This is a genomic window from Deltaproteobacteria bacterium, assembly GCA_016180855.1.
In the GTDB taxonomy this organism is placed as follows: Bacteria; UBA10199; UBA10199; order JACPAL01; family JACPAL01; genus JACPAL01.
Genome location: JACPAL010000004.1, coordinates 1 through 56357 on the forward strand (window position 1 = coordinate 1; position 56357 = coordinate 56357).

Genomic DNA, 56357 nt, shown 5'->3' on the forward strand with positions numbered 1-56357 from the left:
TGGAGGTCACCAGGATGCGAGACTTAAACTCAAGACTAAGCCTGTAGGGACTGTGACTGAAGTTTCTCGGACCCGGGTTCGATTCCCGGCGCCTCCACAAATTGATAGTCCAGTAAAGTCCCAGAAAGTCCAAAAGCCTGTGTAAAAACGGGCTTTTGTGCTTTACTTTCGTCCAACAAGAAATTAGGGTGTCCAGTGACAGATGCCCCCATTTGGGGGCAACTTTGGGGGCAACTGCCAAACCCAAACATCGAGTTGCCCCCAGATCGACCGCTATGCCGCTAACAGACACCGCTATACGGAATTGCTGCCCCCCTGAAAAGACCGTCCGTCTCTTTGACGGTGGCGGGCTCTATCTTGAGGTCGCTCCCAGTGGCGGGAAGTGGTGGCGGTTAAAATATCGGTTTGACGGGAAGGAAAAACGGCTCTCCTTGGGTGTCTACCCCACCGTAACCCTCAAGGTGGCGAGGGAGCGTCGGGAAGAGGCGAAAAAACTCTTGGCCAACAAGGTTGATCCCGGTGAGAACCGCAGGGCGGTCGAGTTAGCAAGGGCCGAGCACACGGCGAATACCTTTGAGGTGATTGCGCGGGAATGGCTCACCAAACGGGGGAGTGAGTGGTCGGAAGATTATTGTGCAAGGCTTCTGCGGGGACTTGAAAAAAACGTCTTCCCCTGGATTGGTGGGCGTCCGATCGCTGGTATAACAGCACCCGCATTGTTGTCAGTCCTGCGTCGCATTGAGGAACGTGGGGCCTTTGAAACAACCCATCGGGCTCTACAGAATTGTGGACAGGTATTTCGTTTTGCCATCGCCTCCGGACGGGCAACAAACGATATCTCAAGGGATCTGCCCGATGCCTTGCAGCCTGTTCCTGAAAATCATTTAGCAGCCATTACCAAACCACACGAGGTCGGCCAACTCTTGCGGGCCATTGATAGTTACCGAGGGGACTTTGTGACTCGATGCGCCCTGCGTCTGGCCCCCTTGCTGTTTGTACGCCCTGTTGAACTCCGAGAGGCCAAGTGGGCGGAGTTTGATCTTGAGAACGCCCGCTGGGACATCCCACAAGAAAGGATGAAGATGCGACGGCCTCACGTTGTCCCTCTCGCACGACAGGCAGTCGAAATACTGCGGGAGTTACACCCCCTAACGGGTGTTGGGCAGTATCTCTTTCCCAGTGCACGGTCAAATTTAAGGCCGATGAGCAACAACGCCATCTTAGCGGCACTCCGCCGGATGGGATATTCCAAGGATGACATGACAGGACACGGCTTTCGGGCGATGGCGAGAACGATCCTCGACGAAGTCTTGGGCGTTCATCCCAAATTTATCGAACACCAACTGGCCCACCAGGTACGCGACTCGGCAGGAAGGGCCTACAACCGCACCACCCACCTGCCCGAACGCCGGAAGATGATGCAACAGTGGGCGGATTATCTCGACGAACTCCGAGGCGGGGCCAAGGTGATATCACTGACCAGTCAGGTGGCGTGATGGACTACAAGAAACGAACCCGAAATTTATACGAGCCTACCTCGACCGAGCCATTCAAACTAAGTCGCTCACGCCTTGAAAGCTTCATCCAGTGCCCCCGGTGCTTCTATCTAGACCGCCGGTTGGGGATCGACAAACCCTCGATGCCAGGCTTCACGCTTAATATGGCCGTCGATGTGCTCCTGAAAAAGGAGTTCGATGTTTATCGCGCCAAGGGAGAACCGCACCCCCTGATGAAAGAAAACGGTGTGGATGCCGTTCCGTTTCGACATAAGGACCTCGATATCTGGCGCGAGAATTTCAAGGGTCTTGAGTACCACCACAAACCGGCCAACCTGATCATCAGCGGTGCCATCGACGATGTGTGGGTTCAGCCTGACGGCAAGCTGATCGTCGTCGATTACAAGGCCACCAGCAAAGACGGTGAAGTCAGTCTCGATGACGAATGGAAAGACAGCTACAAGCGCCAGGTGGAAATCTACCAATGGATCATGCGGGGCATGGGCTTCGATGTCTCGGATACCGGATACTTCGTCTATGCCAATGGTCGGAGGGATCTCGACGGATTCAATGGCACACTCTGTTTTCATATTCAGTTAATCAAGCACGTTGGTGACAACTCGTGGGTGGAAAAGGCGGTTCGGAACGCCTGCGCTTGTCTGAAATCAGAAACCTTGCCGTCCTCATCCGAGGCCTGTGAATTTTGCGCGTACAGGTCGCTCAGTAAAGAGGTCGAATGAGACTGATTCTAACTTAAGCTGATATAGAGGTGAGTTGTGGAATGAAAAAAATATCAACCGTATTTTTCGCGAGATCGTCGAGAGAAATGGCGTGTCTGTCTATGGTAAATTCCTTCTCCGTCCTTTCATAGATAAAGTATGGCTCAAGTTCCCTATCTGTAAGCATGATGACGCGCTTCCGATATTGATCCTGGGCTTTCTTGCATCTTTCAATTTCTTCCTCCGAGAACCCATCCAACTTTGAAAACAGAATGAAGACGTCGAATCTTTCCCTGGGGAAGGCGTCGGCTACCTTTGCCAAATTCGCTACGTCCTGTTCGGTGATCTCTTTTCGGGTCTTACACTCGCCAATCACAATTTGGACTTTCGGTCCGTGTGCCCTGGTGAGCAACACAAAGTCAGTTTCACATTTGTCAATGGAAGCCGTTTTGGGTTCGATCTCCATTGAAGTGGAATAAATAGCAGGATTCATGTGGGTGAAGGTGTCCAGCTGTTGCAAGGTGAGGGTAACAGGAATGCTGCCAGCTTGATTATCGTCCCGGCCGAATAACCCGGACCTCCGATATGCCCAGTCCCGATCACGAAGTTGAGGAGTGATGTCGAATTCATTCCCACAGTAATCACAATTTAATCTGGTTTTTACATCATCAAGATGCTTCCAAAAGGTAAGTTCACAGCTCTTACATGTCAGTTCTAGACCGGCTCTAAACACCCCATTCTTTACGAGGTATTTCAGCACATCTTCCGGGGACAACTTCGGGGTTTCACGAGATTCTATGAACAGATGCTCAAATTGTGAAAAGCGCGGTGGTGGAGCTTGGGGATCTCGCTCGCAAAGATGGGGAGGAATTTTAATTTCATGATGACAACGTTCACAGCTTACAACGGTTTTCAGCCCGTCAAAAGGTGACCAGAATGTAAACAGGCAGCCTTCACACTTGAGTTCCACCCCAATTTTGTAAGCTCCGTTGTCAGAAAGGTGCTTCAAAGATTTTCCAACTTTGCTCGATACTGTAAGCTGTGCATTGTCCTGCCGTATGGTTTGGATTGCTCCGCCCCGTGTAAAGGATTGATCAGGGCCATAATTTTCAATCAGGTCACGTACTCCACTGATTTTGAAAACTCGACACCCTTGAAGTCCTTGCAATTGTTGTATGAGTCGGTTGCAAATCAATCCTGCTGGGCTGGGTTTGGATTCCATTCCAAAGGCTTCAAACGTTTTTGAAATCACTTCTCTACAGCGCAAAGCATTCAAGGTCATAATCTCTTGATGAATCCCAATGACCACTCCCAGTCCTTCCCATTCAGCTCTTGCTCCGTTCCACTCAAAGTGACATTCACGCCCGAAGTATTCATTCAACTCAGGAATGTAAGGGACTTGTAATGTCCAATCTCCTCCCTTGGACAGGTCAGTAATCGGCCAAATAGAGACGATTGCGTGTTGGTGACAAAGACGACTGTCCCGTGAGAATGGCCTGTCCGGAAGCTCAAAGGACACAACGGGTTGTTCTTGATTTTTTGAGACGGTGGCTAAGCAGGATTGAGAATCAAAATGCATCACCGGAGGTTTAATGTTTAGGCCATTCCAGATTCCACCGTCGCTGTCCTGAGAGCCAACGGCACACCTCATACCCTTTGACTCAAAGGCAGGAATATCCCTTAACACCTCATGGTTCTTCCCCCAAACAGCAACCCGCTTACCATCACCAAACCGTGATGGCCGCGCCAAAATGGCTTTGGTGTAGTTATCTTTTAAACCATCGAGGCGTTGTGCATGGCTGGGATCATAAAAGAACAAATCAATATCAGAGGCTCGCAGATTCCAGAAATTAACCACGTCCTCAAAATCATTTGCATCGCCGTAATAAAAGCCTTCTCCCTCCCAATGAGGATTGCAATCTCTATGCAAGAGAGTCTCGATCAGCGCGTTCGGGAAGAACCTTTTATGAAGATCGTTGGGGACGGCACTTTGTTTGTTGAGTGTGAGTTTTACAGGGGTGAGGTATTTCTCAAACATGGATTCATACTTATGCCCTGTCTCCTCCGGTGGAGGATATGCTCCCATAGTTGCCAAGAAGATTCTCGACAAAGGGTCATCTTGATCCCATTGGAACAAGGAAGGCGTAGCACGAAGAACCGGAAGATTTTTCTGTTGCTCTTCATAGATGAATCTTAACGGGTGCTGTACGTCCAACGCGGTGTTGATTTTACCATCCAGACCGTCGATAAATAATTCCTTGTGGAATAATGGCCAAGGTAAATGAGGAAACTGCCCGATGAACTTCTCCATTTCAGGGTCACTTCTCATTGGGTACAAAGCATCTACACGAAACGTATTGATGAGCTTGCGGGCGAAAGTGAGGTCGCTAATGGGAATAATGGGATTGTGTCTACCTCCCCATAGCGTGTGGCTGAATCGCATTGCTTCTTCAAGCTCCTGGAAGTTGCCCTCATGGACACACCATCCGATTTTGATGGGCCTATATTCCACACGTATGCTTAACGAGCTTTGCATAGGCATTACCTTTAGAACTTTACTACCCTCAGTGAGGTCATAATGTCATAAACCACCAATTACGATTCGGATTTGGGCAGGTCTCTGATTGCCCAATAGGGCTCCGTGTCGAGAAGATTTTTTTGTCAACCTGAGACCTAACCCTTTCATTTGATTTCATAAACCTTCAGCACCTCATCTCCATAATGATTGATTACTTTTATAGCGATCTTGCCGGTTTTGGGTGTGTCGAAGGGTAGGCTCTTCGTCGAATAGAGAGCAGTCCATGCGGCCTCATCAATTTCAGCCTTTAGAGCACGTTTAAGTTTTTCGTAAGGCTCATCTGCTCCAGTAAAATAGGCATGGCGGACGAAGAAACTCTCCCCATTGTAGGCTGTATCAATAAACCAACAGGCGATATCATCGGTCGAGCGATTACGGATCTCCCCAGTGGTTGGGTCGTAAACGTCCACGCCGTTAATTTCGACGACGATTTTGCCATCCTTTTGCTTCTTGATTTCAACGTCGGGTTCCCCAAAGACGGTGAAGAGATTCCCGGCGCCTGTTTTTTTGAGGAGTTCGTCTCCCATTGCGAGGTCTGGATTCATTCTGGCAATGAGTACCGTCAATTTACCAAAGTTTTTTGTTTCTTCATTCACGTGGGGATCAAAAGCAAAGCCGCAGATTACGAGAAGGTCGAAACCAACTCCTTTGACGGCTTCCTTTGCCGCCTCTTTCACAAGCTCGGGACCAACTGTTCCATTTTCAGGCCCAATACAGATCGCCACGCGGCGCGTTTTTCCAGTTTCTGAATATTCTCCGACTCCGTGAATATAGAGACCTGCATATGGTTCCAATCGATCAAAGATGAGCCTTTCTTTCTTGATCGTATTTTGAACACCTGCCTTTTTCAGATTTTCCAAAATCATTGTTTCGAACTGCCCTGAACCCGTTGCCTTAGTAGCTGCTTTTTCGGATTCTGGACGGTCGTCCGACGAGAGGACTCGGTGCGGAGAGAGGCTTTCAACGGTAAAGGGTCCTGTCACTCGAATGCGCCGATTGTCCTCATAGGGCTGATCGTAGAGGGTTTCAGTATCGGCGCGGCGAGCAATGGCCGCATCGATTTCTTGGAGGCTCATACCTTTCTTGATATCCGGATTGTTTGCTATTGATTTAAGAGTGACATGAGGAACTCGCTTATAGACAAAACCTTTTTTGACATCGCCTTCGGTTTTCTGATCAGGAGGCAGCTGCCCAGAAATTTCCGCCTCTTTTTTCAGACCCTCAGGTGAATCCGCAAGAATATAATATGGATATTTTGCTGCCATCAACCGTGTGCGGGCCAATGCCAAAGCAACACGCGAAGTATCACAAGTAATCCACCGTCGGCCCCACTGCTCGGCCACATATGCCGTCGTCCCGCTCCCGCATGTCGGGTCGAACACTAGATCGCCGGGGTCGGTTGTCATCAAAATGCACCGCTTCACAGCTTCAGTTGCTGTCTGAACAACATAGACTTTTGGATCTGTCCGGCTCTGAATTCCTCCAATGTCCAACCAAACATTTGACATTGGAGATGCTGCGAAATCATCCAAGAATCGCAGATAGCGAATGGAGTTGCCTTCAACAAAAATACGTCTTGCATACTCTAGACGCCTTAGGCCATCGACTGTTGTCTTCCAATGCATCCCAGTAGGTGGTGCCCAGGATTGCCCTTCAAATTGAAAGGCTTGATCCGCATTTGATGGTCCTTGGGATGTCAGCTGATCTGATACGGCCAGACGATCCATTCCGTGCCCCAAGTCAGACGCGGCTTTAATAGTTTCGAGTGGACGGTACTTACTCGCACCAGTTTCCCCTTCACGCTTTTCGCCATAAAGACTTCTAAATTTGCACCTCTCTTTGCATTTCGCGTACCACAATACTTCATCACAGATATTGCTCACGAAATCTGAGGAGAAGCCCGTTGTTTTTGCAAATGCAATCTGAGATACGAAGTTCTCCGCACCGAGCACCTCATCCATTACACACCGCACGAGGTGGACGTTTTCATCGCCGATTTGGACGAAGACACTGCCGCTTTCGGTGAGGAGTTCGCGGGCGGCGGCGAGGCGGTCGCGGAAGTAGGCAAGATAGGAGTGGATGCCAAGCCTCCAGGTGTCGCGAAAAGCACGGATTTGTTCGGGCTGGCGGGTGGCGTCTTCGGCCTTGCCGTCTTTCACGTCGCGTTTTCTGGTGGAGACCTGCCAGTTTGAACCGAAATTGATGCCATAGGGAGGATCGACATAAATCATCTGAACCTTGCCTTTAAGGCCCTCCTTTTCGGCAAGGCTCGTCATAACCATAAGGGAGTCACCCAAGACCATTCGATTCGCCCAATTCTGCTCGTGGTGGTAGAAGTCGATCAGATCTTCAAATTTGATACCGTTAAAATCAGCGAAGAGCGAGACTTGCCCAGGCGCTTCTTTTTTCGCCTCAGCCTTCAGATTCTCAATGATTGCTTGTGGGTGGATTTTTTCCTGGATGTAAATGGGGACCGCCGGCACAGCCAAATCTTGTGCATCCTGTTCGTCTTTGCCTTTCCAAACCAATTGAGGATCGAGGGAAGGGTCGCGCGGATAAAGCACCGTCTTAGGTTTTTTCTCTTGTTCAGCAACAAAATCGCGAAGTTCCTCCGTGGGAATGTTGCTGCGCTTGTCCTTGTGTTTGACAACCTCAATAGGAACGGATCTCTCCGCTTTTCTCCGAGCCATTTTTACCTCACGTTTCCAACTTGATTTTTTTCAATTCACCGCTGATCGTATTCTTTGCATCCCAAGGATCTGCAATCTCAAGGAAGGCCCACCGGCCGAAACCGCCGTGATTATTGACCGCAGGAACCCATAAATCCCTCGCCGTACCCACCTTAGCCGCCTTGTCCTTCTTCTTTTCACCCGTCACCTCAATAATGAGATTCAGCGGATCTCCTCTGCCATTGTGAAGGCACACGACGAAGTCCGGGATGTAATTCCTTTCCTCGCCGTTGATCGTGTAGGGAATCATGAAACCAAGATTGAAATTTTTCACGTAACAGACAACGTCATCCAATTCATCCTCCAAGACCTGGGCCATTTTCTGTTCCCAGGATTCCGTATCGGCCACCACGTGGCTGATATGGCACTTGGATGGATTGGTCACGTAGACGGGCCGGGTCGTGTCGAAATCGACGTATCGGGTGGAACCCACGGTGTCATAAGGTCGAAGAATCGGCTTGAGAATCTTTTCGCCTTGGTAAGATCGGACGATTGCCTTGTAAATCCGGTCGGAGGCGTCGTGGGCAAGCCCGATGAGCAAGAGCATCTGAGGGAAAGTGTTGTCTTTGCAGATCACGCATTCCGATAACCAGCGCTTGGCAACGGAAAGGAGTTGAGGAAAGAGCCACGATTTCACCTCGCTATCGAAGCGATGCTCCTTGGGCTTGTCCGATGAAATTTCACCATCCGCCCGGAAGTATTTCTCCAACGTGAGTTTTGCGAGGAGGAAGGCTACTTCTTGCGGACGACGGCGCTTCAAATCGTCTAGGGTATGAATGCTACTCTCACCAACGATGGGGGCATTTTCCGTCTTGGTCGGGACGTCGGCGGTCGTCAGGGCCAGTTTTGAATCATCCGTAAATCGAACCTCAAACCGTTCCTCCGGCATTTCAAACCGGTAGCCCAAGAGACGCGGGAACGTGATTTCACAATCAATACGATCCTCCAATGCACGCACGCGAGTAGGAGTCGGACCGGGCTTTGGATTGGAATTTGATCCGGAACAAGGAATAAATGAGAAAGGAACGCCGTAGACCTCGGCATACTCAGGCGTAAAGAAACTGCGTTCATCCGCCGCGTAACTCATGCGACGCAATCCACGACCGACCACTTGTTCACATAGAAGCTGCGTTCCGAAGGCGCGAACGCCAAGGATGTGAGTCACCGTATTGGCGTCCCAACCCTCCGTTAGCATGGAGACGGACACGACGCACTTCACGTGTTCGCCGAGCTTCCCCGGCTTGCCAACGGTGTTCATCACTTCGCGAAGGAGATCTTCATCCGTGAGTTCTTCGGCATCTCGACCCGGGAAACGAACACGGTATTCTTCTTTGAACTCATCGATTTCCTTCTTTGCCATAAGTTTGAATTCATCACTCATGGCTTCACCCGATTCGAGCTGTTCGCTGTCAATCAAGACGGTGTTTGGGTGCAGAGCCCACTTGTGGTGCTCTTCATTGCTGAAAATGGGTAGTTTGCCCGGAACAACGACGGAAGAACCGTCAGGCATCGGTTTTTCCCATCCCGCGACATAGTCAAAGACCAGCTTGGAAACATTGGTATTGTTGCACACCACGATAAAGACAGGAGGCGTCAGGCCTTTGAGCAGACGCGCTTCTTCGTTTTCCGCCCATCTGCGATAATTTTTTTCGTAATTTCCATAAAGGCTTTGGAGCGCGCCTTCCAATTCAACGGGAAGTTTCGGGTCTCCGAGGATCTCATCGGTTCGCCGCCCCTTCTTGGGTAGATGCTCACGAATGCGCAACCACAGGTCACGATAGGTCGGCTGTTCACCGGTCATGGAATCGTCGGCCACGGGCACACGAGGCACCTTCACAATCCCGGATTCAATGGCGTCAATCAGGGAAAAATCCGAAACAACCCATGGGAAAAGAGTTCCCTCGGGATACCCGGAACCTTTCAGAAAGAAGGGAGTCGCGGAGAGATCGTAAACCACTTTGGCGCCGATCTTCGACTTGATCGCCTCAAGCCCTGAGATCCAGATACGAGCCTCTTCGTCTCGTTTCTCCGCCTCTTTCTTTTCGTCCCCTTTAAGTTGCTCTCCTTCACCGTCAGGTTTTCGGCGGTAACAATGGTGGGCTTCATCATTGATGACCATGATATTCTTCTTGTTACCGAATTCACGGCAGACCCGATGGACCATTTGGTCGGGCGTTTCCGTAAAGGGACTATTTCCTTCACGGGCGAGAATACTCTTGGTAAGTTTTCCGGCCGAAACGCGTTCCTTAAGTTTGAAGGCATGGAAGTTGGTGATTAGAATTTTGGCCTTGCCGAGTTCCATCATCAAATCTGATGAAAGGACGTCGCGCTGGCGGTAATAATTTTCCGGATCGTTCGGAAGAAGGACTCGTAGACGATCGCGGATCGTAATGCCCGGAGTAACAATCAGAAAAGAATCTGAGAAACGAGCGTCTTGAGGATTGGCAAGTTTGTTGAGCGCGTGCCAAGCGATGAGCATCGCCATGACAACGGTTTTACCGCTGCCGGTCGCCATTTTAAGGGCCATGCGAAATAGCAGAGGATTGGCGGCCTCGTTTTCCCGGCGCAGGTCGTTCTCGATCCAGGGATCATATTTGCCGGCGACCTCGGTGATGTAGATCGCCGTCTCAAGGGCTTCAATTTGGCAAAAGAAGAGTTTCTTGTCGCGGGCCGGATTATTCCAATACTCCAGCAGAGCGCGCGTGGTTTTTGTGACGCTGGTATAGCCGCCGCTTCGCCATTGGGAAACTTTTGCGCGAACGCGATTGATAAACTTGTTTTCTTCGACCCGGTCTTGAGTCCATTCCGTATCAAATTGTAGTTGCTTGCCCTTCTTCTTGGGCCTCGCGACGGGGATAAAGTAAGAGCTGATCCGACGTGACTCAACGATTTCATCGGTGATGCCGTCATCCGTGAATCGAAAATGTCGATTTGGCTCTGCAAAGGGAGAATTGATGATGGGATTTTCGATGACGACTTGTTTCATGCATCACTCTCTGTTGATTTCTTATCTAACAACCGCGGCATCCGATCATGGCCCGCCAGTTCCGTGTATTGATGGAATTTCATCTTTTTACTTTATTATCCCCGCGCCTTTGACCACCGCTCAGCTCACTTTTAAGTTCTAAAAGCCGACGAATAAGAAACGGTTGAGGCATTCGCTTTCCGTTCTCCCAGTGGTTCACCGTGCTGTAAGTCACCCCTACCTTTTGGGCAAACTGCTCCTGTGTAAGATCCAGTTCTCCTCGCAATTTTTTGACTAGATTGGCCACCTCATTTGCTGTCATAAATTACCCCTCGTTTATGTAAGGTGACATAGTGTTCTACATGGTCCGTAGGGTGTCAACGAAAGCTTTTTGTAAGAGGAGTCAGAGGAAGGAGAAGTGCTCTTATTTGTTAAATTTCCTCAGCAGGTCGAGGACGGCCGCCTTCGGCGATGTCTTGCAGGCTTTGCAAATCAGATAAAGCTCAACGAGGTCCACACGCCGCTCACCCTGCTCGATCCGAGCCACGAAGGAATGCTCCCGGCCTAGTTTTTTGGCTAAGTCTCTCTGCGTATAGCCAGCCTTCTTCCTGATCTGCACGATTGCCTCATGGACCGCCCGCGCCATACGAGAGTGGATTGTCTTCTGCATGCTCGCATAATGCGATCAAATCAACGTTGCTTCCAAAATGAGAGCAGGATATACTCAAGGTTCCCATGAACCCTTCCAGCTTCGTAAAATCAGAACCCATCGACCTCAAGAACAGCAGCGAATTTAGTGAGAAATGGCTTCAGGAGAAGATTGCCGAGGACCCTTCGATCTTGGGGTTAGGTGACTTGATCCTCAAGGACAAGGAGCGGATTCAACCGGGGGCCGGTCGGCTCGATCTCCTTCTCCAAGACCCGGAGGATGACCGGCGGTATGAGGTAGAAATACAACTGGGGAAGACGGACGAGACCCATATTATCCGAACCATCGAGTATTGGGACATCGAAAGAAAAAGATACCCTCAATACGATCATTGTGCCGTCATCATCGCGGAAGACATCACCAGCCGCTTCTTGAACGTCATCAATCTCTTCAACAGCCATATTCCCCTCATCGCTATTCAGATGAACGCGTGGAAGGTCGGCAACCAAACGACGATCACTTTTACGACCGTCATGGACCTCCAAGAACTGGGCTTGGAGGAAGAAGATCAACCATCAGAGGCGACCGACCGGGCTTATTGGGAGAAAAGGGGTTCCAAGATTACATTGGAGCAGGTGGACGAGATCGAGCGGCTCATCCAAGGCTTTGCATCTGGTTACAAGCTCAAGTACAACAAGTTTTACATCGGCTTGGCGAAGGATGGGCAACCTCTTAACTTCACGGTCATCCGACCCCGGAAAACTACGATGAATATCGACATCAAGCTCCCACAATCGAAGGAGATTGATGAAAAGATCGAATCCTTGGGCTTGGACATGCTGGCCTATGAAAAACGGTACGGCAACTACCGACTGCGACTCACCAAGGAGGACTTGGAGAAGAATAAGGACGCCCTGGTGCAGTTAATCCGATCTGCTTGGGAGAAGATGTCGTAAGAAGAGGGAACTTCTCTTTCTCCTGTAGAAATCACTGCCCATCGGTGCTACAAAGTCAGAAGGATGGCGCGTAAAAACACCACACCTCAAAAGCCCAAGTATCAGTACACAGATAAAGAAACCTTCGTTCGGGCCCCGGGAGCGAGGCTGAGGGTATGGAAAATCAATGGCGGCTCATGTTAGGGGCCCAGTAATGTCGAGGGCAAAATCTCCGCCAATCAGTTATGAGGGGGCGCTAGCTATCGCGAAAAGAGAACTCCGACTGCTCGATCACCTTAGTGATGTCGCTATGGGTCATGATTTTATTCCTAAATCCCTTGTATACCTCAATGATGATACCCTGGATCGTGATGAAGCACTAAGGAAGGCGGCAGAAATTGAACTAGAGAACGCGATGAAGACGAAAAGTGCCTATAGTTTTGATAACGCTTGTGAGCTTGTCGCAAATCTGGTTGAGCGGGGGAAACCATTATCGGGTAAGTTGGCCCAGTGGGCCGCATCTATCCTGAGAAGTCATGAAGGATGGGCGAGCCTTTCAGATGGCAAGCGGATAAAGCGCCCCCGGCAGCATGGCCCTGCTCCTCAAAAAAATTATTTTCGCAATGAGGCAATAATTGAAGCGATTGATGCCTTGCGCAAAAAAGGACTGACCCCGGGGCGGAAACTGGACAGGGGTCGTCCACACTCCTCAGAATCATTATGTGCCTTCGACGTGGTGAAGTCTGCTCTTGCGGGACAAGGGGTGACTTTGGGTGACAAAGCTATTGAGACCATCTGGCATAGTCGCCCTAGAGCTAGCAGAAGAAGTTCCCCTTTGACGAAGTAGCGATTTGTTTCCGAAGCAGTCCCTAAAAGTTACCCCCTTAACGTTCAGGTTTAATTCCCACCATTTTTATTCCAAAACGGTGCTGTGAAAAACAATAAAAGTCATTGGCAACCGCATAGTGCCGAAGGAGGACAGTGATGCCTGAACATGATCATCCCGTTATCTTGCGGCGCAAAGATGTTGAACGCAGAACGGGCTTGAAGCGATCAACCTTGTATCAAAAAATTTCCATCGGTGCCTTTCCACGACCTATCCAGATTGGCCCGAGGTGCGTTGGTTGGCTCATAGACGAGGTGGACAGCTGGATTCGTAAGTGTGTCGAAACGTCCCGAAACTCAAACAAACAACAAGGAGGAAACTAAAATGGACAACAACATACCGCGACTGCCTCTTAAAGGGTGTGACATGTGCGAGGAATCCTTTCCCGAGAGTGTTGTGCAAGCGAAGCCCAATAAGCCCATCGAGGGGGAGCCACCAAAAGAAAATTTTTTGTATAAGGATAGAATCTGTTTTTTCCACGAACTTGTGCGGTCCGTTATTGCTCTTGAGGAAAAGGAATACAATATGAACTACTGGCAGAATTGTGACGCAGATGAGCGGATGTGCCTGGAAGATATGTTGGCCGCCTGTGGTGATTATTCATCAAAATTACTGAATGAACGACGGTCGCGCCAGCTTTTGCTGGATTCTGGTTGTCGCATAGTAGGTCAAGGATATTTTGGCAACGGGGTGAAACTTCTAATAGGCACATCAGAAACTACTCTCCGGCTCTGCCTCGTCGTAACACCATCTGAGCACGCTAGGGCAAATGATGAGTTAGAGGATTTCAGAAAATTTGACTGTCCTCCCTATTGTCGAAGAGAGGTCCATCATTGGCGGCATGATCAAAAACAACCCGACATCGAATTGATTGGATTAAGTACCGGGAATAGATCCTCACTGGCTGCGCAAAGCAATCCTCAAAGTTGCCCCAAACAGTCAAGCATCTCGGAAAGCATTGAGTCAGAGGCGAGAAACACGCAGTGAGCCTCTCAACCCGAGAATACAGAAATGAGCGCCGCAGAGAGAGTCAGTTTTTCCACAAGCTGATCTCAAGAAACCCTCTCAGCCCAAAAACTCTGGAATGGATGGCCGAGAACGGTAAAGCGTATAGCTCAGCGACATTGGATCGCTACGGTGTTCACGAGGGCGTTCTTGCTCGTTATCAAAGAAACGGCAGCTACTCGCCAGCTGGTGGCTTCCGAGGATTCGTCTGTCACCTCAGTGTGATCATCATACCCGTTGGGCCTGTCCAGCGTTGTTATGCGTATGAACTTCCGAAGAGAGAACGCTGGCGCGTGATCCCTGCTGGTTACGGCGCGCAGTGGTTGGGAGACTTGTCTCTATCCGAACTGATCCTTTGCGAGGGTGAGTGGGACCTCTTTCGGCTCCATGACGAGGGCTTCCACAACGCAATCACTCACACAGCCGGTGCGGGGACCTTTCTCAAAGAGTGGGTTCGCCTATTCCAAGACAAGAACATCTTCATTGTCTACGACGTGGACGCCGTTGGCCTCAAAGGGGCTCGTAATACAGCGAGGCTGCTGCATGAGGTTGCCAATGTCAGATTAGTAAAACTACCGCTGAAGGGAACCCCAGAGGAAAATGACGTTTCGGATTTCTTTCGTTTAGGGGGAGCTGCCGATCAACTGAGGGCTCTATTACGAGAAGGGAAAAAGTATGAGCGACCGATTTTTTTCACAAGAAGGGACCGAGCTTTCCTGCGAGCTGGACGGATTTCAATATAAGATCCTTTCGTATACCTGCTCATCAGATGGGCTTGGAATTAAGGCCGTAGTCTCACTCAGTAAAGATGGACACGAAATGATCCGTGATGAGGTCAAACTTTGGACCCGAAAGTCGAGAAGTAAATTCTATGAGTCGATTACTGATAAAGAAAAAATCGACAAGCACTTATGCAAAATCGAGGATGAATTAAAACTTTTCGTGCACGATTTTCTTGAGGGTTCTAAGAAGGACGACGCCCCGAAAGAATTGTTAGAAGAGGAAAAAGCCGAGGCTATGAAACTGTTGTGTGATCCTAGCCTCCTCTTTAAGGCCGGACAGGCCATCGCGAAAAATGTTGAAGGAGAGCGCGAGAATACTTTGTTATTATACCTTGCCCTTACATCAAGACACTTGGCGAGACCAATCAACATTGTGTTCAAGGCCGAGTCGGCAAGTGGGAAGAACTATGTCGTTGAAAATACCCTGAAACTCTTCCCCTCCAACGCTTACTTGAATATGAGTGGCATGTCAGCGCAGGCTCTTGTCTATCTGCAAGAGAGTTTCTCTCATCGCTTCCTGATTATCGCAGAGATGTTGAACCATAGAGGAAAGGAAGCGGCTGACTATAATCTAAGAACTCTTCTCTCAGAGGGTCGGCTGATCTTCTATGTTGTCACGTCCGATCCGAAAACGAAGCAATTTGTAACACAAAAGGTCGAGCGAGAAGGCCCCACAGGTTTGGTGACAACAACCACCAGCCCCTCTCTGCACCCGGAAAATGAGACGCGGTATTTTTCGTTGGCTCTCAACGAGTCGGATGAACAAACAAAATTGGTCAAAAAGAGACAGGCACGGTCCTTCATTGAAAGGCCACAGCAAAAGAACGACTGGAAAATCTGGAAAGACGCACAGAATTTACTTGAACCTGTAAGGATTCAAATTCCTTTCGCCGAGTCTCTTGCAGACCTCTTACCTGACAAACCAATTCGGATAAGACGCGACTTTCCTCGTCTCTTAGCCATCATCGAGGCAAGTGCCTTGTTACATCAATTTCAACGTCAGTCCTTTGTTCAAGACAGCACAAGGGTGGTAACGGCAACACTGGCTGACTATTATTTCGCCAGAGCGGTTGCGGGGAAAACGTTTGTCGAGTCGCTGCACAGTATACACCCTAGATTAAGGCTGGTGGTCGAAACGGTGGGAGACCTGTCTGTAAGCGATATGTCTGTCTCAACCCTGCAAATCGCACAGAAGACTGGTCTATCCAAGCAGTCGCTTTCAAGGTGGCTCAACCGGGCCGTTACCAATGGGTATCTGGAGTGTCCCGACAATGAGGTCGAGGGCAAGCAAAAGCATTATAAACCTGGGCTGGAACTTCCGGAAGAAGGCGTCTCGGTTCTGCCCTCAGTGGAAGAGCTTGCAGAGCTGGTTCCACGAACGGGACAGGAGATCGCCTTTTTTGACCCCCTTACGGGGGAGGAGACCAGGCTTGTTTGGGACGATGAGGCTAAAAAAAATCTTTGTATGGGGGTGCGCTGAGACACTGGAACGGTTCTACAGACCGTCTCACCGTCTCAGTGCAACCCCTATGAGAAAAAATTATGGGTTGGGTTCTCGTAAAGAAAACTGAGGAAAACAGGGTCTTCTCTGACAGCCGCACGAAAGACCGTGTTTGGGAAGCCTTCTTACTTGAGGAAGGCAAATTAACGCCGCTCAGTGAGGAGTCGATCAGGGAGAAAACTGTCATGGAGCTTGTCAATGGCCCCTATATTCTCCGAATGGATCTCCCCACCCAGGGGCGGGTCTACTTCGTTGGAACTGACGAACCCTACCTGAAACTCATCGGCGAAGGGAAAACTGTCCGGTGGCTCCATGACCTGTTTGAGGGCGTGAGACAAGACCTGATCCGGAAGGGACTGCCTGCCAACACCTCGATCTATCGTTGGACTGTCTCGCAGGTTTGGACCCATCAGGCGACCCTTGAGACGTTTCAGGGGGCCACAGTAACCACTTAAAAAAGGAGAACCCAATGGAAGAACCCAATAAAATCGCAGTCCCACTCAAGGCAGTAGAAGATTGCGTTGATTGTAAAGAGATCGTGCAAAAGCTTGTAAATGAAGGGAGGAAAGATATCAAATTTGACGAAGGCGCTTTGAGAACGAGTTTTCTCTGCCCCCATCCCTGCGTCTGCTATTTTCATGAACAGTACCGAATCCTAAAGGACGCCAACCGTCGTATAGAGGCAGGAGCTAGCTTTGAAGAGCAGAATAAAATTGTACAAGAGGCTAAGCATAGAATTGCTGAGCACTTAATGACTGGTGGTTTTGTCCCGGCGGATGACTGGGATGATCCTTCTGATAACATTAATCGGGCAATAAAGGATTTTGAGGAATACTATTTTGAAGGTGGGGGATTTGCCCCAGAGAACTTCAAAGGCTGATATGGCACGAAACCACGCCAACATTCCCCATGATTCTGGCGGAAAAACTGACTCGGAAGTCCATGACTCGCAAGGCGATTCACTTGACCCCACCCCCCCGTCAAAAATCGATTTGAGAGATGCACACGCGGTCCGTCGCGAGCTTGCTTCTGTCTATCGAGACATGCGGTCAGGTAAAATTGAATCCCAGCACGGTACCAGACTTAGTTACGTACTCGACCTGCTTCGGCGGGCTTACGAAACCGCCGTGCTTCAAGAACGGCTTGAACTTCTGGAACGCACCATCGACCATCGGAGAAACTGCCCATGAAAGCCGACCGAGTTGCGAAACTGTATGGTGATCTAACAAACAAAGAAAGAGCCGCTTTGTATTTTCGCTACATCTGCGACCGGAATGAGCTTGAGATGGACCGCGTGGAATCATCTGTTCCTTGGAAGAATTACTGCTGCATTGATTTTCAATATAGCGACTGGCGAGATAGTTTTTTCCATATGGCCTTAGTCTGGGCTTTAGACTGCTGGCGGCTTCGCACACGACAATGGGCGGCATTTGCACTCATCCACCTTCTTATGCAAAGTGGGGAGCGAGATCAGGCACACGAGGTGATGGCTGAGCATAAACGTCTAGAGGCGCGTTTGCTGGCGATGGACCGAGCCCTAGAGGTCACATGTGCCGAACATGGATTGGAGGCTGAAGCCGTGCGACGGCTAACAGGCACGCCAACATTCGACCCCCTGTTTCCCGAACTTGACCCTGATTCTGGTTATCAGGCCGAGGTGCAATTGAATCTGTCCCGCTGTTTGCCGGTCAGATAGAAAAGGAGATACGCGCTTAAATCGCTTGTCAAACCACGAGGACTGTCATTTATGAGTATGGAGATGATGCCGCCCCCCATCAACCCGAACAACTACGCCTTCATCGACAGTCAGAATTTGAATCTGGCGATCCGGGAGCAGGGCTGGGTCCTCGACTTCAAGAGATTCCGAAAATACCTGGAAGACAAATACAAGGTCTCGAAGGCGTTTCTTTTCATCGGGTTCATTCCTCAAAACCAAGACCTGTACACATCACTTCAGAAGGCGGGCTACATTCTCGTCTTCAAGCCCACACTGTCTTTGCCAGACGGTAAGGTGAAGGGGAACGTGGACGCGGAACTCGTCCTTCATGCGATGGTCGAGTATCCGCATTACGACAAGGCGGTGATCGTCACCGGCGACGGCGATTTTTATTGCCTGGTGGACTATCTCAAGAAGAACGACAAGTTGTTGAAACTGATGATCCCAAACCGGACTCGGTACTCGTCCTTATTCAGAAAGCTGATGAGCCATATCGTTTTTATGAACGAGTTGAGAGGCAAGCTGGAGCACAGTAAGGGGTAAAAAAAAGAGGCATTACCTCAGGGACGAAACCCTTCGGATAGCCTCAGATCGTGATTCAAGATCATTATCCCATGACGGAAGGCAACGTCAACATGGAATTGAGTGAGATTCAAGGGTGGGGGCAACTTTGGGGGCATCTCGATTGACGGCGAGAGATGAAGTCTAGTAATTACAGAGGTTTATAAGGCGGGTTCAATTCCCGCCGCCTCCACAATTTAGTTGTCCAGTAATGTCCCATGAAGTTCAAAAGCCTGAGTAAAAACGGGCTTTTGAACTTTACAAGCAGTCTGGAAACTGCTCGAAAGGAGGTTGGACGAGGGTGAAATGAAGCACACAAATAAAAGATTCTTTGAAAGGCTAGGTTCGTTTCCGAACACACGGCATGGAGCCGACGTTCACCCTTCAAAGAATCAACCGCACCTTAACAAAACATGGCGGATTTTGTAAACAGACCGATGAACAGATTATTTACTTGGGAGATCGACGGGAATTCCTTGCAGGGTATCAACTTCCTTCCTTAGCCCATTGAGTTGATCTTTCATTTCCTGTTGTGCTTTTTGGGATTCTTGTAATTTCCGCAGCATCTCTTGCTCTCGATCGGTACTCTCTCGAATAAAATCCTGCTGCCTCTGAAGCAAGGTGTATTGACTGACTGAATTGTCCCCGGCAAAAGAGGGATAAGGGACTCCAAAGAAATTTAACAAAGAGGCAATCTTTGGTTTTAATAGATTTGCGTAAAGGGGAAGAAAAACATCTTCTCCGATCTGATAAAAAATTTGCAGGGCTGAGATGGCGAAGAGACCCCCGAAAATCATCGGATGCTTATTTTTGAAATTAAGCAGCGGTTTCCAAAAGTTTAATCGGAAAAACTGAAAAGTGACTCCAAGCGCAAGGAAAGCCGGGAGGCCCCCGATTGGGTAGGAGAGAGGGGCCATTTTTTCGATAAGCTTCTGATTGGATGGACGATCGTTACGGAGTTGAAGGGACCCTGAACCTCGATCAGAATTGACAGGCCGGATCATGAAGGTCAACTTCTAAGCTGGCCTAAAAATCCTGTCAATCTTCTATTAAGTCGTCTGACCAATGAACATGGGGGGCCGCCCAAACCGAACGACCTTTTAAACAGGCTTGAAAACGAGTGTGGGTGTGCTATATTTACGGCGTATGGAATCAGTCTCCCATTTTATTGATTGTTCCAAAGATGTACTGGGTGGCGAACCGGTGTTCAAGGGGACACGGGTTCCTGTGCAAACACTTTTTGATTATCTGGAATCTGACCATCGTCTCGAAGAATTTCTGGATGACTTTCCCACAGTCAGTCGTGAACGAGCTATCGGTGTCCTCGAGTTTTCCAAACAGACGGCACTGTCCCAGGCGGTATGAAAATCCTCTTGGATGAATGCCTCCCACGGCGTCTCAAGAAATTATTGGGACAGCACGATGTTGTTACCGTACCCGAAAAAGGATGGTCAGGAACCAAGAACGGCGCTTTGCTTCAATTGGCAGCCTCGGAATTTGATGTGTTCATTACCGTCGACAAAAATTTGCAGTATCAACAGAATTTGAAAGAGGCCCCGTTGGCAGTCGTTGTTCTGGTTGCCGCTGATAACAAAATCGAGACTTTGACGCCGCTGATGCCGAAGGTTCTCGATGCCCTGACAAAAACACCACTGCCGTCTGGAAGCTCCATAAGAATCTCTGCTGCGTAAAAAGTTGGGGGCAACTTTGGGGGCGTTTCCCCGAGCTGAAAACTGTCCCGGCCAGCGTCCGACAGTTTTTTTCTACTTCAATGGCCAGCATCTTTTTATCGGGTAGGGCGGCTCTGCATGCGGTGATTAGGAAGAATAATCACCGCATATTGTGCGGAGATTGTTCTTGCCTTTTGCGGTGAATCGGGCCCATAATAACCGCAGAAAGTGCGGAGATTATGACGACCTATATCCATGAGCTGAAGGCGTGGCCGAAATTCCGTTGGGACCATGAACGTTTGGCCTCCAAGCTGGCCGCCGTACGGCACCGGCAGGGACGGTTCATTGGCCGGATGGAGGCACTTGGATTCAAGCTGCGCGCGGAAGCTGCCTTGGAGGCCCTTACTGAAGAGGTCATTAAGTCAGGCGAAATAGAAGGTGAGATCCTCGACAAGGACCAAGTCCGATCCTCGATTGCGCGCCGGTTGGGTATGGATATCGGGGCATTGAGACCCGCCGACCGCAACGTGGAAGGGGTTGTCGAAATGATGCTCGATGCCACTCAAAAGTTCGCCGATCCGCTGACCGCTGACCGCTTGTTTGGATGGCACGCCTCTCTGTTTCCTACCGGGCGTAGCGGCATGACCAAGATCACGGTCGGGGCATGGCGTAAAGACAAGGCCGGCCCGATGCAGGTTGTTTCCGGTGCGGTGGGCCGCGAGCGGGTCCATTACGAGGCACCCGCTACGGGACGCCTGCACTCGGAGATGAAGGCATTTCTGAATTGGTTCAATAAAGATGAACCCGCCGATTTGGTTCTCAAGGCAGGCGTTGCTCACCTTTGGTTTGTCACCATCCACCCTTTCGACGACGGCAATGGTCGTATGGCACGCGCCATCGCCGACCTTACGCTCGCGCGCTCAGAGAACAGTGTGCAACGCTTCTACAGTATGTCGGCGCAGATCCGGGAAGAGCGAAAGGCCTATTATGACATTCTCGAAACCACACAGAAGGGCAACCTCGACATCACGCCCTGGCTCGATTGGTTCTTCTGCTGTCTTGATCGCGCCTTTGACGGCGCAGAAACCATTCTCGCGGGTGTGATGAAAAAAGCACGCTTTTGGAAAGAACATGAAGGCCAATCCTTGAACAACCGGCAACGCCTTGTCATCAACCGTCTTCTCGATGGATTTGAAGGTAAGCCCGAGTCGGGCAAGCTTACTTCGTCGAAATGGGCGAAGTTAGCCAAGTGCTCGCAGGATACGGCGCTGCGTGACATTGACAATCTAGTCGTGCGGCACATCCTGGTCAAAGACCCAGCACGTGGGCGCAGTACCAGCTACGCTCTTGCAGAGACTCTACGAAAGGAACCTTCTGATGAATGAACATGGGTGCAACTGACTTGACGACTTAAGATGAAATCAAGTGATCATGAGAACTTAGATGGTTAGGTCGATTCCCCCCGCCTCCACATATTGATAGTCCAGTAAAGTCCAAGAAAGTCCATCACACATGCTGGTGCCAGGCACGCGTGGCGATTCGCACTGCTCGACTCGTTCAGCCACGCGATCGCCGCTACATGTTCAGGACGCGGATCGGGAATGGAAAGGACAAAACCCATTGCCGGATGGCAAGTTATTGAAATTGCTTATAAATCATCAGGATTGAGAACAAAATGCCTGTCTGAGCGGCGACCTATTCTGGATTGATGCAACGGGGATCGGTGGGATTCATCTCACAATCAGGTTCGTCCGATTGGATCGGAGGGGTGTTCCCGTTGTTTGTGCCTGTGGTATCATCGGGGTCAATTCTTCCGTAATTGCGATCCCACACAGCACGGTCAACCTGTTCCCCTTGCGAATTTCGGTCGTCGCAGAGGCTCGGTTGATCCGGATCTCGGAACGTCCGCTGGTCTAATTCACAATCGTCTTGTTTGAAAGAATGTACGGACTCTTCAATACAGGTCACAACCATTGGTCGTTCTCCCGTCTGATTAGGGTCCTCCGGGTCCGTTCGACCGGGATCTCCATTATAATCGATGTCTTCGCCCCTTTCTTTTGCCTGCTCCATCATCTCCCTCTGGCACTCCTCAGGGATCTGACTTCCACCCGATGCGGGATCAATCGGCGTGGTGGTTGTTTTGTCCGAAGGGGGATCCGTATCCTCTTCCTCCTCCTCTCTCTCTTTCTTCGGAGGAGGGTTTTGCGGCGGGGGATTCTGGGAGGCGACTTCGGCGATATCAGCATTCGTCAACTCGGGGGCACGACCCGTTACTGTGTTGGCCATCGGTTGACTAGACTGACTCTGGCCATTTGCCGGTGTCGTGAAGCTGTAAGTTTCTCCAAACATCGGTCCACCGGTGAAGGTAAAGTTTCCACTCCCACCAGCTGTAATGCTGCCACGGCCTCCAAAACCATTAACGGAAAAAGAGCCTGCAGACCCGACCTCGCCACGGTCGTTGACACTGATCCCCTGGGTGACGCTCCAGTCCGCGACATGCTCGATCGGATTTGGATCCACGGTTTGTGGCGGCTCACCAGAAATTTTCATTAAAGTGGCGAGCATATTCTGAGGCTGAAACTTCGTGCTGGGTGCCATACAGGAAAGGATCCCCATCATCTTTAAGAAATCCGGCCTGCTCTGAGCGATGCAGTTTTTCAGCTTCGTAGTCGGATCCAGACTGGCGGATGCCCGGACCTCATCGAGGAATGTCCGGGCACTGCCGCAGGTATCGATGTTTGCAGGATCCGTCCTAGGGGATGCCCTCTCGTCTGCCTGGAGATCTGGAATACCACCGGGACCGTTTTCGGCACGGCACTGATTTCTGACGTTCAGTTCTTCCGAATCACCCAGACTTTTTAATTCCTCAATCAAGGCCTCCATGTCGGAGCTGTATTTTAGGTTAACGACAAACTGTGTGGGGAGAACGCTTAAAGACGCTTCATGCAACGGCATGACGGTGAACCATAGACCTCTTTCTTTTTTTGATTTTGAAGGTCGTTTGGTGATTTTTTCCTTAAGAAACCTTTTGGCAGCCTGCCTTTGAGTGAGATCGGTTTGTCTCTTCACCTTTGAGAAACAATAATGGGGAGAGACGGTCAGTGAGAGCGCGGTCATGAGGACGGCCCCAACAATTCTTTCTAATAGAAAACTGTTCATTATAGCTATGTTTAGCAACACCCACGCCAGCGGCGGTAATTTTATAACTAATTGATATTAATGTATTTTATAAACATTTAGCCTTGATATTATTGAGAGGCTTCGGAATCTCGCCCCATTTCGAGGTCTCGAAACCCCAAGGGGGCAGGCGGTAAGCATCGGGAGTGCCGTGGAATACAGGGAGGGTCTTTTGGATTTAGCTCCACTCAATTGGAAGACATTGTCACAAGCATGGACGGCGCCGGGGAATCATGTTACTCTACAAATAGAGAGGGGATTGATGCAGTAGGTGAGGATAGTCATGGAGAAACGGACAAAAAAGGGTGTGATCTGTTGCCTTGTCGTTCTCCTTGCCACGGCATTTTCATTGGTGGCTAACGCAGAACAGAGTATCTTGTTTGAGGTCTATAAATATCACGGCTCAGAAAAGGTTCCTCTTCCTAATTATCCGATAAGGTTGTTCAAGCTGGTCATTGAGGGAGAGGAAGGGAATGATCACATTGCTTATCGTCTCATCCGTGCCGGTAGAACAGACGAAAACGGGGTGGTTCGGCTCGGGGGTTTCACAGACGACGGGTGGTATAGGCTTGAGCATCGGTTGTTGGGAAGAGACCCCCCTTTTGAGGCGATATCTTCTTTGTATATCTGGGCCGGGGGCGGGTCCGGCGTTGGAGGCTATATCGACGCTTTGAGTGGGGTGGGTGGCCCGATCCAAGTTCGTATTCCTTGACTGGCCGATTCCCAAAAAATCGCTTCGATCATCTTCGAAGTTTTTTGTTAACAGCTGGGTGCAGCTTTGCCGGTTCATCGAGAATATCCAGCAGACGACGGGCGCAATAGATCCGATTGCGTTTTGCATCGTTTGTCTGCTTCAGGATCCCTCCCTTCTCCAACTTATCGATGGCACGCTGGGCCGTTGGAAAGGCAATCAGGTGTTTTCTGGCAATACCGCCGACCGTCATGAAGGGATTAGTCATGCTGTCATCGATCAAGATCAGGCAATTCTTGTCGGACTTGGCCGTGAAGCCCTGTCTCCATCGGGCAGCCGTTTCCTGCATTCGCTTGATCCTCCCCACGGCATCTTCCGCCTGACGCGCGATGCCGTTGAGAAAGTATTCAATCCAGCCCTCCCAATCCCCGGTTTCTGTTATGGCATGAAGACGGGCGTAATACTCGTCTCTCGTTGCCTCAAAAAAGGCGCTGAGATAGAGAATCGGTGAAGGGAGGATGCCTCGCTCCACAAGATACAAGATAATCAGCAAACGGCCCACGCGACCGTTCCCGTCCAGAAACGGATGAATCGCCTCAAATTGCGGATGAATCAGACCGATTGTCACCAGAGGTGGTAATCTGGATTCATGAAAAAACTTTTCCAGCGCGCTCAGGCAATCCATCAACATCGACGGAGGTGGAGGAACGTAGGTTGCGTTTTGCAACGTGCACCCGGCAACACCGATCCAGTTCTGGGATCTTCTGAATTCACCCGGAGTCGCTCTGTTACCGCGGACTCCTTTCGTCAGATGTTCATGGATCTCGCAAATCAGGCGCAATGAGATAGGCAAAGTCTTGAGACGTTTGATCCCATATTCCAGAGCTTTGACATAGCTTTCAACTTCTTTAAGATCGGAATGATCCTGACTTGTTTCCGCGCCTGCTTCATCCGCGAACAACTCCGCCAGTGAAGTTTGGGTGCCTTCAATACGACTCGACAACACCGCTTCGCGTCGGACAAAGGGACGAATCAACAGATGAGGATTGGGTAGACCGGCGCCAACCATCGCCAACTGACCGATGAGACGATCCGCATCAGACAAATGCCTTGCAAGCCGTTCCTGCCATTCTATGGGGGGAGGAAGTGGATCGGGGACGTACGCCTGATACCCTTCCGGGCAGCGGATCTTTTTCCCATGGACTTTCAGTTGGTTAGCCATGTTATTGATTCGATAATAAGAACATCGTTTATTAACGATTTTATATAATACCGTTAATAGTAAAGCAAGTGATTAAGTCCGACCCATTCCATTGTTCGACGATCAGTTGGTCTCGTTCATCGTATGAGAGATAGGGAGGAAGCAACCATTGAACAATCGATATCGATAAGTGGTTTAAATGTTGGCCACACGACCTTGCGATTCACGCTCTCGCTCCGTTCCGGCGAGTCACTTTTATTCCGGTCTCATAGGCCGCTCCTATCAGACCGAATTCGGCGCTTGGGAACAGTCGTTCTTTCAAAAAATTACCACCGGCTCAGAGATTGCCTCTACTTTAGGCACCTCGTTTGGGATGAACCTCGCTATGAGAGGCGTCTCACCGACCCTCATGAACGGCGTGGCCCGTTTGGGGGTCCGAGCCCCCCTGCCCGCGATGCTCGTCTCAACGACCGCCCTCTCGATGCTCACCTCGGCCGGCATGACACTCTTCTCACGACTGACTCAAGGGGTTCCTGAGGATCAGGGCTTCTTTCAACAATGGAGGGTCTCACTTTTCTACTCCCTCCCTGCGATGATGATGAGCCGAGGGGCGATGCAAAAATGGGGATGGGGTATGACGCTTCTCCAGGATACCGCCATGGAACCGGTCCAGGCAGTTACATCCGTTGCCTTAAGCTGTGGCATGAGTGGTGTCGGCTGGTTGCCCGAGACAAACATGAGATTGGGACAGCTCTTTAAGAGGGAGCTCACCGAAGGTTTATTCTACATGGGTGCCGGCCGTGGAACGGGGAAGGTGATCGACTCGGCTTGCTTAAGTCCCCCGACCACCACACCGTCCGAACACTTCCGTATGACAGATAAAAGAGGCTGTCATACGGGGTATTTTGAATATCAATTGGACGACCAAGGACGCATTTGGACACGCTATGCCCCGATCTTGGCGACCAGACCATTTGAGATTCCAGTGACTGAGTTCCCATCGGCTACCGAACTAAAGGCGCGCTTCCAAAAGGTCGCCGGCCCCTATATATACGTCTACGATGAGGCACGGCGCGTGATCACCGTAACCCCGAAACCGGAAGCCGCGAAAATGGGCTTTCTGCTGCGCGGCGGTCGTTTGGTCGAGGTCGACCGGGAGATTGCAACGCAATGGCATTTGCACGACGGCTCCGGTGGGCCCAAACTACCAAGGGGTGTCAAGATTGAAGGGATCCAGGTGAGTGGCGAGATCATCGCGGCACGCGGTTCGGACGGCATTTTGTATCTTTACAAGCCGACCGTGCCGGATGCGGAACTGCCGGTGAAGTGGTCCTCGAACAACGGCACACCGTTTGGCGGCAAACTCCACTTTCCAAAGGCGCGCGATTGGGCGTTCGGTTTGAGCATTGGTGTGAAGCCCTCGGAGCGGCCGACGCTGGAGATCATGAACCCCCACACCGATATCGATAACTATTATGAGGGGGCCGATGGTGGAAAGGCGTTCTACGGCTTCACTGCGACGGTCGGCATCCTCACCGAGAACGGCCGCGAGATTCGCTATTGGGACACCGGTTTGCCAGCCGACTTTCAACGTGGTTTTCTCACCCCGTACCGCGGGCGCGTGGTCGGGGAGAAACTAGCTCAGGCAGGGTCCACTTGGCTGCTCTTTGGCCGGGACAACGGAGTGCCAGGCCTGTGGGTGAAGGGCTACGATCATGAAATGCTCGGCTCAACACCGGGTCTGCGCTTCGTATTCGACCCGCCAAAGATCCGAAAGGACAGAATTTACGACTTGGCCGAAGCGGAGCGTTACGTACCGCTCCCGCCCTGGCAGCGCATCGTCCTGCCAACGCTGGAGGGCGAAGCGATCGTTACCGATCGCATCGGCATTCACTCGACGGGGCAAGGCAACCAGGCACGCGAGATTACGATCGAAGGGAAAGACACGAGTGGAGCCTCAGGCTACTACAAAAAGTCCCTTGACGACAACGACTGGACCTTTATTCCAACCGGCGAGGCGTTGGGTGGAAAACGGATTACGCCAACGGATACCGTAACACCGACCAGGCCGCTGACTCACGACTATCCATTCGGCAAGTGGGACGGCCTTCCCGGCGCTCCGATTGTACGGATGGAGCTCAACGATTTCCATCCATTCTCTACCCTCGACGAGGCGAGCACGTTGCGTATCACCCTCAGATCAGGAAAGGAAATCGACGTGCTGCTGCGCACCACCGATGGCTACTCGCCGCTGAAACACGATGCGCGAGACGATGCCGCCATCAACAAGGGCATTGGCGAGGAGAAAGTCCTTACGGGTACCCTCGAAGTGCCACCGAACGTTGAAAACGGCCCCGATCCCGAGGTCCGCCTGTTTGTCAGGAAGTATTTGAGTCCCTACCACCATATTCCAAACCTGTTCGTGGTCGATGCCGACCTCGACCATGTCGACATCTACACGGAGGGTCGCTACCGAAGGAGCGACAAAGGCTTCGACTACGGTCACGTTCCCAAGCTTTCCATCTCGGTAAAGCGGGATGCGCGCGGCGAGAGCGAGTACGAACTGTCGGCCAATAACCCGGCGCTTAAGCCCGGAGCGAACATGCCGGCTCAAAGACTCGAGGAGATCATCGCCAACAACAAGGCCCTGAAAAGGGTGTTGCGCAGTGACGTCTGGTCGCGGCGCTGGCGCCACATGAGCATCTCAAGCCGGACTTTTGCTGTCCACACCGTGTCGAAGGCGGCGTTCTTCTTTATGGACCTGTTTGGTATGACCCGGAGAAAGCACATGGGGCCGATTTCGGACATTGTGCCACGTTTCATGAAGGGGCATCTGCGCGCACACGATTTTTATACCCCCGAGGCTTACGATCGCGCTGTTCGGATCATCGAAGAAAACATTCGCCAGGCACGCACATGGAGAGATTCATAGGGGATGAAAAAAGGCATGGTGGAAAGACAGTTCCTTATTGAGTTCCCAACTGTCTGTCGTGACAGGAGCTGAGTACTTCGACTCGTAATTACTATGACGTATGTACAAAGCCAAAAAAATCAACAAAATTACTCGCTCAGCACTAGTCCTGAGTAAATAGATTCGTCACCGAATTTATGAATCGAAGGACTAAGCAACCACTGGGCAAGAATCGCCCCGATCATCGCCAAGAACATGTCACTCTGCGTATCCCACACATACCCTTGAGTCCCCAAAAATGCCTCCGCCCCCTCCGCTGTGGCAACTGCTACCCACCACTCCACCATTTCATAAACGGCACTGATCGCAAGACAGATCGAGACAACAATCGTAAAAAGCCATTTTCCGGCTTTAAGCGGAGAGGTTCGAATGAGGATTTCTCGGGTAACGATTGCCGGAATAAACCCTTGAGCCAGATGTCCCACTTTATCGTAGTGATTGCGGCCGAGTTCAAATGTATCGCGAATCCAATTAAAGAGCGGCACCTCGGCATATGTGTACTTCCCCCCTATACACAGGATAATCGCGTGGAGGCAGATCAGAAGATAGGTGAGACGGGTCAATGGAAACCGTCGGTAGGTTACCACCAGGAGAATCAACCCGGTCATCGCGGGAGCGACCTCTAAAAACCAGGTAAAATAATCATGTGGCCTCCAGGCAGACCAGAGAAAGATGATTAAAAAACAGGAAAAAAGCGTTGAGAGGTATGTTTTCATCCGTTTGGGGAAACGAGTTGATTGAACTTACCGTATTTTTTCCTTTCTATCAAACTGAATCATGCTAAAATCCGGCCTAAACTTAAATAAGGGGGAAAACATCATGACAGAAACATCAGCTCCCAAAAATATCATCGGTTTCCTGGAATATTATCTCGTCACCAAGGCACCGTTTCAATTGCCGGATAGGTGGCGAGAGACGTTTGTCAAATGGGCCCCCTGGATCAATCTCATCGCATTACTCCTCTTGATGCCGATTATTCTCTTTGCCTTAGGGGTTGGCACGCTAGCCCTCCCGTTTATGGGAACTCATGCACCAACGGGGGCGTTTGGACTCATCCTGCTTCTGGCACAAACGATTCTTATGGCAGCCGCAATCCCAGGACTTCTCAAGAGGAGCACCCTAGGATGGAAGCTGGCGTTCTATAGCCAGGTCTTGGCCCTTTTTTCAGACCTCATTCGTGGAAGAATTGTTTCAGGTCTCTTGATGGCGTTGATCGGCCTTTATATCCTGTTCCAGATTCGTAGCTATTATAAATAGAGGGGATCAGATCTCAGCAATGGCCACTTCGGGGATCGAATTTTTTAAAAAGATCTGAGCGACTTTTTTAAAGCCATTCGGTAAGTCGGTCACGTAAATTCTTGACTCCCCTTTTTGGACCATGGAACCCAGCATCCTTTTTTCTTTAAGGAGCCGAAGCGTCTCCTTCGCCGTCGCCTCGGCAGAGTCAATCAGGGTGACCGCAGACATCATTTTTCGGATCGCCGGTTTTAAGAGGGGATAGTGGGTGCATCCCAGGATCAGTGTATCGATCCGCTCTTTCCGGAAGGGGGATAAATACTCCTTGGCGATATCGTCGGTAATTCTTCCGGAAAGACGTCCCTCCTCCACCAAGGGCACAAAAAGGGGGCAAGCCCTGCTAACGATATAGGCGTTCGGGAGCATTTTTTTGATCTCTTGGGTGTAGGCCTCACTATGCACTGTCCCCGCAGTCCCGATTACCCCAATTCTCTCTCTTTTTGTTTTTTGGATAGCTGCCTTGACGCCTGGCTTGATCACCCCCACGATCGGGATTGAAAATTCCGCTTGCAAGGCATTCAATGCGAAGGCGGAGGCGGTGTTACAGGCGACCACGACCATCTTGACATCATGCTGAATCAGCCATTCGACATTTTGGCGGGCATAGCGTTGGACCGTTGCCTCTGATTTGGTGCCGTACGGAACTCGTGCCGTATCGCCAAGGTAGATCAGATCCTCCAAGGGAAGGATCTTTCGGATGGCCCGGTAAACCGTGAGGCCACCGATTCCGGAATCAAAAATGCCTATTGGGTTTTGAGGATTCAAGGGACGATTTAACGCCTTTTTCTGGCCGCCTTGCGAACCGGATGACCGGAACTCTTCTTTTTTAAACCGCTCCTCATGAGTTGCCGGCCGAGGGTATCGATTTGGTGCTCGAGGGTCCGAACACGTTTTTCATAAGCCGTCATCTGTTCATGCGATGGAACGCTCATGAGCTTGAGGAGATCCTGAACATTCCGTCGGACCGTTTTGACAACCTCCTCTTTCGTCTCGACAATCTTCGTGACGGCCCGAGCAAATCGCTCACTCGAAAGCAGCTCATTGAGAACGGCCGAATTCAAAACCTGACCGACCACTTCCTTTTTCAACCTCTCCCCTTTTTTGAGGGCATCCTCGAGGACTTCCTTCAGCATAAAGACAACTCCTTGGTAGACGGCTACGGTTAGTATGGATCAAAAAAGACTGTCAATCGCAAAAAACAATCGTTGCGAGGGCCCAAGGAGGATTCTTGACGAGCTCGTTCTCTTGTCTTATGGGATGTCGATGATCATCGGCATCCCTCGTGAATGCAAACCTCAGGAGTACCGTGTTTCTGTTACACCGATTGGTGTACGCGATCTTGTTAAAGCGGGTCATACCGTTCTGGTGGAGACCCATGCAGGTGAGGGGTCTGGGTGGGACGACAAGATCTATCGTGAAAGTGGGGCGCGGATCACGAACGTTCAAGAGGTTTTTCGTAAGGCTGAGATGATCGTGAAGGTTAAGGAGCCACAACCATCCGAATTTCTGTTGCTTCGTCCGGGACAGATCCTTTTTACTTTCTTGCACCTGGCGGGCTATCCAGGATTGATCAAGGTGCTTTGTAAGCGACGGGTTGTAGGGATCGCCTATGAAACCGTTCAATTGGAGGATGGCAGTCTTCCCCTTTTAGCCCCGATGAGCGAGATTGCCGGGCGCCTGGCGGTTCTGATGGGGGCCAATTATTTGCGTAAGGATTTTTGTGGCAAGGGGAAACTCCTGTCCGGTGTTCGCGGAAAAGACCGGGGTATCGTAACCGTCATTGGGGCAGGACATGTCGGGACGCAGGCGGCCCTCTCCGCACACGGCTTGGGGGCTGATGTCGTTGTTTTAGATCTTCAGGAAGAGAAACTTAAAAAAATTCATGAATTGATTCCTGACCGTCTCACGACCCGTGTCTCCTCGAGAGAGGTCTTGAATGAAGTGATTGCAAAGAGCGATCTTTTAGTGGGTGCCGTTCTTGTCGCTGGTCGAAGGGCCCCGCGGATCGTTACCAAGGAGATGGTGGAGAGAATGGAAGAAGGTTCTGTGATTGTTGATGTGGCCATCGATCAGGGAGGATGTGTTGAGACGATCCGGACGACGACCGTTGAAAAACCGATTTATTCCAAGTTTGGTGTGATTCATTGCGGCGTTGCCAACCTCCCCTCTTTGGTCCCTCGAAGCGCCAGTGAAGCGCTCTCCAGGGCAACATTTGACTACGTGAAGAAATTGGCTGATCTCGGGTTTGAGAAGGCGGTGGCGGCTGATTTGGCCTTGAAAAAGGGTGTTAATGTCTTACGAGGTGAAGTGGTTTTTACTGATCTCTTGAATGAAGAGGTTAAAAAAAAATCCGTCGTCCACGCCTAGTACATCCGGTTCGCAAATCCTGACGGGTACATTTTGCAATTTCATATAACTAGCAGTACTCTATTTTGGAAGACACTTCGTTCGGTTCTCTTTTGCCTGGATGCCGAGGAGGCGCACCGTAGAGCTGTTCAGCTGCTCTCCGTATGGTCTCGGTTCTGTTCCGTTGAGCTGAAAAATGCTGACATCGCCCGTCACGACAAATTAAGAAGGAGCTTTTTGGGGCTGGAATTTCCAAACCCTTTAGGGCTGGCGGCCGGTTTTGACAAAGATGCCCAAGCGGTTCCTGCTTGGCAGGCGCTGGGGTTTGGGTTTGTCGAGGTCGGAACGGTCACCGCAAAACCGCAGATAGGAAACCCCAAACCTCGCCTGTTCCGTCTTCCCAAAGATGGGGCACTGCTCAATCGCTTGGGTTTTAATAATGAGGGGGCGCGTCGGGTTGCTGAGCGTGTTGCGGAGTGGCGTCGGTGCGGAAAAGTACGGGTACCCCTCGGCATCAATTTGGGGAAGTCGATGATGGTTCCCCTCGAAGGGGCGTCGGCTGATTATCTCGAATCTTTTACCCTAATGGCTGATGTAGCGGATTACATTGTCATCAATGTCTCAAGCCCTAACACGCCGGGCCTTCGGGATTTACAACAAGAGGAGCGACTGAAAGAGCTTCTGGATGTTCTTGTGAATGCCAACCAAAAAAGGCAGAACCCAAAACCACTCCTTCTCAAGCTTTCCCCTGATCTTCCTGACGAGGCGTTGCTCTTCTGTGGAAAAATCTCTTTGGAGAGAGGCTTGGCCGGCCTCATCGTGACGAATACAACGGTCTCTCACGAGGGCCTTCAAGCCCCTGTTCCTCTCGGCCCGGGTGGAATTTCAGGGAGGCCACTCTTTTCGAAAAGCACGGCCCAGCTCAAGCTGCTTCGTGGGCATTTTCGGGATAAGATGGTTTTAATCGGTGTAGGGGGAGTCATGGATCCTGTCTCAGCGCTCGAAAAAATGAGGGCGGGGGCTGACTTGATCCAGACCTATACCGGTTTTGTCTATGGAGGACCGGGCTTTCCAAGGCGGATTTTGAATCGGCTTTTAAGAAATTAGCATTTGATGTTTCGGGTATCTGTTGGTACGGACGGTGGGTTATTTTTTTTGAAATTGGGGCGGTAGTTCAGTTGGTTAGAACGCGTGCCTGTCACGCACGAGGTCGCGGGTTCGAGTCCCGTCCGCCCCGTACTTGATTTTCATCGACCCGAGGAGGGATCGCCGCCAGGACGGGGAGCGGTACAGTCCCCCACTTCCAACCATAAAATGTACCCTTAGAGGGTACATTTTGCCCCACAGATGTTGTTGACGGTGCCCTTAAACTATTTTTTGTGGGAATAATAATAGGCGTACTCCACCCTTTTTTGCGATATTAAAGGTATTCACTCGCCCACCCTATCTTCAAGAAACAGCTTCCACGCCCCCTCGAAGTTGGCTCTCCAGAGCGAAGGTCCCGAGACCAACCCCCAGAAGAACGGCAAGACCAAGGGACACACTCGTGATACTGCAACTCCATCTGACGAGTGAATCCGCCCTACGGTCAGGGCCTACAATCTTGCCAAGTCTAATTTTTGATCGTCCACTAAACATACGGCGTAGCCCTGCGACAAGATCACTCAACGCCTCACGGCTTGGACCATAGATCGTCCCCTTGTCAAACCATCGCGGCAAGGCTGTTTTAAGGATTCGATATGCCTTCCCTGGATCATCGGGTGATGTCAGATCGGTTGCTGTTAGCCAGACCTGGTCCGCGGGCCCCGTTACCAGAAAGGTTATCGGAAGAGTTCCGGCTGCTGTTGGTGCTTTTGACATAATTTGCCTCCTTTTATTTTTTGGTTACGAGTCTTAGTTGATGTCCTGATCGATGTACGTGTTTAAAAGGTGTTCAAATATGTTAAATGACGTCAGAAAATGTACTCTTGGGGCGTACACCGGTCGGTTTTTGATAATTGGTGGGCGCGACAGGGATCGCCCTTCGCTAAAAGCAGGTCAATCACGCTCAGGGCGTCAGCACCTCACTTCCGGCCGCCGGAGTTGGCGGCCTTTTCCTCGCTATTCGCTCGGCGTTCAGTGCCGTTCTCGCCCTGTCCCCAAATAAAAATACGGCACCCAAAAGGACGCCGTATTTTTATGGGCGCGACAGGGATCGAACCTGTGACCCCCTCGGTGTAAACGAGGTGCTCTACCGCTGAGCTACACGCCCCAAGGAACATCAGCAAAAGGTCCATCTGCGTTGTTGCCCTCAAAACCTCGATCCTCACGTACATCCAAGTACGCTCCGGTCTCGGTTTTTCGTGCGCCTAGCATCCGAACCTTTTGCTGATGTTCCTCAACGTTTACTAATGCGCTACCGGTGGAATTTCTCCCTTATTCACATCGGGATAAGGTGGTTTCTCTGGAGGAGGGGGAAGGAGGACATCCTCTCCCTTTGTCTTGAAAAGGGCCTCGGGATCTTTCAGAACAAGCGCATTTTTTAGAACCTGATCCATATGATCGGCCAGGATGAAATTCATATCGTTAAGGATCTTCTTGGGGATCTCTTCCAGGTCTTTCTCATTCTCTTTTGGGATAATGATCGTCTTGATCCCTCCGCGATGAGCTGCCAGACATTTCTCCTTCAGACCGCCGATTGGAAGAACGCGGCCACGAAGAGTCACCTCGCCAGTCATAGCGACATCTTTTCGGACCGGAATTCTGAGAAGAGCCGAGGTGATCGTTGTGGCCATCGTGATTCCAGCCGAAGGGCCATCTTTCGGAACAGCCCCTTCGGGAACATGGATATGGATATCGACCCTTTGATAGAAATTACGTGGGAGCCCCATTTTCTCGGCACGGGAACGAACGTAGCTCATGGCCGCTTGGGCCGATTCCTGCATCACATCGCCCAATTTACCGGTGACAGTCAGTTTCCCCTTGCCGGGCATGACAGTCACCTCTGTCGTGAGTAACTCTCCACCAAACTCCGTCCAGGCGAGACCGGTTGTAATCCCAACCTGATCGGCCTCCTCGATCATGCCATATCGGTATTTTTGAACTCCGAGATAGTGATGTAACCCATGCGGTGTGACCCTGATTTTTTTATCTTTCCCTTTTTCGGCGATTTCCCGCGCGGCTTTTCGACAAATGGTGGCGATTTCCCTCTCCAGATTACGGACACCCGCCTCTTTCGTGTAAAGCCGGGTGATTGCCTTCAAGGCGGCCTCGGTAATCTCCAGGTTTTCCGGGGTCAATCCATGGGCCTCCATCTCTTTTTTGATGAGATATTTTTTGGCGATATTGAGTTTCTCAATTTCGGTATAGCCAGCAATCCATATGATCTCCATTCGATCCTGCAGGGGAAGGGGAATGGCGGGAAGGGTGTTGGCCGTCGTGATAAACATGACATCGGAGAGATCGTAATCAAGGTCGAGATAATGATCCTGAAAGGCTGAATTCTGCTCCGGGTCAAGGACCTCGAGAAGTGCCGAGGAAGGATCTCCACGAAAATCCATGCTCATCTTGTCGATTTCATCCAGGAGAAAAACCGGATTGCCGGAACCGGCCTTCTTCAGACTCTGGATCACTTTTCCGGGGAGGGCTCCGATGTAGGTCCGACGATGCCCGCGGATCTCCGCCTCATCGCGAACACCTCCCAGAGAGCAGCGGACAAACTTCCGCCCCATGGACCTGGCGATAGAACGGGCCAGTGATGTCTTTCCAACGCCGGGAGGGCCGACAAAACAGAGAATGGGCCCCTTCATTTTTTCCACAAGGGTGCGAACTGCCAGGTATTCGAGGATCCTCTCCTTCACTTTTTGAAGGCCGTAATGGTCTTCTTCAAGGATTCTTTCCGCCTCTTTGATGTCGAGCTTGTCTTCCGTCACCTCATACCATGGGAGGGAGAGGATCCAATCGATGTAGTTCCGAACAACCGTTGCCTCGGCTGACATCGGACTCATCATCTTGAGCTTTTTAAGCTCCTTTTTGACCTTCTTGGTCCCCTCGGCGCTCATCTTCTTCGTTTTGATTTTTTCTTCCAGCTCCTGGATCTCACTCTTGAACTCATCCCGCTCGCCGAGCTCCCTCTGGATCGCCTGCATCTGCTCGTTCAAGTAATATTCCTTCTGGGTCTTCTCCATCTGCTTCTTGACACGCGTCCGGATCTTTCTCTCCACCTGAAGGATCTCGATCTCCGACTGGATCTGGCTGTAGAGCCTTTCCAATCGTTCCGACGGATTTTCAACCTCTAGAATTTTCTGTTTGTCCGGTAATTTCAGTGAGAGATGGGCAACGATAGTATCTGCGAGGCGTGATGGATCATCAATGGTGGCGACAGAGGCCAGCATCTCGGGAGGAATTCGCTTATTGAGTTTAACATAGGTCTCGAAGGCGGACTTGATCCCGCGCATCAATGCCTCGACCTCGACCGAAACCTCTCTGTTTTCAAGTATCTCATCTACCTCGACCAAAAAGAAGGAGGGATTCGGGATAAAACGGTTGATGCGTGCCCGCCTCTTTCCCTCGATGAGGACCTTCACCGTCCCATCCGGCAAGCGGAGGAGCTGGATGATCGTTCCCAGTGTCCCTATCTTGTAAATGTCTTCGTCCTTCGGATCATTAGTTTTTGCGTTTACTTGAGCGGCGAGGAGGATATCCTTCTCCTTGTTCATCGCCTCTTCAAGGGCGGCGATCGACTTTTCCCTCCCAACAAAGAGGGGGACCACCATGTGCGGAAACACAATAATGTCACGGAGTGGCAAAAGAGGAACAAGACAACTCGTCTTCTTGGGAGGCGTGACGGGAGGAGGAGCTGACTTGTCGTCTTTATCTTTTCCAAACATAGATAGGTTGTGCTAAGTTAACCGCTTCCCTCCTAAAACGCAAGAGTGACTAGTGCTGAGCGAGTAGTTTTGTTGATTTTTTTGGCTTTGTATATACGTCATAGCAATTACGAGTCGAAGTACTTAGGCCGACTCGGCCTTCTTTTCGTAAACGACGACCGGACCCTGCTTCTTCTGAATGACCTCTTCGTTGATTACGACTTCCTTGATATTGGACTGGGAAGGGATGTCATACATGATGTCCAACATGATGCTTTCGAGAATAGCGCGAAGGCCCCGGGCGCCGGATTTTCTTTTAATCGCCTCTTTGGCAACCGCGGCGAGTGCCTCCTCGGTGAATTTGAGTTTGACTCTCTCAAATTCAAAAAGACGCTGATACTGCTTGACCAGCGCATTCTTCGGCTTTGTGAGGATCTCGATCAACGATTTCTGATCAAGCTCCGACAGCGTGGCAATAACAGGGAGCCGCCCAATGAACTCCGGAATCAACCCGAACCTGAGCAGGTCTTCCGTCTGGACCATTTCCAGATATTCGGAAAGGCTTTTTTCCGATTTTGCCTTTACATCGGCTCCAAAGCCCATGTTCTTTGAGCCCGACCGACGACCGATGATATCTTCCAGTCCGACAAAAGCCCCGCCGCAGATAAAAAGGATATTTGTTGTGTCGATCGGGATGAACTCCTGCTGTGGGTGTTTCCGTCCCCCCTTCGGAGGGACGTTGGCGACGGTTCCCTCAATGATCTTGAGCAACGCCTGCTGGACCCCTTCTCCGGAGACATCACGCGTAATAGAAGGGCTGTCTGACTTGCGGGAGATTTTATCGATCTCGTCGATATAAACAATCCCTCTCTCACACCGGGCCTTGTCATAATCAGCGGCCTGAAGGAGATTCAGGATAATGTTCTCGACATCCTCACCGACATAACCAGCCTCGGTTAAGGTGGTTGCATCCGCAATGGTGAAAGGGACATTGAGAATACGTGCCAGCGTTTGGGCCAAGAGGGTCTTTCCTGAACCTGTAGGGCCAACAAGAAGGATGTTGGACTTTTGCAGTTCCACCTCGGATGAGGCGGATCGGCTCTCGATCCTTTTGTAATGGTTATGGACCGCGACAGAGAGGATTTTTTTCGCCCTTTCCTGGCCGATGACATACTCATCCAGAACCTTCTTGATGTCGGCCGGTTTTGGAACCTGCGAACGGGAGGTGAGTTGTGTGGAGCGGGCATTCTCCTCGGCAATGATGTCGTTGCAGAGGTCGATACATTCATCACAGATGTAAACGGTCGGCCCGGCAATGAGCTTGCGGACCTCCTTCTGGGACTTTCCACAGAAAGAGCAGCAGAGATTCATCGGGTCATCTATGAAATTACGCGCCATGCCCCCTACACTTTCTGTGCCTTTTGCACGACCTCCATTTTACGCTCTTTTTCCCGCGACGTCACTACCTGATCAACAATCCCGTAATCTTTCGCCTCCTGCCCGGTCATATAATAGTCTCTTTCAGTATCTTGCTGAATTTTTTTGATACCCTGCTTGGTATGTTTTGAGAGAATGTTGTTTAACTCTTCGCGCAGTCTCAGAATTTCGCGTGCCTGAATATCGATATCGGTGGCCTGCCCTTGAATCCCTCCGAGTGGCTGGTGAATCAGGATGCGCGAGTGGGGAAGAGCAAATCTTTTCCCGACGGCGCCTGCGGCAAGCAGGACGGCAGCCATGGAGGCGGCCTGCCCCATACAGATTGTTGAGACATCACAGCGGACGTACTGAATCGTGTCATAAATGGCGAGACCTGAGGTAACCGATCCACCCGGGGAGTTGATATAAACATGAACATCCTTCTCCGGATCTTCCGATTCAAGAAACAGGAGCTGGGCGATCGCAAGATTGGCGACGTCATCATTGATAGGAGAACCGATGAAGATGATCCTGTCCTTCAGGAGCCGGGAGTAGATATCATAGGCCCTCTCTCCCCGAGTGCTTTGTTCAATAACCATCGGGATGAGTTGAAGAGTGGGCGGCACAATGGGGTCGCTCATAGGTAGATGAAGCTTAAAGCCTGAGCCTTAAGTTTCGTTCTTGATTTTAGCTTTGGAGAGGACAAAAGCAAGGGTTTTTTCCTCTCGAAGACCCGATTCGACGGCTGGCAGGAGGTTTTTTGATCGATAATATTGATCCAGTTTTTCAAACTCTTGCTGGTTGTGCAGGGCGATCTCTTTGATTCTCTGTGTCACTTCTTCCGAGGTGACTGTGATATTTTCTTTTTTTGAAATCGCTTCCAGGAAGAGACTCCCCATCACCCTTTTCCTCGCCTCTTCACGGCTGTGGGCGGCAAACTCCTCCCACTTGATACCGGCCTGTTCGGGCGAGACCCCTTGCGCCTGCAGTGTGCTGGTCAGGTGACGGAACATTGCCTCGAGTTCAACATCAATCATCCCATTGGGAATCGAACAGGGGTTTTTTTCTGCCAGTTGGTCCACAACTTGAGCTGTTAGCGCATTCTGTTCATGACGCTCCCGCTCTATGACGATCTGTTCACGGACCTTGAGCTTCACCTCTTCCAGGGTTGTAAAGTTGCCAAGGTCTTTTGCAAACTCGTCATTCAGTTCGGGGAGCTTCTTCTCCTTAATATCCTTAAGGGCGACCTTGTAGGTTACCTTTTGCCCCGCAATCTTTTTGTCATGCCAGTCGGCGTTGTAGTGAATATCGATCTCCCTCGTTTGGCCTGAAAACATACCCAGGATTCCTTTTTCAAAATCCGGAAGAAGGGCCCCACGACCCAGTTCGGCCGAGTAATCCTTAACAGAACCGTTTGGGAGCGGTTTCCCCCCTTGGGTCGCCTCGTAGTCAAAAAGAATGACATCTCCTGACTGGGCGGGCCGTTCAATAAGCAATGGGGAGAGTTGAGCCGCCCTTTCCTGAAGATGCTTTAAGCCCTGATGGACCTCATCGTCTGTCGGGTCGGTCTTTTTCTTTGTAAGCTTGAGGTCGGTGTAGTCCTTGATGTCGATTGTCGGTCTGATCTCGACAACCGCCTCGTAAATGAATTCGTCCCCTTCCTTGAGCTGGCGGATTGTTATTTCCGGGTAGGAAACAGGGGTAACACCGCTTTCTTCAACGGCGTGGGGATAGGAATCATTGACCAACTGCTTGGCGGCCTCGGATTCGATCTCCTGCCGGTAATTCTGTTTCAGGACCTCTCGTGGGACCTTGCCAGGGCGAAAACCTTTCAGATTGGCGGATCCTCCAACCTTCTGGCAGGCCTTCTCCCAAGCCTGCTTGAACTCATCCGCCGTGAGTGTGACATCGATCTTTCGCGTGATGTCGGTAACCTCGTGGACCTGAACCTTCATGCGAGGCAGGCTACAAGAGCTCTTGCCAAGAGTCAAAGTATTTGACAGGACGGGGGAGGATCACTATTTTGCCAACGATTCGATTCGGGCCGTTAGCTCAGTTGGCAGAGCAGCTGGCTCTTAACCAGCGGGTCACAGGTTCGAGCCCTGTACGGCCCACAAATTATCGCCGGGGGCCGTGGCGGCTTATCGCCGCCGCTCTCCAGGACTCATTGGTGTAATGTAAACTTTTCCCCTTTGGTTTTTTACCCTTGGCCGGTCACTTAAGTGACCGGCCAAAAATTTAAAAATTTCCATGGCCCCCGTTACTCCTCAAATCATCACAAAGGTCTATGACCTTCTCCTCTATCTGATTCCACAAGTGTCAAAATTCCCACGATCCCAACGGTACCTGGCAGGGGAGCGCCTGGGAAATATCAGTCTGGATGTCCTGGAGATGCTTTTGGAAGCGGTCTATTCCCGGGAAAAAACCATTCTCTTGGAGAGAGCCAATGTCAAACTGGAAACGGCCCGCTACTACGTCCGGCTCTGCAAGGATTTGAAATTAATGAATCTCCATAGCTATGAAATCATTTCAAAAATGATCAATGAAGTCGGCGTTCAATTGGGTGGTTGGCTTAAACAGCAAAGATCGCGATCATGAGGCGGCACAGGAATCTCTATCCTGGGATCATTTCATTTCAGAATCTTCTTCTTGCCTCCAGGCTGGCCCAGCGTGGGAAACGTTTTAAGGATTCTGCTGCCCGATTTAATTTCCATCTTGAGCGAGAGTTGTGGCGGCTGCATCATGAGTTGGCAGAGAAACGATACAAACCGGGGAAGTATCACCACTTCCGGATTTATGAACCGAAGGAGCGCCTGATCAGCGCCGCCCCTTACCGAGACCGCGTGGTTCACCATGCCATTCACAATATTCTGGAACCGATTTTCGAGCCGCTTTTCATTTATGATTCTTATGCAACGAGAAAAGGGAAAGGAGCCCATGCGGCCATCGATCGCTTTCAAGAGTTTGCCCACAAGTCACGGTATGTCTTAAAATGCGACGTTCAAAAATACTTTCCGAGTGTTGATCGGGATATCCTGCTGGGACTCATTGAACGAAAGGTAGCTTGCGCGGATACGATCTGGCTGATCAAAAGAATTTTGGATTCCTCTCAAGAGATGGTAAAGGCGGAGCGCACTTTGCATCCATCCTTCCGACAGGTATCCCCATCGGCAATCTAACATCCCAGTTCTTTGCCAACATTTATCTCAACGGCCTCGATCATTTTATTAAGGAGCGACTTAAATGCCGATATTATCTCCGTTACATGGATGACTTCGTCATTTTTCACGATGACAAGAATTTTCTGTGGCAGGCAAAGGTGGAGGTTCAAAAATATCTTCGGGCGCTGAGACTTACTATTCATGAAAACAAATGCCGTATTTTTAATACGAGGAACGGTATCCCCTTTTTGGGACTGGTCATTTCTCGGGATCGGAGACGGATCAGGAGATCCAACCTCCTGCGGTTTAAAAAACGATTGAGAAGGTTCCAGATTTTTTACGGCAAGGGAACAATCGAATGGAGACATCTACATCAATCCATCCAGTCTTGGATCGGCCATGCAAGGCATGCGGATACGAGGCAACTGAGAGGATTGATTTTCTCCGAAGTTGTGTTTAGGAAAGGCTCATAAAGGGGGATTGATCAAAGGTGATGCGCGGCGGTTCCTGGAACAATCAAGATCCAGAGAACTTGCGAGCGGCTTATCGCAACAACAACCACCCGGACAACCGGAACGACAATGTCGGGTTCCGCGTCGCCGCCGCTCTCCAGCACTCCCTGCTGTGGAGTCACAAGCTTCAGGCCAGAATCCTGATCTTTACGGAGTTCAGGAGTGCGCTTGAGGGAGTCCAGATCAATCACCCTGGTTCTGCTAGCAATAGCGAACCGAAGAGCGAAGTGCCCCGCCTGTCATTCGTAGCCCCGTAAGGGATGAGCGTGATGGGCGGGCTTTTTACTGAACGTCGTCGGCGATTTTTGAGTTTTTCAAGCAGTGCGGTCGTGGAAAGAACTTTTACAAAATTCTGATCCCTCAATTCTGCATCATTCGACCATAACGGGATTCCAAGGTGCAGGGCACACGCGAGGTACGGGGCGTCTTCTTGATGAGGGGCTATTTCCAGTGCCTTACTCATGAATGAATCATAATCGTTCTTGTCTACGACGTGAATGCCGCTTGTCAGGGTTGAGAAGAGTTGGTCGAAATCAGGAATCGCTTTGATACGATTGGCAAGCCGATTCCGAAGAACCTTCTGGGCCTCCCTGAAAAGATCTGCAGGTGCGTACAATTCCAGTCTTTCGTCTAACAGGAGGTGTCTTGATGTAGCAACTTTCAGAAAGGCGGAGATAAAAATGTTGGCATCGACGACCAGCCGGATCGGATCATCGGACATGCTTTTTCCAGACCCTTTCCTTTACCTCTTTGGTCGCTTCCTGGGCCTCTTTTTCGGTCAGGCCCTCTGTAGCCAGGATATGATCCATTTTTTCCAAAAGTTTCGCTTTTTGAATGATCGCTTGCCGGGCGACTTCCGACCAATTGATCTCAGGAAACTCACGCATCTTCTCCCTCAATTCTTCGGGGATCGCTAAGGTTAAACTGGCCATAAAAAGATACCTCCTTTTCTTTACGTGCTAAATGTTAGCAAACGTAATTATGTTTATCAACATGATTATTTGTGCGCTGTGGCAGTGGGCAATCTTTGGTTTCTTCTTGTCCGGCGACTCACCAGTGGATATCGAGGTGTGGGCCACCTTGTGCAACTCTACAAGGATTTGAAACTCATGGATTTGCACAAGGCTCAAAGAGGAGTTGCCCTCCTTTGAGAATTCATGCATTGTCTTCCCGTTCTCAATGTTCAGCAAGAGAGAATCAGAGATACACATCTGGCACGTCGTTTCCTGCTTTTTCTCAGGCCATACCTACCAAGAGGTCGGTTTCCGGGAGGGGCACAGGGAGTACGTTTGCGGGCGTTGCGGTCACCCGCTCCTCTTGACGGAATCGCAGGAATCTCCGGGAAAATCTTTTAAAAAAAGGGTCCGTTACCTCTGTAATTTCTTCGGTCACAAGGAGGTCCATAAGGTCTCTTCCCGGAAGGGCATGACCGAGTATGCCTGCCGCTGCGGGCATAGCTTTTTGAAGAAAGAATCCGATTTAAAGGAAGTCAAACACCCGGCGATCTGCTTCTTTGTCGGGCATTATATCCGGTTTGTCGAAGAGAGATTCGCAAAAAACGAGTACCTCTGCCGCAACTGCGGGCACACGTTTTTGTTTTCCTAGGAAATTATTGTCTCATTTGCCACTTCGGCTTCGCCAGCTTCTTATCTGCCTTCTTTACCGCCTCGATCTTTTGTTTCTAAGGAAGCTTGATCGGACCACCAGCTTGGACCGGGAGACAGAAAATCCCCATAAGCAAGCCCAGGAGTAAGGTTGATCTTTTCATGGCCGGCAAACACCGTAACTTCCGGCGCGGACAATCGACCGGATCTCTGATTGACTCAAGGCACGATTGAAAATCATTGGTTCGTCAATACTGCCTTCATTGAATGCTCGCTGCCCACTCAGGGCGAGTGCGCTGTTAGCCTCCTCTTGCACGAGGCGAGGTGGCATTTCAAAGACGCTGGCCCCGGCAAGGGTTCCATTGATATAAAATTCACTACGTTGAGAACTCATCACCCCGGCAATATGGACCCATTCATCAATGGGGAGCCGATACCGGTATGGAGGTCCCGCACCCAGCGACCTTCCACTCTCTGTTTCTGAGCTGACACCCGTTGATCCCATCCTGTAACTGTTTCCACGTGCAAGAACGGAACCGGTGCCAAATTCGCCGGCACGGACCCAAGCCATCAGAGTGTATTCATTTTCAAAATTCAGGGTGTCACTCCCTGGTATCCGAGCCATAGGAGCCGGCACACCGGCCGGCTTAAAAATGGCCTTTCCGACAATACCATCTACATAAGTAACCCCCTCTTCAAGAGTCCCTTCATCATGCCCTCCGATGATGTCTTCCAGATTCTCCTCCCCAGGCCACCAGGCAACGAGCCCGCCGGGAGCCTCTATACAGGATGTGGGTGCCGGTGGCGAGGGATTGGGCCGACAGATTCCATCTTTGAAGTTCCGAATCTGGGTCTCGCTCAAGGCTCGGTTCCAGAGAGCCACATCATCAATGAGTCCGGCGAAGCCGGGGACCGATGAAGATCCCATAGTGATGTAATCATCGTTCGGCGCGCGCGTTAGTGATTCAAATGTCTCTGAATTGCTGCGCGATCCATTCAGATAGAGTGTGAGGGTATTCCCCCGTTTGACCCCGGCCAGGTGGGTCCATCGATCGCGCGGTACGGTTCGAGATGTCTCCGGGGCGGGCGCTTCCACAGTCCCAAAAGAGGGTACCACTCCCCGGTTTCCCACACCAAAACTCGGCACGTTCTGCAAAAGCTTTAGGTACCAATCATCATAAGTATAACCTTTCTCCAAGAGATAGACATTGCCCGTTTCATCCAGCCTTTTGACCCATAGCATGAGAGTCAGATCCTCACCTCCAAGATCCAGGGGGGAGTTTAGCCCAGGATCGGCTATAGCAATTAGAGGAATATCATCGTAGGAGTTTTCAATTTGAAAGCTAAACGCCTGTCCATCCCTTCCCGGGGCGTATCCTGCATTCCCAATCAGGAGCCCGTCATGGCCCCCAACGATATCTAAACTATTCCGATCCGCCGGCAACCAGGCAACGAGACTCTCCGGCGGGGCGCAGGGGTTCGTATCTTCCGTTCTCATTGGTCGGGAGCCGGGATCAGAGGCAGAGATCACACGCCCGCGAGTGCACCGATCCCCTCTTCCGTCAGGTAACCCGTTGGTGCGATTTCCTCCGTCATGGAAGACACATCCTGAAAAACTCTCACAAAACCTTTTCCGTATCCCCTCGGCCGCATCGTTTCCATAATTCGGAAAATAAAGACTCACATTCGGGCAGGCATTTGCGGGGGTTTCTGTTCCAACGCACCTATTTTCTCTCGGGTTGTAAGTAATTCTGGAATTATATCGCGATAAATCGCTCTGGTGCGGTGTTCTCAACCGGCAACCGACACTCGCGCAGATTCCATTTTCTATAACATCAAGTTCATAATTGTCTCTGTTGCTCCTCCCCCTGCCTACAAGAAGACTCATGTCGGTACACTCCGGCTTCCGGATAATCATCCTCGTCTGCGATTGATTGTTATTATCCGATGCCCCTCCGCCTGAAGAAACAAGCGGCCCGAAGTTAACTTGCACTTGGCTTCGGGTGCAGGAATCATTAATTCCGCTATTGGCGACCCCGCCCGCATCAGGCCCATTTTGAAAGGTGCAGCTGTTAAATGATTGGCAAACGGTTCTCCTCGCATTCTCGGCCTGGACGCCGGGGAGCCCATAGTTTTGAACCGCCGGGCAGCTGTTGGCGCTGTGTGTTCCCCCGCAATAGAGATCTTGGAAATTATATCGAGTCGCCGAAGGGCAACTGATGTTTCCGGAAATGGCTTCTCGGGTACGATGGTTATACAGGTTGCAACCGACACTCTGACAAATTCTTTGAGCCCTATAGGCCGACCAACACTGCATCTCTGCGGAACTCCCGAAGGGGGGAAATAGCTGAATATCGATGCAGACCGGCGGCAGCACAGGCACTTGGGCAAAAGAGGTGATCGGAAGGGAAAGGAGGATTAATAGCAGGAGCTTTAAAGACAGCCTTTTCATAAAAACTTCGTCCTTTAGTGTTGGAGAAGCGTGCAACCGCCCCCGGCGGCGCGGGGCTGGCGAACTGGCGCTGGTTCGTTGCCAACACCTGGGCTGGATTCCTGCCCTGTTGTAATTGTCTCACGGGTTGGTAGAACTGAGGCAACCTCCGTTGCCGGTGTTTCTTCCGTCACAGCCGCCTGAGGACATTTGCCGCAATCTGACTCACACAGGGTGCAATTTTCAGAACTGCTGCAAACCTCATCACCACATCGGGGCAGGCGGCAGTTATTTCGACAGTCATCCGTATCTTCCCGGTTTCTATCATCACAATCCTCTCCAGGCTCTGTAACTCCATTTCCGCAGGCAATCGTGGCAGGGCATTCGCCGCAATCGGAAGGACAGCTTTGACAATTCTCAAGACTGTTGCACTGTCGATCCCCACAGGGGGGCCAGGTGCAATTCTCACGGCATCCATCGGCCTGATCTGCAGGGGCGGATGGGTCACACGCCTCTCCTGCCTCCCGGATTCCATTGCTACAGACCCCTGTGTTGAGGGCGGCATATTTTAAACTCCCCGGTGCCGTAGAAGAATCATAATAGGCTAAGTGGAGACGGCTCTCCTCATCGCAGAGGAGCGAGCTGTATTGTCCCATTTCACCGTCGTCGGCGGGATCTCCCGTTGTGACAACAAGACGCAGACTCCAGTTCCCTTGAGACGTCCGCACCGCATGGCGCAGTCGCTGTTGACTGTTATCGTAGTAGGCAACATGGAGGGTGTCATCGGTGGAATCGTTTGGCCGATGATCGCAGACGGCCATTGAAACGAAACGGCCGACATCGCCAACACTGCCGGAAGGGAGGGTAAATCCGCGGTCGATTGCTGTTGGCTGAAGAAAGGTTGAGGGAGTTGCGTAAAGGAGGTCGCCGTTCGCCGGATGGTAGAAGACGATGTGAATGGCTCCTCGGGAATCGATAGTGATATCTTTATAGAAAGGACTCGTCGAGGTAACGCTACTCCCCATATCATAGGACGAGGTTGTTCCGGCACGATAAATTGTTCCAGAGGGGTTGAGTGGGCGGTAATTTATTCTCGCGTCTGGTCGCTCAACAGGTCCGGTAACGGTTGTATAGACGGTATGAACGGTGCCGCTCGAATCAATCGACATCGCGAGATAGGGGCTCATCGGGGCGACGGTATCGGAGATCCTCCTTCCTGTCCCATCTGTAGGCGTCCAGCTATCTTCTCCCGATTTCCAGACATGATGGGGTCGTCCATCATCCGTCAGGTTTTGATAGAGGAGGTGGGGGCGGAGAACCGGATTGACTTGTGAATATGGATTGAGTGCCATTACAACATACAACCCACTCCTCTCGATTGGATTCAGCAGTGTGTTTTTTGACCAGGAGTCACTTTTGGAGATATAGTAGAGTCCCGGGAGAGCCCCCCCCATCTCATTGAAAAACGCCTGTGCAAGGTGCAGGGCTCCGGTGGGAGAAGAGACAAGAGAGAGAGAGTCGGCCATCGGCATCCCAGGAGGAGTTGCCCCAAAGGGGGACTCAAAGCTCCAGCGGCCGTCGGCGCCCCTTTGGGCTATCCTGATCGCGTTATTTCCATCCTCATAGGCAATCACGGGGATCCTGCCCGGCAAGAGCGCCAGAGCGGTATAACGCCCAGGTCCTGGGCCTGGCCTCTCTTCCTCCTCCTCGCTTTCTGGTGAGACCGGCATTGCTGTATCAACCGTTTCTACATTCCAGATTTCAGCGGTCGGTTGTGGCGACGCCGGAGGAGGGGCGGCGGAGATTGTTTTTTCGGGGAAAAAGACCCTTGAGGCTGCCAGAGAGGCAACAACGAATAAGTACAGTACAAGCCGTTTATGCAAGGCAACACCAAAAATCGGAGTAGTGAGGCCTTTGTTTTAGGCCGAGGTGGCGGAATTGGCAGACGCGCTGGACTTAGAATCCAGTGGGTAACCGTGGGGGTTCGAGTCCCCCCCTCGGCATCACTTTTCCCCCAAAAATTTTTTGAGCCCCCATGTCAGAAGGGTGATGAATATCAAGCTGGCACCGATGATTGTTTGATGGTCGACATTTTCATCGAGGAAAAAGTAGCCCAAAAATACTCCGATTAAAGGTTGGAGAAAAAGTGAAAGTGCGAGCCGTGAGGCCTCAATCCTCTTGGTGAGCCAAAACCAGATTCCGTAAGAAATGAGAGTCGGGCCTAACACTAAAAATCCGATTGAAAGCCAGCTCCCCATAAAAGGGTAATGCAAGGGAGGAATCTCCAGAACGGTCTTATAATAAATGATCAGATTTGTGATCGCTCCAATCCCCATAATCCATGCAAAGAGTTTAAGCGGGTCATGCCTTTGTGTGAGATAACGGCTGGCCGTCGTGTTGATCGATTCGAAGAGGAGTGCCAGTAGAAAAAGGATGTTTCCAAGAAATCGTTCATGGGTCATCGGGAGCGAAAAGGTTTCCCAGTTCCATCCGGACAGGATGAGGACACCGATGGCGGATAAAATAAAGACAACCACCATCTCCCGGGTCAGTTTCTCTTTAAGACTGATCGTCGCCATGAGCGCTATGATGAATGGTTCTGTGGCGATCAGGATCGAGAGGTCGATCGTCTGGGTCAGTTCAATTCCTTTGAGTTGTAGATAGGGGGAGAGCGAAAAGTTTCCAATTCCAATGAAAAGGATCAGTAACCAGTCCCTTCGCGAAAATTGGGAAGCCCCCTTAAAAGTGCCGAACAGGAGCAAAATGAGTGACGAGAGGCCGTAACGGAGGATCAGGATCAGTCCGATTGGCATGTCGACCAAGGCAATCTGTCGCGCCCCCAGTGAGGCGGCCCAGAAACCTTGGACGATGAACAGCAGAAGGAGAAACATAAAATTACTTGCCTTTTCTGTTAATCTCGATAGGAGCAGGGGCCTAAACTAACGAAAAAGGAGAAAATTATGCCAGCAAAAAACTCAGCCTTCATGAAGCCGCTCCAACCGGATGCGGCACTCGCAGAAGTTGTCGGTTCCAAGGCGTTACCCCGGACCGAGGTAACGAAAAAGCTCTGGGCCTACATTAAAAAGAACAGCCTTCAGGACAAGAAGAACAGACGATTGATCAACGGTGACGCCAAGCTGATCAAAATTTTTGGCGGACGGAAACAGGTCAATATGTTTGAGATGACGAAGCTTGTTGCTTCCCATCTGAAATAGTCTTTCGATTGAACACCCGGCGTTACTCGAATAGAGATGTTAAAACCCCTGACTCAAAAGGAGGCCCTGTGAATTCTCGTCGACCTTTCTCTTTATTTGGAGTTGTTCTGATTCTCTGCCTTGCACCCCTTTCCGCTCTTTATGCGGGCGAGGCGGATATCAAACTTCCCGAATTAAAAGATGTGTTTTTCAATATTTTCGGTTTTTCCGTTGCAGGGGTTCATCTTCTCTATGCGGGATTAGTGATCTGTCTGGTTGGGGTCCTGTTTGGTCTCAAACACTTCAAGGGGACCCAACAACTTCCGGTTCATCCAGCGATGGCGGAGGTCTCTCAGACGATCTGGGAGACCTGCAAGACCTATCTGATTCAGCAAGGAAAATTCTTGGCGGGTCTGTGGGTCCTTATTGCGGCTTGCATTACCTACTACTTTGCCGGTCTTCAGCAGGCCTCCTTTTACAATGTTGTGATCATCCTTCTCTGCTCGATTTTGGGTATTGCCGGCTCCTACGGGGTCGCCTGGTTCGGGATACGGATCAACACCGTAGCCAACTCCAGGACGGCGTTCGCCTCCCTCTACCAGGGGCCGATGGCGGTCCTCTCGATTCCGCTTAAGTCCGGTATGAGTGTTGGTCTCCTTTTGGTCAGTGTTGAGCTGTTTTTCATGATCGGGATCCTGACATTCCTTCCCAAAGATCTGGCCGGTCCCTGCTTCATCGGCTTTGCAGTCGGTGAATCGCTCGGGGCGAGTGTCCTTCGTATCTGCGGAGGTATCTTTACAAAGATTGCCGATATCGGTTCTGATCTGATGAAGATCGTTTTTCATCTTCCGGAAGATGACCCTAAAAATCCGGGCGTCATTGCCGATTGTACGGGGGATAATGCCGGGGATAGTGTCGGTCCGACGGCGGACGGTTTTGAGACCTATGGTGTAACGGGCGTTGCCCTGATCGCCTTTCTCGCCTTGGCCCTTGCCGATAAGCCAGGGATTTGTGGCGAGCTGATTATCTGGATCTTTGTCATGAGGATCCTCATGATTGTCACCTCGCTTGTCTCGTATGTTCTTAACAATCGTCTGAGCATGGCAAAGTATGGTTCCAGTGATGATTTCAACATGGAGGCACCGCTGACCCATCTGGTCTGGATGACCTCCCTCATTTCCATTGCGGTGACGTTTGGTGCCAGTTATCTCCTTCTCCCCAATTATGGGGCGCTTTGGTGGGTTCTGGCAGTGATTATCAGTTGTGGCACGGCGGCCGGCGCACTGATTCCAGAGTTCACAAAAATCTTTACGAGTACCCATTCCGCTCATGTGAAAGAGGTGGTGAATTCCTCCCGGCAGGGAGGTGCCTCCTTGAATGTGCTTTCGGGTTTTGTTGCGGGGAACTTCTCAGCATTTTGGGAAGGGCTGCTGATTCTCGTCTTGATGTTGATCGCCTACTTCATGTCACAGCATCCGTCCGTTGTGCAAATGATGCCGGCCAGCTATCCCTTTGCAGCGCCGATCTTTGCCTTTGGTCTCGTTGCGTTTGGTTTTTTGGGGATGGGGCCCGTGACGATTGCGGTCGACAGTTTTGGCCCTGTGACAGACAACGCCCAATCGGTTTACGAACTCTCATTAATTGAGAAGATTGCCAACGTCCGGCAGGAGATCAAGAAGGTGTTCGGTTTTGATCCGAACTTTGAGAATGCTAAACATTGCCTTGAAAAGTCGGATGGGGCCGGGAACACCTTTAAAGCGACCGCCAAGCCGGTCTTGATCGGCACGGCAGTTGTCGGTGCCACAACAATGGTGTTTGGCATCATTCTTCTTCTGGAACACCTCTTTGGCGGTGTTGTCGAAAAATTGAGTCTGGTTCAGGCGAACGTGATCTTCGGACTTTTGCTGGGTGGTACCGTCGTCTACTGGTTTACGGGTGCCTCCACACAGGCGGTCGTGACCGGCGCCTACCGGGCGGTTGTCTACATCAAGGAGAATATCAAGCTCGAAGGATCTCACAAGGCCTCGATTGCCGACAGCAAGAAGGTAGTGGAAATTTGCACCGTCTATGCCCAGAAGGGAATGGTGAATATTTTCATCGTAATCTTCTGCCTTGCCTTGGCACTCCCGTTTTTTGATCCGTATGCCTTCATCGGGTACCTCGTGGCGATCGCCTTCTTTGGCCTCTTCCAGGCAGTCTTTATGGCGAATGCCGGTGGTGCCTGGGATAATGCCAAGAAGGTCGTGGAGGTCGATCTAAAGCAGAAGAACACACCGCTTCACGAGGCGACGGTTGTTGGGGATACGGTCGGAGATCCGTTCAAGGACACCTCCTCTGTCGCCCTGAATCCCGTCATAAAGTTTACAACGTTGTTTGGGCTGCTCGCCGTTGAGATTGCGGTGACAATGACCTCGCAGGGACTCAAGACCGCTATCGGATCGGTCTTGTTTACCGTGGCGCTCTTCTTTGTTTATCGATCATTCTACGGGATGAGGATACCGGCGGAAAAGAATTAGGCGAGGGTTGGGGGGATTTTGTTTTTTAGATTATCTTTTAGAACCCAAACAAAAAGCGTCACAAGAATCAATCCGGCTCCCAGCAGCATTCGTTGGTTGAGATCCTCGCCCATGACCAGACAGCCCAAGAAAATTCCGATTACTGGCTGGAGGAAAAGGGAGAGTGACAGTCGGATAACCGGTACCTTTTGAACCAGGATATACCAGGTACCGTAACCGATCGCGGAGCAGAAGATTCCAAGATAAACAACGGCGACCCAACTTTTGACGAGTGGTGGCTTTGCTGCGATCTCTCCAAGGAGCGGGAAGTTGAACAGGAGGTTCGTGACGAAACCGGAGAGATGCATCCAGGCGACGAGTGTCAGCGGCTTGTGACGTTGTGTCAGGCTTCGACCAACGATGGTGTTGAACCCCTCAAAACAGAGTGCGAGGATGAAAAGAAGGTTCCCCAGGAGTCGTCCACCCGTCATTGGAGAGGTGAGGAGGGCGACGTTCACATCTGAAATAATAAAAATTCCGACAATGGAGATCAGGCAAACGGTCAGCAGGTCCAGCGTCAGCTTTTCCCGGAGGATCAGCGAGGCCATTAAGGCTGTGATTAATGGTTCTGTGGCAATCATGACCGAGACATCCATCACCTGGGTCAATGCGAGGCCCTTGAGCTGGAAAAAGGGGGAACAGGTATAGTTGGCAATGCCAACCCCGATTACGAGCAGCCAGTCTCTCTTTGAAAATTGGGAGACCCCTCGAAAATAACCAAAGAGAAGAAAGACGAGCGATGCGATGCCGTAACGAAAAATCAGGACTGTCCCGACCGGCATCGATTCCAGACTGAACTTCATGGCGACATAGGAACTGGTCCAGATTATTTGAAGGAGAAAGAGGAGGGGCAGAGACAGCATCAGTCCCTCTTTGTTTTGTGAGCAAACCGGAAGAAGAGGGCCAGAACAACAACGCCGGAGAACAGAAGTACATTGACGATGGAAAAAACCTTGAAAACGAAGTCCGTTGAAAGCCAGGCGGTTGGCAGGATTGCCAGCAGACAGGAAAAAACTCCCACGACCCAGATAAGGCTCAAATCCTCGGATGACCGTCGTTTCACCATCCGGATCATTAGCGGAATGTTGAAAAAGGGCAGGGTGATCGAGGCGACAAGGCCGACGTTTTGGATCCAGTTTTCTGTTCCCAATTTTGTCTCTTATGGTTTATTAACTTTCAATTAGTACAATTTAAAATGACCAACCACAAGTATTTCTAACTTTTTATCCGCACTACCGTACGAATAAAAAGTTGAAATACTATAAAACTACTCTGAAAGGATGCGCTTAAACTCTGTTGTTAATAACGGAATGAGTTGGAAGAGATCGCCCACAATTCCGTAATCCGCCTTCTTGAAAATAGGGGCCTCTGGATCTTTGTTGATTGCAACAATCACTTTGGAGGTTCTCATGCCAGCCAGATGTTGGATAGCGCCCGAAATGCCGCAGGCGATGTAAAGATTAGGATTAACGGTCTTCCCCGTTTGACCGACCTGCATATCGTGCGAGGCATAACCCGAGTCGACCGCCGCCCGTGAGGCGCCGACCGTTGCTCCGAGGGAATCGGCTAGACCTTGAAGAAGCTTGAAATTCTCAGCGCTCTTCATGGCACGACCCCCGGAGACGATGACGGAGGCCTCTGTCAGATCGGTTTTACCAACTTGACCTTGAAGGATCTCCCTAACGACTGCCTTGAGCTCACCGGGATCAATCTCTTTCTTGAGGAGCTCGGCCTTTTGGCCGACGGAAACCACTTTGGGGATGAAAGAGTTTGGCCGGGTGGTTGCCATCTGAATCGGCGTCTGAAAGAGCACATCGGTCAATGCCTTCCCGGCAAAAATCGGCCTTGTGGCGACCAGCTTGCCCTCGTGAACCTTCAAGTTTGTGCAGTCGGTGGCCAGACCGGCACCGACCTTGGCCGAAAGTCGGGGGAAGAGGTCCTTGCCAAAGGGGCCGGCCGTACCAAGCACAATGGAGGGAGAAACCTCTTTGATAAGCGCCTCGAGTACTTTTGCGAATCCGTCAGGGCTGTACTTTGTCATTTTTGGTGAGGAGACCAGATAAATCTTCTTGGCCCCAAAGCTTCCGAGGTCTGGCGCCTCTGGGAGGGTAGCTCCCACAAAGGCAACCAAAACTTCAGCGGAGAGTTGGGAGCCGATCTCCGCCGCTTTCGAGACAAGTTCCTCGGTTACTTTTCTGACCTTGCCTTCTTGATGTTCACCGATGACTAAGATGTTGCCCATATTTCCCTCACCCTCCTCTAACCTCTCTATCGCCATTTCCCTCTCCCGCCGGGGGGAGAGGGCTCGTGATTGCCAGTGCAATTGTTGCTACGACACTTCCGAGATTATTTTCCACCTCGGCATTTTTAAATCGGATCACCTGAAAACCTTGACCTTGTAAATAAGTGTCGCGATCCTGGTCGTATTCGATCTGCTCTGCTTCATTATGAATGCCACCGTCAAGTTCAATAATCAATCGTTTCTCAACGCAACAAAAATCAGCGATGTAGTGGTCGATCGGTTCTTGCCGTCGGAATTTGACACCAAGTTTTTGGTAGCGTAACGCCCTCCACAAAATAGATTCGGCAGGGGTTTGGGTACGCCTTAGTAGGCGCGCTTTTTCAGTTGTGTTTTTTCCCTTATCCATAGAGATTTCAACTGTCGTCATTTTCCTCTCACGTCAAAAGGAGAGGGCCCGAAAGTTGATCCAATGATTAAAATTGAAGCGATTAAATCCTCCTGACTGGCCTCTTTGGCGATCCTCGGCAATTTTCAGATACGTTTTATCCGCCTCCGCCAGAAAACCCTGCCGTCTTGCGGCGATGAATGGTCCGGAGATCCGAAGTATTGGCAGAGGAGGGTCGGTGGCTACGGGGATTCCGCCAAGAAACCCCGCGGTCTTGCCGTGGGGAGCTTCATTGTAGACATCACTCATTGAGTTAAATCTGCAGCCCTCTCCCCCAGCGGGAGAGGGGATTTGCCATCCCGAAGATTCTTGCGGGTGAGGGCTAGATCACCTTCGCCTCTTCCCGAAGTAACCTCACCAACTCCTTTACCACCTGCTCCGGTTCTCCCTGAAGCATTTTGCCGGCCTGTCGCTCCGGTGGAAGCCGATAGTTCGTGTTGATTGTCCTTGGCTTGGCATCTCCCATCAATTCCGTTGCCTTGAGCGTAAGGAGCGGTTTTGTCTTTGCCTTCATGATGTTCGGCAGCGAGGCATAACGGGGGGTATTCAGGCCCTTATCACACCCCAGAACGGCGGGAAAGGTGACATCATAAACCTCTTTTGACCCACCCCCGACACGGCGATGAACGGTGGCCCCTTTTCGGTCTCCCGTTAATTCAAACTTTTCAACCACCATAACGTGTGGCCAGTTAAGAATTTCTGCGGCTATCTGGGGGACTTGTGCCGCGTCATCATCAATCGCCTGTTTTCCGCAGAATACCAGGTTAAATCCTTCCTTCTGAACGACCTGTGTGAGCAACGTGGCGGTGGCGAAAGAATCGAGTGTGAGGCCTCCATCATCAATATGAATCGCCCGGTCGGCGCCCATCGCGAGTCCCGCGCGGAGCGCATCGACGGTCTGTGAAGGTCCGAGACTCACAAGAACGACCTCTCCCGAACCTATTTTTTCCTTTGTTTTGAGAGCCTCTTCGACGGCGAATTCACAATACGGATTCACGATCTGTTTGATGCCATTCGTTTCGATACCCGAACCATCCGGCTTGACACGGATTTTTGTTTCGGTGTCCGGAACCTGTTTGATGAAGACCCCTATTTTCATTGGGTTATTCCGTAAATAAACATAAGGGATAACTGCTCCGCACAAATCTCCAAACTATATTTTTTATCTTTCATCAAGAGCCAATCGAGCGCCATTTCGTCAACCGCTCCGAAGAGTGCCCTCCGAAGAACCCTGGCGTCAAGATCTTTTCTGAAACGATTCTTCTCCTGCCCCTCATGAATAATGGACTCAACCAAATGGAGATATTCTGCGAATTTTCCCCCGCGGTATTCCTTCATAAATTTGGAGGATTGTCGGAGCTCAATCTGAAGGACTTGCGCAAGATTTGGATTCTCTTGAACCAGTTTGAGATGGAGGGAGACAAATCGCTTCAGTTTTTCTTCAGGGGAGAGATTGCCCAAAATCTCTTTATTCACCGCTTTGGTAAAGAGATCAATGGAATGCTCAAAGATGGAGATAAGGAGGTCGTCCTTGTTTTTGAAGTAGAGATAAATCGTCCCTTCCGCGACGTTTGCCCTTTTGGCAATGTCCGCAATCGTGGCGTTGTAGAAGCCTTTCTCTGCGAAAACCTCTGTGGCGGCACTAATAATGCGAACCCATTTCTCTTTCATTCTGCCAGAACCTCTATTCCATCGAGCCCCGAGGGGCAAGGCCTTCCCAACAGTTTAAGGACTGTCGGAAAAAGATCGACCGAACGGACCGATGGGCCGGTCAACGGGATGTTCGATACGATCGGGATATTCATATGTTCCCAATGTAACGATCCGTGGGTCGATTTATGTTCCGGCACCTCGTGTCTTTTTCGCAGATCGAATCCCCTGGTTGCTGACAGGACCAAATCGCCGGTTCGTCGGGAGCGGAAGATCTGAAGCAGTTGCATGAGGGCATCAGGGTACTCGGTGTTGGCCGTGAGATGGAGAGAGTCACGCTCAGACATTGTGGCAGGAAGGGGAGGGTAGCCAAATGGATCTGTACCAACAATTTGATATTGTAGGGGCGCCCCTTGGCGCGCCCC

56 protein-coding genes, 4 tRNA genes, 1 other RNA gene and 2 pseudogenes (1 of these 63 running past the window's edge) are annotated in these 56357 nt (G+C 50.8%); 31 read left to right on the forward strand and 32 right to left on the reverse strand.

Going from position 1 to position 56357, the window contains the following annotated elements:
• From ssrA to HYT77_02225, 3 genes are all read left to right on the forward strand, one after another.
• Positions 1 to 100: a transfer-messenger RNA gene (gene ssrA / locus HYT77_02215) on the forward strand; the annotation flags it as partial.
• 175 nt (positions 101 to 275) lie between these two features.
• Positions 276 to 1496 carry an integrase arm-type DNA-binding domain-containing protein gene (locus tag HYT77_02220; GenBank protein ID MBI2066816.1) on the forward strand — a complete coding sequence of 407 codons (1221 nt, stop codon included), beginning with the start codon at positions 276 to 278 and terminating at the stop codon, positions 1494 to 1496.
• Entirely contained in the window at positions 1496 to 2236 is a 741-nt protein-coding gene (locus HYT77_02225; GenBank protein MBI2066817.1) for a PD-(D/E)XK nuclease family protein, read from the forward strand. Before HYT77_02220 ends, HYT77_02225 begins: the two co-directional genes overlap by 1 nt.
• Before the next feature lie 13 nt (positions 2237 to 2249).
• On the opposite strand, the gene HYT77_02230 is transcribed toward HYT77_02225, so the two are convergent.
• From HYT77_02230 to HYT77_02250, 5 genes are all read right to left on the reverse strand, one after another.
• Positions 2250 to 4751: a hypothetical protein gene (locus HYT77_02230; GenBank protein MBI2066818.1), complete on the reverse strand. Its 2502-nt coding sequence runs from the start codon at positions 4749 to 4751 to the stop codon at positions 2250 to 2252.
• A gap of 146 nt (positions 4752 to 4897) precedes the next feature.
• Entirely contained in the window at positions 4898 to 7483 is a 2586-nt protein-coding gene (locus HYT77_02235; protein ID MBI2066819.1) for a site-specific DNA-methyltransferase, read from the reverse strand.
• A gap of 7 nt (positions 7484 to 7490) precedes the next feature.
• A complete protein-coding gene (locus tag HYT77_02240) occupies positions 7491 to 10508 on the reverse strand; it encodes a DEAD/DEAH box helicase family protein (protein ID MBI2066820.1) in 3018 nt (1005 codons plus the stop codon).
• Between the two features lie 79 nt (positions 10509 to 10587).
• Positions 10588 to 10809, reverse strand: coding sequence for a helix-turn-helix transcriptional regulator (locus HYT77_02245; protein MBI2066821.1), 222 nt, complete (start codon positions 10807 to 10809; stop codon positions 10588 to 10590).
• Between the two features lie 102 nt (positions 10810 to 10911).
• A complete protein-coding gene (locus HYT77_02250) occupies positions 10912 to 11157 on the reverse strand; it encodes a helix-turn-helix transcriptional regulator (protein ID MBI2066822.1) in 246 nt (81 codons plus the stop codon).
• A 65-nt stretch (positions 11158 to 11222) separates the two neighbouring features.
• Here HYT77_02250 and HYT77_02255 point away from each other — a divergent pair, with 65 nt between their 5' ends.
• The 11 genes from HYT77_02255 to HYT77_02305 all read left to right on the forward strand — a co-directional run bounded on the left by HYT77_02255 (position 11223) and on the right by HYT77_02305 (position 18505).
• Positions 11223 to 12092: a hypothetical protein gene (locus HYT77_02255; protein MBI2066823.1), complete on the forward strand. Its 870-nt coding sequence runs from the start codon at positions 11223 to 11225 to the stop codon at positions 12090 to 12092.
• Between the two features lie 193 nt (positions 12093 to 12285).
• Positions 12286 to 12918, forward strand: coding sequence for a hypothetical protein (locus HYT77_02260; protein MBI2066824.1), 633 nt, complete (start codon positions 12286 to 12288; stop codon positions 12916 to 12918).
• A 137-nt stretch (positions 12919 to 13055) separates the two neighbouring features.
• On the forward strand, positions 13056 to 13280 hold the full coding sequence (locus HYT77_02265; GenBank protein MBI2066825.1) for an AlpA family phage regulatory protein: 225 nt from the start codon (positions 13056 to 13058) through the stop codon (positions 13278 to 13280).
• Complete coding sequence (locus HYT77_02270) at positions 13234 to 13944, forward strand: hypothetical protein (GenBank protein ID MBI2066826.1); 711 nt, start codon at positions 13234 to 13236, stop codon at positions 13942 to 13944. The genes HYT77_02265 and HYT77_02270 overlap by 47 nt, the downstream gene beginning before the upstream one ends.
• Positions 13941 to 14705, forward strand: coding sequence for a toprim domain-containing protein (locus HYT77_02275; protein ID MBI2066827.1), 765 nt, complete (start codon positions 13941 to 13943; stop codon positions 14703 to 14705). The genes HYT77_02270 and HYT77_02275 overlap by 4 nt, the downstream gene beginning before the upstream one ends.
• Positions 14638 to 16224: a hypothetical protein gene (locus HYT77_02280; GenBank protein MBI2066828.1), complete on the forward strand. Its 1587-nt coding sequence runs from the start codon at positions 14638 to 14640 to the stop codon at positions 16222 to 16224. Before HYT77_02275 ends, HYT77_02280 begins: the two co-directional genes overlap by 68 nt.
• A gap of 62 nt (positions 16225 to 16286) precedes the next feature.
• The gene (locus HYT77_02285; GenBank protein MBI2066829.1) at positions 16287 to 16700 is read left to right on the forward strand and encodes a hypothetical protein; all 414 of its coding nucleotides are present in this window, start codon (positions 16287 to 16289) and stop codon (positions 16698 to 16700) included.
• Between the two features lie 14 nt (positions 16701 to 16714).
• Entirely contained in the window at positions 16715 to 17125 is a 411-nt protein-coding gene (locus HYT77_02290; GenBank protein ID MBI2066830.1) for a hypothetical protein, read from the forward strand.
• Position 17126: 1 nt separating this feature from the next.
• Positions 17127 to 17435 carry a hypothetical protein gene (locus HYT77_02295; protein MBI2066831.1) on the forward strand — a complete coding sequence of 103 codons (309 nt, stop codon included), beginning with the start codon at positions 17127 to 17129 and terminating at the stop codon, positions 17433 to 17435.
• Positions 17432 to 17941, forward strand: a complete 510-nt coding sequence (locus tag HYT77_02300) for a hypothetical protein (GenBank protein ID MBI2066832.1) — start codon at positions 17432 to 17434, stop codon at positions 17939 to 17941. Before HYT77_02295 ends, HYT77_02300 begins: the two co-directional genes overlap by 4 nt.
• 63 nt (positions 17942 to 18004) lie before the next feature.
• The gene (locus HYT77_02305) at positions 18005 to 18505 is read left to right on the forward strand and encodes an NYN domain-containing protein (GenBank protein ID MBI2066833.1); all 501 of its coding nucleotides are present in this window, start codon (positions 18005 to 18007) and stop codon (positions 18503 to 18505) included.
• Positions 18506 to 18969: 464 nt separating this feature from the next.
• Here the strand turns inward: HYT77_02305 and HYT77_02310 are convergent, their stop codons facing one another.
• Positions 18970 to 19320, reverse strand: coding sequence for a hypothetical protein (locus HYT77_02310; GenBank protein ID MBI2066834.1), 351 nt, complete (start codon positions 19318 to 19320; stop codon positions 18970 to 18972).
• Positions 19321 to 19669: 349 nt separating this feature from the next.
• Here HYT77_02310 and HYT77_02315 point away from each other — a divergent pair, with 349 nt between their 5' ends.
• The 3 genes from HYT77_02315 (at position 19670) to HYT77_02325 (ending at position 21578) form a co-directional block, all read left to right on the forward strand.
• Entirely contained in the window at positions 19670 to 19888 is a 219-nt protein-coding gene (locus tag HYT77_02315) for a DUF433 domain-containing protein (GenBank protein MBI2066835.1), read from the forward strand.
• Positions 19885 to 20214: a DUF5615 family PIN-like protein gene (locus HYT77_02320; GenBank protein MBI2066836.1), complete on the forward strand. Its 330-nt coding sequence runs from the start codon at positions 19885 to 19887 to the stop codon at positions 20212 to 20214. The genes HYT77_02315 and HYT77_02320 overlap by 4 nt, the downstream gene beginning before the upstream one ends.
• A gap of 218 nt (positions 20215 to 20432) precedes the next feature.
• Positions 20433 to 21578, forward strand: coding sequence for a Fic family protein (locus HYT77_02325; protein ID MBI2066837.1), 1146 nt, complete (start codon positions 20433 to 20435; stop codon positions 21576 to 21578).
• Between the two features lie 310 nt (positions 21579 to 21888).
• Here the strand turns inward: HYT77_02325 and HYT77_02330 are convergent, their stop codons facing one another.
• The gene (locus HYT77_02330) at positions 21889 to 23352 is read right to left on the reverse strand and encodes a hypothetical protein (GenBank protein ID MBI2066838.1); all 1464 of its coding nucleotides are present in this window, start codon (positions 23350 to 23352) and stop codon (positions 21889 to 21891) included.
• Between the two features lie 301 nt (positions 23353 to 23653).
• Between HYT77_02330 and HYT77_02335 the strand changes: the two genes are divergently transcribed.
• Positions 23654 to 24082, forward strand: a complete 429-nt coding sequence (locus HYT77_02335) for a hypothetical protein (GenBank protein MBI2066839.1) — start codon at positions 23654 to 23656, stop codon at positions 24080 to 24082.
• Positions 24083 to 24110: 28 nt separating this feature from the next.
• On the opposite strand, the gene HYT77_02340 is transcribed toward HYT77_02335, so the two are convergent.
• The 3 genes from HYT77_02340 to HYT77_02350 form a co-directional block, all read right to left on the reverse strand.
• Entirely contained in the window at positions 24111 to 25283 is a 1173-nt protein-coding gene (locus HYT77_02340; protein ID MBI2066840.1) for a Fic family protein, read from the reverse strand.
• Positions 25284 to 25580: 297 nt separating this feature from the next.
• A complete protein-coding gene (locus tag HYT77_02345) occupies positions 25581 to 25763 on the reverse strand; it encodes a hypothetical protein (GenBank protein ID MBI2066841.1) in 183 nt (60 codons plus the stop codon).
• Positions 25764 to 25838: 75 nt separating this feature from the next.
• The gene (locus HYT77_02350; GenBank protein MBI2066842.1) at positions 25839 to 26033 is read right to left on the reverse strand and encodes a hypothetical protein; all 195 of its coding nucleotides are present in this window, start codon (positions 26031 to 26033) and stop codon (positions 25839 to 25841) included.
• Positions 26034 to 26133: 100 nt separating this feature from the next.
• Between HYT77_02350 and HYT77_02355 the strand changes: the two genes are divergently transcribed.
• A complete protein-coding gene (locus HYT77_02355; GenBank protein ID MBI2066843.1) occupies positions 26134 to 28194 on the forward strand; it encodes a hypothetical protein in 2061 nt (686 codons plus the stop codon).
• 128 nt (positions 28195 to 28322) lie between these two features.
• Here the strand turns inward: HYT77_02355 and HYT77_02360 are convergent, their stop codons facing one another.
• Complete coding sequence (locus HYT77_02360; GenBank protein MBI2066844.1) at positions 28323 to 28949, reverse strand: DUF2238 domain-containing protein; 627 nt, start codon at positions 28947 to 28949, stop codon at positions 28323 to 28325.
• Between the two features lie 103 nt (positions 28950 to 29052).
• Here HYT77_02360 and HYT77_02365 point away from each other — a divergent pair, with 103 nt between their 5' ends.
• Positions 29053 to 29490, forward strand: coding sequence for a chromate transporter (locus HYT77_02365; protein MBI2066845.1), 438 nt, complete (start codon positions 29053 to 29055; stop codon positions 29488 to 29490).
• Here HYT77_02365 and HYT77_02370 read toward each other — a convergent pair.
• Both HYT77_02370 and HYT77_02375 read right to left on the reverse strand, forming a co-directional pair.
• Positions 29425 to 30276 (reverse strand): annotated as a pseudogene (locus HYT77_02370) (glutamate racemase). The gene HYT77_02365 and the pseudogene HYT77_02370 sit on opposite strands and share 66 nt — an antisense overlap.
• A gap of 26 nt (positions 30277 to 30302) precedes the next feature.
• On the reverse strand, positions 30303 to 30662 hold the full coding sequence (locus HYT77_02375) for a hypothetical protein (protein ID MBI2066846.1): 360 nt from the start codon (positions 30660 to 30662) through the stop codon (positions 30303 to 30305).
• Positions 30663 to 30792: 130 nt separating this feature from the next.
• Between HYT77_02375 and ald the strand changes: the two genes are divergently transcribed.
• The 3 genes from ald (at position 30793) to HYT77_02390 (ending at position 33112) form a co-directional block, all read left to right on the forward strand.
• Positions 30793 to 31896 (forward strand): alanine dehydrogenase, encoded by a 1104-nt coding sequence (ald, locus tag HYT77_02380; protein ID MBI2066847.1) that lies wholly within the window; start codon positions 30793 to 30795, stop codon positions 31894 to 31896.
• Positions 31897 to 31941: 45 nt separating this feature from the next.
• Complete coding sequence (locus tag HYT77_02385; protein MBI2066848.1) at positions 31942 to 32982, forward strand: quinone-dependent dihydroorotate dehydrogenase; 1041 nt, start codon at positions 31942 to 31944, stop codon at positions 32980 to 32982.
• A 56-nt stretch (positions 32983 to 33038) separates the two neighbouring features.
• A tRNA-Asp gene (locus tag HYT77_02390) sits at positions 33039 to 33112 on the forward strand.
• Positions 33113 to 33324: 212 nt separating this feature from the next.
• Here the strand turns inward: HYT77_02390 and HYT77_02395 are convergent.
• The 6 genes from HYT77_02395 to tig all read right to left on the reverse strand — a co-directional run bounded on the left by HYT77_02395 (position 33325) and on the right by tig (position 40093).
• Positions 33325 to 33735 carry a hypothetical protein gene (locus HYT77_02395; GenBank protein ID MBI2066849.1) on the reverse strand — a complete coding sequence of 137 codons (411 nt, stop codon included), beginning with the start codon at positions 33733 to 33735 and terminating at the stop codon, positions 33325 to 33327.
• 319 nt (positions 33736 to 34054) lie between these two features.
• A tRNA-Val gene (locus HYT77_02400) sits at positions 34055 to 34126 on the reverse strand.
• Between the two features lie 136 nt (positions 34127 to 34262).
• On the reverse strand, positions 34263 to 36743 hold the full coding sequence (gene lon / locus HYT77_02405) for an endopeptidase La (protein MBI2066850.1): 2481 nt from the start codon (positions 36741 to 36743) through the stop codon (positions 34263 to 34265).
• Between the two features lie 123 nt (positions 36744 to 36866).
• The gene (clpX, locus tag HYT77_02410; protein MBI2066851.1) at positions 36867 to 38120 is read right to left on the reverse strand and encodes an ATP-dependent Clp protease ATP-binding subunit ClpX; all 1254 of its coding nucleotides are present in this window, start codon (positions 38118 to 38120) and stop codon (positions 36867 to 36869) included.
• Positions 38121 to 38125: 5 nt separating this feature from the next.
• Entirely contained in the window at positions 38126 to 38779 is a 654-nt protein-coding gene (clpP, locus tag HYT77_02415) for an ATP-dependent Clp endopeptidase proteolytic subunit ClpP (protein ID MBI2066852.1), read from the reverse strand.
• Between the two features lie 27 nt (positions 38780 to 38806).
• Positions 38807 to 40093: a trigger factor gene (gene tig / locus HYT77_02420; GenBank protein MBI2066853.1), complete on the reverse strand. Its 1287-nt coding sequence runs from the start codon at positions 40091 to 40093 to the stop codon at positions 38807 to 38809.
• A gap of 86 nt (positions 40094 to 40179) precedes the next feature.
• Between tig and HYT77_02425 the strand changes: the two genes are divergently transcribed.
• The 4 genes and pseudogenes from HYT77_02425 to HYT77_02440 all read left to right on the forward strand — a co-directional run bounded on the left by HYT77_02425 (position 40180) and on the right by HYT77_02440 (position 42068).
• Positions 40180 to 40252: transfer RNA gene (locus HYT77_02425), tRNA-Lys, on the forward strand.
• 136 nt (positions 40253 to 40388) lie between these two features.
• Positions 40389 to 40736, forward strand: coding sequence for a diversity-generating retroelement protein Avd (gene avd, locus HYT77_02430; GenBank protein MBI2066854.1), 348 nt, complete (start codon positions 40389 to 40391; stop codon positions 40734 to 40736).
• A pseudogene (locus HYT77_02435) lies at positions 40733 to 41772 on the forward strand (group II intron reverse transcriptase domain-containing protein). Before avd ends, HYT77_02435 begins: the two are co-directional and overlap by 4 nt.
• A gap of 20 nt (positions 41773 to 41792) precedes the next feature.
• The gene (locus HYT77_02440; protein ID MBI2066855.1) at positions 41793 to 42068 is read left to right on the forward strand and encodes an SUMF1/EgtB/PvdO family nonheme iron enzyme; all 276 of its coding nucleotides are present in this window, start codon (positions 41793 to 41795) and stop codon (positions 42066 to 42068) included.
• On the opposite strand, the gene HYT77_02445 is transcribed toward HYT77_02440, so the two are convergent.
• Positions 41999 to 42532, reverse strand: a complete 534-nt coding sequence (locus tag HYT77_02445; protein MBI2066856.1) for a hypothetical protein — start codon at positions 42530 to 42532, stop codon at positions 41999 to 42001. The genes HYT77_02440 and HYT77_02445 overlap by 70 nt on opposite strands.
• The gene (locus tag HYT77_02450; protein ID MBI2066857.1) at positions 42522 to 42722 is read right to left on the reverse strand and encodes a hypothetical protein; all 201 of its coding nucleotides are present in this window, start codon (positions 42720 to 42722) and stop codon (positions 42522 to 42524) included. The genes HYT77_02445 and HYT77_02450 overlap by 11 nt, the downstream gene beginning before the upstream one ends.
• A 268-nt stretch (positions 42723 to 42990) precedes the next feature.
• On the opposite strand from HYT77_02450, the gene HYT77_02455 reads away from it, so the two are divergent.
• Positions 42991 to 43416, forward strand: coding sequence for a hypothetical protein (locus HYT77_02455; protein ID MBI2066858.1), 426 nt, complete (start codon positions 42991 to 42993; stop codon positions 43414 to 43416).
• Between the two features lie 159 nt (positions 43417 to 43575).
• On the opposite strand, the gene HYT77_02460 is transcribed toward HYT77_02455, so the two are convergent.
• Both HYT77_02460 and HYT77_02465 read right to left on the reverse strand, forming a co-directional pair.
• Positions 43576 to 45867, reverse strand: coding sequence for a LamG domain-containing protein (locus tag HYT77_02460; GenBank protein ID MBI2066859.1), 2292 nt, complete (start codon positions 45865 to 45867; stop codon positions 43576 to 43578).
• Between the two features lie 14 nt (positions 45868 to 45881).
• Complete coding sequence (locus HYT77_02465; protein ID MBI2066860.1) at positions 45882 to 47729, reverse strand: hypothetical protein; 1848 nt, start codon at positions 47727 to 47729, stop codon at positions 45882 to 45884.
• A gap of 40 nt (positions 47730 to 47769) precedes the next feature.
• Between HYT77_02465 and HYT77_02470 the strand changes: the two genes are divergently transcribed.
• A tRNA-Leu gene (locus tag HYT77_02470) sits at positions 47770 to 47849 on the forward strand.
• Here the strand turns inward: HYT77_02470 and HYT77_02475 are convergent.
• The gene (locus HYT77_02475) at positions 47850 to 48737 is read right to left on the reverse strand and encodes a DMT family transporter (protein MBI2066861.1); all 888 of its coding nucleotides are present in this window, start codon (positions 48735 to 48737) and stop codon (positions 47850 to 47852) included.
• 69 nt (positions 48738 to 48806) lie between these two features.
• On the opposite strand from HYT77_02475, the gene HYT77_02480 reads away from it, so the two are divergent.
• The gene (locus tag HYT77_02480; protein MBI2066862.1) at positions 48807 to 49061 is read left to right on the forward strand and encodes an SWIB/MDM2 domain-containing protein; all 255 of its coding nucleotides are present in this window, start codon (positions 48807 to 48809) and stop codon (positions 49059 to 49061) included.
• Positions 49062 to 49168: 107 nt separating this feature from the next.
• On the forward strand, positions 49169 to 51556 hold the full coding sequence (locus HYT77_02485; protein ID MBI2066863.1) for a sodium-translocating pyrophosphatase: 2388 nt from the start codon (positions 49169 to 49171) through the stop codon (positions 51554 to 51556).
• Here the strand turns inward: HYT77_02485 and HYT77_02490 are convergent.
• The 8 genes from HYT77_02490 to HYT77_02525 form a co-directional block, all read right to left on the reverse strand.
• A complete protein-coding gene (locus tag HYT77_02490; GenBank protein MBI2066864.1) occupies positions 51553 to 52458 on the reverse strand; it encodes a DMT family transporter in 906 nt (301 codons plus the stop codon). The genes HYT77_02485 and HYT77_02490 overlap by 4 nt on opposite strands.
• On the reverse strand, positions 52458 to 52745 hold the full coding sequence (locus HYT77_02495; protein ID MBI2066865.1) for a hypothetical protein: 288 nt from the start codon (positions 52743 to 52745) through the stop codon (positions 52458 to 52460). The genes HYT77_02490 and HYT77_02495 overlap by 1 nt, the downstream gene beginning before the upstream one ends.
• 117 nt (positions 52746 to 52862) lie before the next feature.
• Positions 52863 to 53837: an electron transfer flavoprotein subunit alpha/FixB family protein gene (locus HYT77_02500; GenBank protein ID MBI2066866.1), complete on the reverse strand. Its 975-nt coding sequence runs from the start codon at positions 53835 to 53837 to the stop codon at positions 52863 to 52865.
• A 7-nt stretch (positions 53838 to 53844) separates the two neighbouring features.
• Positions 53845 to 54243, reverse strand: a complete 399-nt coding sequence (locus tag HYT77_02505) for an endonuclease domain-containing protein (GenBank protein ID MBI2066867.1) — start codon at positions 54241 to 54243, stop codon at positions 53845 to 53847.
• 33 nt (positions 54244 to 54276) lie between these two features.
• Positions 54277 to 54531 carry a hypothetical protein gene (locus HYT77_02510; GenBank protein MBI2066868.1) on the reverse strand — a complete coding sequence of 85 codons (255 nt, stop codon included), beginning with the start codon at positions 54529 to 54531 and terminating at the stop codon, positions 54277 to 54279.
• 73 nt (positions 54532 to 54604) lie between these two features.
• Positions 54605 to 55381 carry an electron transfer flavoprotein subunit beta/FixA family protein gene (locus HYT77_02515; protein ID MBI2066869.1) on the reverse strand — a complete coding sequence of 259 codons (777 nt, stop codon included), beginning with the start codon at positions 55379 to 55381 and terminating at the stop codon, positions 54605 to 54607.
• Complete coding sequence (locus HYT77_02520) at positions 55378 to 55953, reverse strand: TetR/AcrR family transcriptional regulator (protein MBI2066870.1); 576 nt, start codon at positions 55951 to 55953, stop codon at positions 55378 to 55380. The genes HYT77_02515 and HYT77_02520 overlap by 4 nt, the downstream gene beginning before the upstream one ends.
• Positions 55950 to 56357, reverse strand: partial view of an alkaline phosphatase family protein gene (locus tag HYT77_02525; protein MBI2066871.1) — the 3' portion only. 1038 nt of this gene lie beyond the right edge of the window; only the last 408 of its 1446 coding nucleotides appear in the window; its start codon lies beyond the right edge, outside the window; its stop codon occupies positions 55950 to 55952. The genes HYT77_02520 and HYT77_02525 overlap by 4 nt, the downstream gene beginning before the upstream one ends.

Excerpts from the sequence above, each read along its gene's own strand:
- HYT77_02220 (MBI2066816.1), top strand. The coding sequence starts at position 276 with ATGCCGCTAACAGACACCGCTATACGGAATTGCTGCCCCCCTGAAAAG.
- HYT77_02225 (MBI2066817.1), top strand. The coding sequence starts at position 1,496 with ATGGACTACAAGAAACGAACCCGAAATTTATACGAGCCTACCTCGACC.
- HYT77_02230 (MBI2066818.1), bottom strand. The coding sequence starts at position 4,751 with ATGCAAAGCTCGTTAAGCATACGTGTGGAATATAGGCCCATCAAAATC.
- HYT77_02235 (MBI2066819.1), bottom strand. The coding sequence starts at position 7,483 with ATGGCTCGGAGAAAAGCGGAGAGATCCGTTCCTATTGAGGTTGTCAAA.
- HYT77_02240 (MBI2066820.1), bottom strand. The coding sequence starts at position 10,508 with ATGAAACAAGTCGTCATCGAAAATCCCATCATCAATTCTCCCTTTGCA.
- HYT77_02245 (MBI2066821.1), bottom strand. The coding sequence starts at position 10,809 with ATGACAGCAAATGAGGTGGCCAATCTAGTCAAAAAATTGCGAGGAGAA.
- HYT77_02250 (MBI2066822.1), bottom strand. The coding sequence starts at position 11,157 with ATGCAGAAGACAATCCACTCTCGTATGGCGCGGGCGGTCCATGAGGCA.
- HYT77_02255 (MBI2066823.1), top strand. The coding sequence starts at position 11,223 with ATGAACCCTTCCAGCTTCGTAAAATCAGAACCCATCGACCTCAAGAAC.
- HYT77_02260 (MBI2066824.1), top strand. The coding sequence starts at position 12,286 with ATGTCGAGGGCAAAATCTCCGCCAATCAGTTATGAGGGGGCGCTAGCT.
- HYT77_02265 (MBI2066825.1), top strand. The coding sequence starts at position 13,056 with ATGCCTGAACATGATCATCCCGTTATCTTGCGGCGCAAAGATGTTGAA.
- HYT77_02280 (MBI2066828.1), top strand. The coding sequence starts at position 14,638 with ATGAGCGACCGATTTTTTTCACAAGAAGGGACCGAGCTTTCCTGCGAG.
- HYT77_02285 (MBI2066829.1), top strand. The coding sequence starts at position 16,287 with ATGGGTTGGGTTCTCGTAAAGAAAACTGAGGAAAACAGGGTCTTCTCT.
- HYT77_02290 (MBI2066830.1), top strand. The coding sequence starts at position 16,715 with ATGGAAGAACCCAATAAAATCGCAGTCCCACTCAAGGCAGTAGAAGAT.
- HYT77_02295 (MBI2066831.1), top strand. The coding sequence starts at position 17,127 with ATGGCACGAAACCACGCCAACATTCCCCATGATTCTGGCGGAAAAACT.
- HYT77_02300 (MBI2066832.1), top strand. The coding sequence starts at position 17,432 with ATGAAAGCCGACCGAGTTGCGAAACTGTATGGTGATCTAACAAACAAA.
- HYT77_02305 (MBI2066833.1), top strand. The coding sequence starts at position 18,005 with ATGATGCCGCCCCCCATCAACCCGAACAACTACGCCTTCATCGACAGT.
- HYT77_02310 (MBI2066834.1), bottom strand. The coding sequence starts at position 19,320 with ATGATTTTCGGGGGTCTCTTCGCCATCTCAGCCCTGCAAATTTTTTAT.
- HYT77_02315 (MBI2066835.1), top strand. The coding sequence starts at position 19,670 with ATGGAATCAGTCTCCCATTTTATTGATTGTTCCAAAGATGTACTGGGT.
- HYT77_02320 (MBI2066836.1), top strand. The coding sequence starts at position 19,885 with ATGAAAATCCTCTTGGATGAATGCCTCCCACGGCGTCTCAAGAAATTA.
- HYT77_02325 (MBI2066837.1), top strand. The coding sequence starts at position 20,433 with ATGACGACCTATATCCATGAGCTGAAGGCGTGGCCGAAATTCCGTTGG.
- HYT77_02330 (MBI2066838.1), bottom strand. The coding sequence starts at position 23,352 with ATGAACAGTTTTCTATTAGAAAGAATTGTTGGGGCCGTCCTCATGACC.
- HYT77_02335 (MBI2066839.1), top strand. The coding sequence starts at position 23,654 with ATGGAGAAACGGACAAAAAAGGGTGTGATCTGTTGCCTTGTCGTTCTC.
- HYT77_02340 (MBI2066840.1), bottom strand. The coding sequence starts at position 25,283 with ATGGCTAACCAACTGAAAGTCCATGGGAAAAAGATCCGCTGCCCGGAA.
- HYT77_02345 (MBI2066841.1), bottom strand. The coding sequence starts at position 25,763 with ATGCCGGCCGAGGTGAGCATCGAGAGGGCGGTCGTTGAGACGAGCATC.
- HYT77_02355 (MBI2066843.1), top strand. The coding sequence starts at position 26,134 with ATGACAGATAAAAGAGGCTGTCATACGGGGTATTTTGAATATCAATTG.
- HYT77_02360 (MBI2066844.1), bottom strand. The coding sequence starts at position 28,949 with ATGAAAACATACCTCTCAACGCTTTTTTCCTGTTTTTTAATCATCTTT.
- HYT77_02365 (MBI2066845.1), top strand. The coding sequence starts at position 29,053 with ATGACAGAAACATCAGCTCCCAAAAATATCATCGGTTTCCTGGAATAT.
- HYT77_02375 (MBI2066846.1), bottom strand. The coding sequence starts at position 30,662 with ATGCTGAAGGAAGTCCTCGAGGATGCCCTCAAAAAAGGGGAGAGGTTG.
- ald (MBI2066847.1), top strand. The coding sequence starts at position 30,793 with ATGATCATCGGCATCCCTCGTGAATGCAAACCTCAGGAGTACCGTGTT.
- HYT77_02395 (MBI2066849.1), bottom strand. The coding sequence starts at position 33,735 with ATGTCAAAAGCACCAACAGCAGCCGGAACTCTTCCGATAACCTTTCTG.
- lon (MBI2066850.1), bottom strand. The coding sequence starts at position 36,743 with ATGTTTGGAAAAGATAAAGACGACAAGTCAGCTCCTCCTCCCGTCACG.
- clpX (MBI2066851.1), bottom strand. The coding sequence starts at position 38,120 with ATGGCGCGTAATTTCATAGATGACCCGATGAATCTCTGCTGCTCTTTC.
- clpP (MBI2066852.1), bottom strand. The coding sequence starts at position 38,779 with ATGAGCGACCCCATTGTGCCGCCCACTCTTCAACTCATCCCGATGGTT.
- tig (MBI2066853.1), bottom strand. The coding sequence starts at position 40,093 with ATGAAGGTTCAGGTCCACGAGGTTACCGACATCACGCGAAAGATCGAT.
- avd (MBI2066854.1), top strand. The coding sequence starts at position 40,389 with ATGGCCCCCGTTACTCCTCAAATCATCACAAAGGTCTATGACCTTCTC.
- HYT77_02440 (MBI2066855.1), top strand. The coding sequence starts at position 41,793 with ATGCGCGGCGGTTCCTGGAACAATCAAGATCCAGAGAACTTGCGAGCG.
- HYT77_02445 (MBI2066856.1), bottom strand. The coding sequence starts at position 42,532 with ATGTCCGATGATCCGATCCGGCTGGTCGTCGATGCCAACATTTTTATC.
- HYT77_02455 (MBI2066858.1), top strand. The coding sequence starts at position 42,991 with ATGTTCAGCAAGAGAGAATCAGAGATACACATCTGGCACGTCGTTTCC.
- HYT77_02460 (MBI2066859.1), bottom strand. The coding sequence starts at position 45,867 with ATGAAAAGGCTGTCTTTAAAGCTCCTGCTATTAATCCTCCTTTCCCTT.
- HYT77_02475 (MBI2066861.1), bottom strand. The coding sequence starts at position 48,737 with ATGTTTCTCCTTCTGCTGTTCATCGTCCAAGGTTTCTGGGCCGCCTCA.
- HYT77_02480 (MBI2066862.1), top strand. The coding sequence starts at position 48,807 with ATGCCAGCAAAAAACTCAGCCTTCATGAAGCCGCTCCAACCGGATGCG.
- HYT77_02490 (MBI2066864.1), bottom strand. The coding sequence starts at position 52,458 with ATGCTGTCTCTGCCCCTCCTCTTTCTCCTTCAAATAATCTGGACCAGT.
- HYT77_02500 (MBI2066866.1), bottom strand. The coding sequence starts at position 53,837 with ATGGGCAACATCTTAGTCATCGGTGAACATCAAGAAGGCAAGGTCAGA.
- HYT77_02505 (MBI2066867.1), bottom strand. The coding sequence starts at position 54,243 with ATGGATAAGGGAAAAAACACAACTGAAAAAGCGCGCCTACTAAGGCGT.
- HYT77_02510 (MBI2066868.1), bottom strand. The coding sequence starts at position 54,531 with ATGAGTGATGTCTACAATGAAGCTCCCCACGGCAAGACCGCGGGGTTT.
- HYT77_02515 (MBI2066869.1), bottom strand. The coding sequence starts at position 55,381 with ATGAAAATAGGGGTCTTCATCAAACAGGTTCCGGACACCGAAACAAAA.
- HYT77_02520 (MBI2066870.1), bottom strand. The coding sequence starts at position 55,953 with ATGAAAGAGAAATGGGTTCGCATTATTAGTGCCGCCACAGAGGTTTTC.